The sequence below is a fragment of the Acidiferrimicrobium sp. IK genome (assembly GCF_025499425.1).
GTDB lineage: Bacteria > Actinomycetota > Acidimicrobiia > Acidimicrobiales > Palsa-688 > Acidiferrimicrobium.
The window spans coordinates 112,226-169,896 of sequence record NZ_JAIMCB010000006.1; the positions used below are offsets into that span (position 1 = coordinate 112,226).

The following is a 57,671-nucleotide window of genomic DNA, read 5'->3' on the forward strand; positions in this document are numbered from 1 at the left end:
CAGGTCCGCATCGGGATCGACGCCCCCAGAGAGATCCAGGTCCACCGGATGGAGGTGTTCCAGGCCCTGCAGGAAGCCAACCGGCAAGCCGCCGAGTCGGCCGGCGACCTCGACGCCCTGCAGCAACTGGCGGCCAAGGCCCCGGCCGACCGCCGGCCGCCCCCAGCCTGAGGATCGGTCAGGGTCGGGTAGCGTCGGGACGTGCAACAACCGCGTCCCGATCGTGGCGTCCTCGGCGTGCTGGCGTCGGGGACCGGCTCGATCCTCGAGGCCATCCTCGGTGCCGACCTGCCCGTCGCGGTGGTCGTGGTCGACCGGCCGTGCCGGGCGATGGACGTCGCCCGCGACGCCGGGGTTCCGGCGCAGCTCGTAGCCCGCACCGACTTCGGCGCGGCGTTCGACCGGGCCGCCTACACCGCCCGGGTCGTCGAGGCCCTCGAGCGTCACGGCGTGCAGGCGGTGGCGATGGCCGGCTTTGGCACCGTGCTGTCCGCTGCGGTCTTCGAGCGCTTCCCGGGCCGGGTCCTCAACACCCATCCGGCGCTTCTCCCCGCCTTCAAGGGGTGGCACGCGGTGCGAGCCGCCCTCGAAGCCGGGGTCGCGGAGACCGGCTGCACCGTGCACATCGCGACCGAGGCGGTCGACGAGGGGCCGATCCTGGCCCAAGAGTCCGTGCCGGTGTTGCCAGGCGACAGCGAGGACAGCCTGCACGAGCGGATCAAGGCGGTCGAGCGCCGCCTCTACCCGGCCACCATCGCCTCTTTCCTCACCTCTATCAACGACAAATTGGAGACCCGCACGTGAGAGTGCTGCTGTCGGTGTACGACAAGACCGGGCTCGAGGACTTCGCCCGCGGGCTGACCGCGCTCGGCCACGACCTCGTCGCCAGCGGGGGTACGGCCCGGGCGCTGGCCGACGCCGGGATCGCCCACCGCGACGTCGAGTCGGTCACCGAAGCCCCCGAGATGCTCGGCGGCCGGGTCAAGACCCTCCATCCCCGGCTGCACGGCGGGATCCTCGCCGACCGCTCCAAGCCCGAGCACCTCGCCGACCTCGAAGGCCAAGGCATCGAGCTGATCGGGATGGTCGTGTGCAACCTGTACCCGTTCAGCTCCAACCCGTCCATCGAGCTGATCGACGTCGGCGGGCCGAGCATGGTGCGCGCCGCGGCTAAGAACTGGGCTCACGTGGCGAGCGTCGTCGACCCCGGCGACTACGCCGCGGTGCTCGAGGAGCTGCGCGCCGGCGCCCTGAGCGACGGGCTGCGCAAGCGGCTGGCGGCCAAGGCCTTCGCCCACACCGCCGCATACGACGCGACCATCGCCAACTGGTTCGCCTCCGAGGAGCAGGGCGGAGAGAGGTTGCCCGAGACCGTCCACATCTCGCTGGAGAAGGCCGCGCCTCTCCGCTACGGCGAGAACCCCCACCAGCAGGGGGCCCGCTACCGCGAGTCGGGGCGTCGCAGCTGGTGGGACGACGTGGTGCAACACGGCGGGATGGCCCTGTCCTACCTCAACCTCTACGACGCTGACGCGGCGTGGCGGCTGGTGCACCAGCTGGCCGACCTCGGCCCGGCCGCCGCGGTCGTGGTCAAGCACGCCAACCCGTGCGGGGCCGCAGTAGCCGCCGACGTCCAGACCGCCTACGACCGGGCCTTCGAGTGCGACCCGATGTCGGCGTTCGGCGGGATCGTCGCCCTCTCGGCGCCGGTGACCGCCTCGGTCGCCGCGGAGATGGTCGCCAACGCCAAAGCCGACGTGGTCATCGCCCCGAGCTACGACGCCGATGCCCTCGAGCTGTTCGCGGCCAAACGCAAGAACATGCGGGTCCTTGCCGCTCCCGCGCCCACCGCCGACCCGCTCCACTTCCGTCAGATCTCCGGCGGGTGGCTGGTGCAAGAACCGTACCGGTTCGCCGCCGGGCGGGATCAGTGGAGGGTGGTGACCAAGGCGCAGCCCACCGCCGAGCAGTGGACCGACATGGAGCTGGCGTGGCGGGTGTGCGCGTGGGTGAAGTCCAACGCCATCGTCCTAGCCGCCAACGGGATGGCCGTCGGGATCGGCGGCGGCCAGCAGAACCGGGTGACGCCGGGCGAGATCGCCGCGGCGCGCGCCGCGGGCCGGGCGAAGGGCGGCGCCGCCGCCAGCGACGCGTTCTTCCCGTTCCGCGACGGCCTGGACGCCTGCGCGGCAGCGGGAGTCGCGTCGGTGGTGCAGCCCGGCGGGTCGGTCAGCGACGAAAAGGTGATCGCCGCCGCGGACGAGCACGGCCTGGTGATGGTGTTCACCGGCGAACGGCAGTTCCAGCACTGATGGCCGCGATCATGATCCCCGGCGGCCCCGTCGCCGAAGCCGTCCTCGATGACGTGGCCAAGCGGGTCGCGTCGCTGCGCGACGCCGGTGTCACCGTTGGCTTGGCCACCGTCCTCGTCGGCGACGACCCGGCTTCGGCCGGTTACGTCCGCAAAAAGCACGAGACCTGCGAAGCCGTCGGCATGGCCAGCTTCGACGTGCGCATCCCAGCCAGCGCCACCCAGGCCGACCTCCTAGCGGAGATCGCCCGCCTCAACGCCGACCCCGCGGTGCACGGCTTCATCGTCCAAAACCCGGTCCCGGCAGGCTTCGACTTCAACGCCGCGATGGCCGCCGTCGACCCGGCCAAAGACGCCGACGGGCTCCACCCGACCAACCTCGGGTTCCTGGCGCTCGGCGTGCGCGACACGCCCCGGCCCTGCACGCCGCTCGGGATCGTGGCCATGCTGGCCCACTATGAGGTCCCGGTGGCAGGGAGGCACGCGGTGATCGTCGGGCGAGGCCCGACCCTCGGCCGGCCGCTGTCGATGATGCTGGCACTCAAGGAGCCAGGAGCCAACGCCGCGGTCACGGTGGTGCACACCGGCGTGCCCGACTGGCGGGACCTCACCAAGCAGGCCGACATCGTGGTCGGCGCAACCGGCGTCCCCAACATGATCACCCCCGACGTCATCAAGCCCGGCGCCGCGGTTATCGGCGGCGGGATGACGTGGGAAGGCCGCAAGGTCCTCTCCGACATCGACGAGTCCTGCGCGGAGGTCGCCGGCTGGATCACCCCCCGCCTGGGCGGCGTCGGCGTCACGACCGTCGCCATGCTGCTGCGCAACACCGTCCTCGCCGCGGAGCGAGCAGCCGGAGCCTGACCGCCGGGCCGGCGGGACCGGTGTCAACCGCCGGAGGGCACGGCGCGTTGAGACCACATCCCCGCCGCCGGAAAGGAGGCCGATGTCCTACGACCAGATGACCCTCCGGGCCCCGGCGCGCCTCGCCTCCACCAGCCCCTCGCTGGGTACGGTTTACCAGTGCCCTCCGTCGCCAGCTGGTCGGCTCGCCGGTCCCGTCGCCGATGAGCCAGTCGTAATGGACGACCGGGCAGGGACGGACTCCTCGGCCGGGGACTTCGTGGAGTACTTCAACCACATGCTCCCTACCGCGGTCGGGGTGGCCCGGCGGATCCTCGGCGACCAGGCGTCGGCCGAAGACGCCGCGGCCGAGGCCATGGCCCGCGCCTACCTGCGGTGGGGGGAGCTGCGCGCCGCGGAGTTCCGCGAGGCGTGGGTGGTGCGGGTCACCACCAACGAGGCCCTCGGCATGCTCCGCAAGCGGACCCGCCGCGAGCGGATCCTGCGCAGCCAGGTCCGCCCCGGGGCCGAAGCGCCCGCGGACGCGCAGCTGCGCGACGGGGCGCTGGCCGACAACGTCAAGGCGCTGCCCCGACGGCAGCGGGAGGTCGTGGCGCTGCGGTACTTCGCCGAGCTGAGCACCGACGAGGTGGCCGCCGCCCTGGACATCTCCCCAGGATCGGTCAAGACCCACCTGCACCGGGCGATGGCGGCGCTGCGCGAACGCAGCCTCGGCGACCTCGGGGAGGCCTTCGATGGCTGAGCCCACGCCGACCGACGTCCTCCTGCAGCGCACCCTCCGCCGGGCGGCGCAGCTCCGCCGCCGGCGCCGCGCCGTGATCGGCGCGCTGGTCGCGGCCGCGGCAGCCCTCGCCGTTGCCGTGCCCGTCGCGACCCTCGACGCTTCCCACGGCCGCTCCCGGGTCCAGGTCGGGGCGGCCCCCCCGACCCGGCCCCGCTCTGTCTACGGCCCGCTGGCCGCGCCGTCTCCGGCGTGCAAGATCACGCAGCTCTCCGGTTCCTTCGACCACTCCCGCGACGGCGCTCTCATCGGCACCGACAGCGGCCGCGTGGAGGCCGGCACGACCCTGGTCCTGGTCAACCGCGGCGCCTCGCCCTGCGCCCTGTCAGAAGGGCCGTTGGTCGCGTCCGACGGTTCGCCGGGCCCGGCGTTCATCCGGTCGACCGACCCGGCGGCGACGGGCCGGGCGGCGGCTGGAACCGCCTCGCCTGGCACGGCTGCCACCGCACCGCCAGGTAAGGCTGCCACCGCGCCTGCGCCGGTCCTGGCCCCCGGCGAGGCGGCCAGCGCCACGCTGCGGTGGGCGGTCGACGCGGGCAGCGCATGCAGCGTCCCCTCGGTTCTGCGCGTCGGCTTGGCGCCGGGCGGCCCGAGCTTCTCGGTCGCATGGCCAGAAGAACGGGTGTGCGAAGGCACGATCAGCCCGCCGGTGCTGTCGGCGCCGGCGGTGAGATCCGTCGCGGTCCCGCTCCCCAACGGGTTGTGCTCCACCGGCCAGCTGCAGTGGGTGTACCTGCCCGGTGGCTCCGACGCGTCGGCCGACCCGGGCTACTACTCGTTCGAGGTGGTCAACATCAGCGCCCGGTCGTGTCGCACCGGGGACTATCCGGGATCGTCGGCCTCCGACGCGTCCGGGGCGCCGATCGTGGTCAGCAACGGCCGCTCCGACATCGGCGGGGCGCCGGTGGGCCTGTCGATGGCTCCGGGGTCGGTCGCTTCCTTCGTGGTCACGCTGCCTCGCGTGTCAGGCCAGCCGTGCAACACCGTCGGCAGCTTCCACTTCATCGCCCCGGACGACCATGTGGCCTCGATGCCGGTCCCAGTCACCGGCGCCGGCGGCCCGGTCCCGGAGATGTGCGGCACCGGGGTCTCCTCCGTCGGGCCGTTGCACCTCGGGCTGGCCTACCCGCTCAGCGTCGCCGGCCGGTAGGGGAGGGCGGGTCGCCCCACGGGTGAGCTCCACGGACGCGCCCCGAGCCATGGCCGCCCACTACCGTGGACGGCCATGGCCAAGATCGCCGATCTCCTGCGGGCCGGCCGCACCTTCTCCTTCGAGTTCTTCCCCCCGAAGGACGACGCCGAGCACCACCGGCTGGTTCAGACGCTGGCGGAGCTGCAGCCGCTCAACCCCTCCTTCGTGTCGGTCACCTACCGCGGCGGGCGGTCGTCGCGCCAGCGCACCCATGACCTGGTGGCGGGCATGCTGCGCACCACCACCCTGACCCCGATGGCCCACCTCATCTGCGTGGCCCATACCCGCCTGGAGCTGGCCGAGATCCTCGTCGAGTTCCGCAAGGCGGGCGTCGAGAACCTGATGGCGCTCGGCGGCGATCCCCCGACCGACCCTGACGCCGCGGAGGGGGAGCTGGCCCACGCAGATGAGCTGGTGGAGCTGGCCCGCGCCATCGGCGGGTTCTCGATCGGGGTCGCCGCCCATCCCGCCGGTCATCCCCGGTCTCCGTCGATCGACCAGGACCGGGCCTACCTGGCCGCCAAGCTGGCCCGCGCCGACTTCGCCGTCACCCAGTTCTTCTTCGAACGCAGCGACTACCTCCGCCTGGTCGACGACATGCGATCGCGCGGGGTCGACCGCCCGATCGTCCCGGGGATCATGCCGGTGACCTCGATCAGCTCCATCAACCGAATGGCGGCGATGGGGGCCGCGGTGCCCGAGGCCATGGCCGAGCGCCTCCGCTCCGCCGGGTCAGCCAGCGCCGTCAGGGAGGCGGGCGTCGAGGCCGCCACCGAGCTGTGCCAAGCCGTCCTCGACGCCGGCGCACCGGGCCTGCACTTCTACACCCTCAACCGGTCCCTGGCGACCAGAGAGATCTACGCCAACCTCGGCCTGGAGGTCACCGCGTCATGAACACCGCCGTGTGCCGTCTCCTCGGCATCGAGTTTCCCTTGCTGGCGTTCAGTCACTGCCGGGACGTCGTCGCCGCGGTTACCAACGCCGGTGGCTTCGGCGTGCTCGGCGCCGCGGCGTTCTCCCCCGAGCAGCTCGACCGGGAGCTGACCTGGATCGACGAGCACACCGATGGTCGCCCGTACGGCGCCGACGTGCTCGTGCCGCTCAAGGTGTCGGGCGAAGGCATGAGCCGCGCGGATATCGCCGCCATGGTGCCCGACGAGCAGCGCCGCTTCGTGGCGTCGGTGCTAGCCGACCACGACGTCCAAGCGCCCGAAGCAGGGGTCGGCGCGGCGGCCGCCGGCCTAGGGTCGGCCAGCGGCAACGAGGACCTGCTCGACGTCGCGTTCACCCACCCGATCCGCCTGATCGCCAACGCCCTCGGGCCGCCGCCCCCCTCGATGCTCGAGCGGGCCCGGGCCGCCGGCGTGCCGGTCGCGGCGCTGGTCGGCGCCCGCCAGCACGCAGAGCGGCAACTGGCCGCCGGCGTGGACATCCTCGTCGCCCAGGGCAGCGAGGCCGGCGGTCACTGCGGCGAGGTGTCGACGATGGTCCTCGTCCCCGAGGTGGTGGACGCCGCGGCGGCCATGGCCGACGGCAAGGACCCGGTGCCGGTCCTGGCCGCGGGCGGCATCGTCGACGGCCGCCAGATGGCCGCCGCGCTGGCGCTGGGCGCGTCCGGCGTGTGGACCGGGTCGGTGTGGTTGACCACCGAGGAAGCGGAGACGGCGCCCGCGACGAAGGCCAAGATGATCGCGGCCAGCTCCCGCGACACCGTCCGTTCCACCAGCCGGACCGGCAAACCGTCACGCCAGCTCCGCTCCGCTTGGACCGACGCCTGGTCGGCCCCCGGCGCGCCGGCCACCCTGCCGATGCCGTTGCAGTCGGTGCTGTCCGAGCCTGCGCTGCGCAAAGTCGACCAGCTGGCCGCGTCGGGTCACGCCGGCGCCACCGAGCTGGCCACCTACTGGATCGGCCAGGGCGTCGGCCTGCTCGACGCGGTGAAACCGGCGCGGCGGGTCGTCGCCGAGTTCATGGAGGCGATGGCCTCCAGCCTCGAGCGGATCGACGCCATCACCCGGTCCTAAACCGCCCGGTCCTGAACTGACGGCGGCGCCCCCGCCCCGGTCTTCGCGCCGGGGCGCCCATCTCCGCGCTAGTTGCGTTAAGCGTAGGCCTCTTCCTGCCGATGTGGGATGTGCCGCTCTCGAAGACCCGGGCTGACGCCCGGCCGGCGAGACGGCCTCGGCCCCTGCGGCCGGGCACGGATCCACCGATGCTCCATGGATGGGGCGGCCCCAACCAACCGCTGCCTCGCCAGCGCCGCGATGGAGACCCCAATGTCCTCAGCCCGCCTGCCGGCGAGTACCCATGAGTGAATTCGACTGGCTGGTGGTAGGCGCCGGGCTGACCGGTGCCACCCTCGCCGAACGAATAGCGTCGCAGCTCGGACAGTCGGTGCTGGTCGTCGACCGGCGCCCCCATATCGCAGGCAACGTCTACGACGAGCTGGACGGCGACGGCATCCGGGTCCACCGGTACGGGGCCCACATCTTCCACACCTCATCCGAGCGGGTCTGGTCCTACCTGTCCCGGTTCACCACCTGGGTTGGCTACGAGCATCGGGTCCTGGCCTCTGTCGGCGGCCGGCTGGTGCCTCTGCCGTTCAACCTAAACACCCTGGACATGCTCTTCCCCGCCCCAGACGCGGCGCACCTGACCGGCCTTTTGGTCAACACGTTCGGCGAGTCGAGCAGGGTGCCGGTACTCAAGCTCATCGACCATCCCACCCCTGAACTGTCCGAGCTGGGCCGGTTCGTCTACGACCAGGTCTTCCTCAACTACACCGCCAAGCAATGGGGACGCCGGCCGGAAGAGCTCGACCCGTCCGTTACCGGCCGAGTGCCTGTGCTGGTGTCGCGCGACGACCGTTACTTCCGCGACAAGCACCAGGCGCTGCCTGCCGAGGGCTACACGACCATGGTGGCCAGAATGCTCGACCACCCCCTGATCACCGTGGCGACATCCACTGACTACGCGGCAGCCGCCTCGTCGGTGAAGCACCGGAGGGTCGTCTACACCGGTCCGATCGACGAGTACTTCTCTGGGGTCTACGGGCCGCTCCCGTACCGCAGCCTCCGCTTCGAGCACGAACGTCTGCCGACGGGGCCCCACCAGCCGGTGTCGGTGGTCAACTACCCCAACGAGCATGATTACACCCGGATCCTCGAACACCGCCACTTCGCGGGCGGCTCCTCCTGGGCGGGTGCGAGCACGATCACCCGCGAGTACCCCGACGAGTACCGCCCCGGCGACAACGAACCGTTCTATCCGCTGCCGGCGGAGGCGTCTCACCAGGCATACCGCCGCTACGCCGACCTTCGCGACGAGACCGAGCCCGACACCGTATTCGCTGGACGTCTCGCCAAGTACCGGTACCTGGACATGGACCAAGCCGTCAACCTCGCCCTGCAGGCGTTCGATCGTCGCATCTGCTGCGCCGTCCCTGCGTGATCTCGAAAGGCCATCAATGCTGAGCATCCTGCTCCCCGCCGCTCGGCGGTCGTTACCGGAGGACGCCCAGACCGTGTGGGGTGACCTCCGGGTGGCGCTGGCATCGATACAGGCGTACGCGCCGGGCGTCGACGTGGTCGTCGGGTGGAACGGGCTGGAAGAACCCAAGGCGTTACCCGACAACCCTCACGTTCGTCTGCTGCGCCAGGCGCCGGGCATCACGACGGGCAGCGAGGCGTGGAACTGGTGCGCCACCCAGACCGACGCCGAAGAGTTGCTCATCCTCGGTGACGACTGCGTCCTGCACCCAGACACCCTCCGTCTGCTGCTCGAGGACGTAGCGGCCGTCTCGCAGTCACACGAGCCCATCGGCTTCGTCGGGTGCCGCTCCAACTACGTCAAGGGCGTCCAGAACATCCGCTCGCCCAACGCCCCCGAGCCTCTCCAGGCCATCTCATTCCAGTCCGAGAAGACGATCTTCCAAACCGACATGGTCGTCCCCGTCGCGGCGTGGATCCGCCACGCCACCTTCGACTCAGTCGGTGGATTCCCGCCCACCAACTGGTTCGCCGACGACGTCTGCTGCTGGGACCTGGCCGTCAGTGGTCACCATCACTTCGTCAGTCGGGCGTATGTGCACCACGTCGGAGAGCGAGCCACCGGACAAGGCAAGAGCTCCGAGACGCTGCTGCAGGAAGGCCTGGCCTGGCTACGGGACAACCGCCCGGACTTCTTGGTGGGGAAGCTGGGCATCGACCCGGCCCAACTGGCCGTCGCGAGGTGACGGCGTTCACGATGAATCCCATTCGACTCGGAGAACCATGAGTACCGCTTCCGCGCCTGACATTCTCACACTGTTGGCCTCCGTGCCCGGCACCGTCCAAATGGACGAGGACCAGCGGGCCGCCATGACGCTGCTGTGCCGCGACACGGACTACATCCCGAAGGTGGCCAACGCCGGCGAGGTGGTACCTATAAGCGATCAACGCTTCGGGCAGATAATGCACAACGGCCTGGTCGTCGAAGCAGACGGCTACTGCGGCCGCTGGATGACCAACATCATCAAAGGACTGCGGGGCCACCACGAGCCACAAGAGGAGAAGGCCTTCCACGAGGTCCTACGGCGGATTGGCCCCGGCGCCAAGATGATGGAGTTCGGCTCCTGGTGGTCGTACTACTCCCTCTGGTTCCAGCGGGCCGTCGCCTCCGCGGCGAACATCTGCATCGAGCCCGACGCCACCCATTTGGAGCTCGGCCGGCGGAACGCGGCCCTCAACGGCGCCACGATCGACTTCCGTCTCGGTGCCGGCGGCGAGCGCCACGAGGAGCCGGTGGTCTTGACGAGGGAGTCCGACGGGTGCGCGGTGGTGGTGCCGGTTCTGACCGTCGACGGGCTGATGCGATCGAGCGGCTGGGACCGTCTGGACCTGCTCCACCTCGACATACAAGGAGCGGAGACCGCGGCGCTCCGAGGGGCGTTCCAGACGCTGAACGCTCGAGCCGTCCGGTTCGTGTTCGTCTCCACCCACCACTGGGCGATCTCCGGCAGCCCCGACACGCACGGTGAATGCCTGAGGTTCCTGCGGAGCTTGGGCGCCCACATCTGCTGCTCTCACACGGTGGCTGAGTCCTTCAGCGGCGACGGCCTGATCGTGGCGTCCTTCGATGACGCGGACGCTGACTTCAGAGTCGAGACCGCCATCAACCACACCGATCGATCGCTGTTCCGGCCGTATGAGCAGGACCTGGCCATCCTCGTCGGTGCCTTGCGCAACGCCAGCCCCCGCTAGGCGTCGGCTCCCCTCCCATACACCTTCTCATCTCTTAGCAAGGATCCCGTCGTGGTCAAGTACTACTACGCACAGAATCGCGAAGATCTGCTGATCAAGGGGTTCTTCCCCGACGTCGCAGCCGGCACCTACGTCGATGTCGGAGCGAACGACCCGGTGATCGATTCCGTCACCAAGCTGTTCTACGACGCGGGGTGGGCGGGCATCAACATCGAGCCTCAAGCAGCGCTGTTCGAGGCGCTCGTGACGCAACGGCCTCGCGACGTGAACCTCAACATCGGAGTCGGGGCGCAGGCCGGCGCTCTCGTCTTCACGGAGTTCCCCGAGGGCAACGGCCTATCGACTTTCGATCGGACGGTCGTGCACCGCCTGCAGAACGTGGAGCACAACCACGCGGCGAGGGTCTCTCTCGAGCGAGAGGTCGAAGTGAGGACCCTCGGCGCGGTCATCCGCGACACCGGACTGCGCCATCTCCACGTGATGAAGATAGACGTCGAGGGCTTCGAGTACGAGGTCCTGCTCGGCATGGACTGGAACGGCGTCCGACCAGAACTTATCTGCATCGAGGCTAACAAGATCTCCCCGGAACGGGACTGGAGGCGCCTGCTTTCTGGCCTGCAGTACAGCAGCGTGTTCTTCGACGGAATCAACGACTACTGGCTGGCGCCTGAAGCCGCGTACCGCCAAGGGTTCTTCAACTACCCGGTCGCTGTTCTTTCTGACTCGCCGATCTACTATCCCGCCGCGGTCGCGCTGGAGAGGGAGATGCGCGCATCCGTCGCCGCGGAGTCGCGCCCCGCGCCACCCGCGGAGACCAGGCCCCTGCACCTGGTCCTCGACGTCCAGGTGCTGCAGTCAGAGGCCCGTCACAGGGGGATGGGCAGATACGTGCTCTCGCTGATCGAGGCCCTTGACACCGACGCCATCCACTGCAGCTTCCTCGTCAACACCCAGCTTCCGCCGCTCGACGCTCGCAGCAGGGCGGTGCTCGACGCCAAGGGGGTCATCGTCGACCTTCCCCTGCTTCATCCCAGAAGCGGCGTCGGCTTCGTGCAGGCCAGAGAGGAGAACCGGCGCGCCGTCACCGGAGCCGTGGCCGACCTGGCCCGCAGCCGGCCCGCTGGCAGGGTCGTCTTCGTGATCACCGCCCTGTTCGGGCGCGACGCCTACCCGGTCTTCCCGGGCGAGGGAACGACCAACCTGCTCGTCTTCTACGACTTGATCCCGTACCTCTTCCCTGGCTCGTACCTCATCGGCGACGACGCCATCGACTACAGCTCGCGGTTCAGCGAGGTCTACCGGGCAGACCACTTCGCATGCGACTCGCAGTCAGCGGCGCAAGACCTGACGGTCCATCTCGGGGTAGATCCGAACCGGATCACGCCGGTCCTCGGGGCCTCGGCGTTCCTTCCCGACATCGTTCCCGCGAGACCGCCGTTCGCGCACGACTTAGGCCGCTTCGCTCTGGTCGCTTGCGGCAACGACCAGCGGAAGAACAACGAGGCGACGGCCCGTGCGTTCGCCGCAGTCGGCGGTGAGGTCACGCCGGTGTTCACCTCGTCGTACCCGGCCGCCCTGGAGCAGCACCTACGGGCTATCTGCCCGCAAGCCATCTTCGCCGGACAGCTCCCAGACGCCGAGATGCTGTGGCTGACCGACAACGCCGAGTTCGTCTTCTTCCCGAGCATCTACGAAGGTCTCGGGCTCCCGATCCTCGAGGCGGTGGATCGAGGCACCCCCGTCGTCTGCTCTCAGATCCCCTCTTTCACCGAGATCAGCGAGACCGCGTTCAGTTTCTTCGATCCCGATTCGCTGCCGTCGATGATCGAAGCGCTGTCAGCCGCCGTCGCGACCCGCCGCGACCGCAGCGTGGTGCCCTCGGGCTACGAGCAGATGCGGGCGCGTTTCAACTGGCCGGCGTGCGCGACCCGCTTCGCCGACGCGGTCGACAAGGCGCAGCCCGCGGCCCGCGTTGGGCGCCTGGCGATGATCGCGCCTTCCCCGGCCACGTCCTCGGCGGTCGGCAAGTACGCCCTTAGGATGTACGCCGAGCTGTCGCGCGAATTCGAGGTCGACTACTTCGGCGAGACCGGGTCCCGGGGTGTCGCTGCCGTCGGCTTCAACCTCATGGAGCACAGCGGGCTCTACTTCCCGGCGGGCGCATTCGCGGACCGCGCCCAGCGCTACGACCACGTCGTCTACCACCTGGCCAACGACGAGCTGCACACGACGGCGGCGACTAGCGCGTTCCTCCGGCCGGGTGCGGTCATCATCCACGACACCCGCCTCGACGAGCTGCTCGGCGCAGCGGTCGAGACCGGTGCAGTCCCCGCTGAGCTCCGTGTCGAGGTGGCTGCAGTGGATGCCGCGCTCGCCATGAGACGCTCCAGCTGCCTGGCGTGGCTGGCAGTCCGCCAGGAACTGCTGGCTGCGACCTCCACCGACAGCGAGGAGGCGGTAGCAGAGATCGCGCTCGTGCTCGACGCCGACCGCGGGTCGAAAGTGCGGACCGCCGCCCTGGCCTTCCTCGACGAGAACCACACCTACGCGGCCCGTGCCAAGCGCCTCGCGTCGGGCATCCGGGAAGGCAGGGCCGCGGACCTGTCGCCGGCGCCGGCGCAAGACGAGCCTTCCGATCAGCGAAGCACCTCCACGCCGTTAACTGGCGAGCTCGACGCAGCTATCAAAGCCTTCGACGATTCCCTCGAAAGCGGCGCCGCCCCGGCGCCCGAAGCCGTGGCAGACGCCTGGCGTGCCTTCAGGGCGGCCCTCGAGAGCAGCGACATCGCCCAGATCCGAATCGCGTCCGGCGACCACCTCCGGTCCGGCGAGCCGGCGCTATCAGAGGAGGTGGTCCAGCGAGGCATCCACCTGTGGGGCCGCCACCCGGACCTGCTGGTCGAGGCGGCCGTCGTTTGCGCTCAAACCGGCCAGCTGGACAGAGCCTCATCGCTCTGCGACGAGGCGCTGCGCGCCTGGCCGGCGCACGCCGAGGCCGCCGCCACCCGCATCGCCCTCGATGTCGCGCTGGGCCGGCGCGCAGCGATCACCGATATCGCGGTGGGATCCGACCTGACTCCAGCAGCAGGGGAGCTGCACGTGGTCGAACCCGGCGTGGCCCACGGCGACATCCAGGCCCCGCTCACCGAGGTCCCCTTCGCCGCAGGTTCTTTGCGGAGCGTTCGCGTGTCCGGGCGCCTCCTCGGCTCCCTCGAAGCGAACGAGCGTGACCTGGCCGTCGCCCATCTCTCCTCCCTCCTGGCGCCCGGGCAGGAGATCACGGTGACCGACGACGAGACCAGAGGCCACGCGGGCGGCCGTGGCGGTCTCGGTTACGGCGTCTACGTGGAAGACGAGGACCGCTACCGAAGCTGCGCCAAGGTGTCGCTGCGAGCGCATCTATCGCCGGACTCCACACTGGTCGAGTCCCGAGACGGCAGCTCGATCAGCGCCTCCTACAACGACATCCTCGACAGCTTCTCCGGCGACGACCGGCCGCGAGCGGTCGTCCTCATGCACGAGGACGTGTCCATCATCGAGCCGGACTTCGAGGAGAAGATCCAAGCTGCGTTCTTGGACGACGACGTGGCGATCGTCGGCGTCGTCGGGGGAGCAGAAGTGAGCGGGATGGAGTGGTGGTCGGGGAAACGGTACGGACGGTGCTCGGACAACGGCACCGGGCTGATCGACTTCGGCGGCGGCGATCACGACGTCGAGATCGTCGACGGCCTCCTCATGGCGCTGTCTCCGTGGGCCGTGCGAAACCTCCGCTTCGACGCATCGAACTTTCCCGGCGCTCGCGGCTACGACGCCGACATCTGCTTCCAAGCCCAGGCCGCTGGCAAGAAGGTCCGGGTCATCGACCTGCCGGTGTTCCACCATGACAAGCCCGGACCCATCGACCAGCTCGCCTTCGGCCAGGCACAGGCCGCCTTCGCATCAAAGTGGGCATCAGCACTCGCCGCCGGGCGGTCGCGCTGGGTCGCCGCCGACGCCCCGGCCGCTCCCGCCGGCCGGGTTCTAACCCCGCTGCCCGGGCGCGACGCGGTGCGAATACTGTTCGTCGACGACAGGATCCCAAATCCTGAGCTGGGCTGCGGCTACGGGCGCTCCTACGACACCCTCTGCGCTCTGGCGGAGCGTGAAGGCACCTCGGTGGTGTTCCACCCTGGGACCCCCGGCGGGCGCGGACCGGCCGTCGAAGGCGTCGAGGTGGTGGAAGACCTCGCCGGCTACCTGGCGAGACCAGGTGTCGACTTCGATGTGGTGATCGTCTCCCGTCCCCACAACGTGCTGGGATACGGCGGCTACCTCACCGCCAAGCTCCCCTCGGCGGTGAAGATCTACGACGCCGAAGCGTTGTTCTTCCGGCGCTTGGAGATGCAGGCCGAACTGGCCGCAGGAGCGGCGCAAACCCGGTTCTCCGAGATGGCGGCAGCCGCCAAGGCCGAGGAGACGTCGGCGCTCGAGTGGGGTGACTTCGTCGTCTGCATCTCCCGGGACGAGGCGGCGATCGCGTCAGCTCTCTCCGGCAAGCCGGTCCGCACGGTCAACCCGAGGCTCAGGAGCCCCTCGGTCACCTCGGCATCCTTCGCGGGGCGGGCCGGTATAGGGCTCGTAGCGGGCTGGGCCGCCGGCGCGGGCTCCCCGAACGTCGACGGTCTGCGATGGTTCGTGACCGAGGTGCTCCCACTCGTGCGCCAACGCGTTCCGCACGCAACGCTGCGCGTGACCGGAGGTCAACCACCAGCGGAGGTGGTCGCGCTGCAAGACATCGGAGTGGTGGAACTCGTTGGGCTCGTTCCCGACATCGAACACTTCTACAACTCCGTCCGAGTCGCCATCTCCCCGACGCGGTTCGGCGCCGGCGTCAAGATAAAGACCGTCGAGGCGATCCAACACGGCGTCCCGGTCGTCGCGACCGAGGAGGCCGCGGGAGGGCTCAGCCCGGCGCTTCGGTCCGCGGTGGCGGTGGCGTCCGACGCCCATCGCTTCGCCGAGGAAGTGATCGCCCTCCTCGAGGACGAGGCGGCCTGGACCCGACAGCGTGAAATGTCACTGCGGGCACTCGAGCGGGACCTCGCCGAGCCGGACCCGCTCCGCGTGACGTGGGGCGAGATGATCGACATCGCTCTGGACAAGAAGCGCACAACGACGGGTTCGGCGGTCGTCGCGGAGCGGGTCGGCAGCGGTGTCCCATGCTGACAGGCGCCGGCGCGTCGCGCGAAGCTCAGAAAGGTCGCAGCCCGGTCGAAGAGCAGCGTGTGACCCCGCTCGTGTCGATAGTCATCCCGGCCTACAACGACGAGCGGTACATCGAGACCACGATCGAGTCGGCCCTGAATCAGACCTACCCGAACGTGGAGGTCGTCGTCGTCGATGACCGATCCAGCGACTGTACCTACGAGATCGCCACCTCTCTTCAGCGCCCGGGTCGACCGTTACGGGTCGTCCGCAACGAGAGGAACCTGGGGCTGACCGGAAACTTCGCGGAGAGCCTCCGTCACGCCACCGGCGAGTACGTCAAGATCCTGATCCACGACGATGTCCTGCTACCCCAAGCGATCGAGGCCTCGGTCCCGGCGCTGGACGACCCGTCCGTCGCCGTAGCCGTGACACGCCGGGTCCGCATCGACGCCGCGGGCGGGCTCATCCCCGACGACGCCTACAACCAGCCCTTGGTCACCCAGGCGTCGGCGATACCGGGCTTGGTGCTCGGAGACTTCCTGCTCGAGCGGCAGATGAACATGATCGGTGAGCCGACCGAGTACCTGTTCCGCAGAGCAGACATCGACCCGGACACCTTCGCCTCGATCAACGGCTACACCTTCATGTACACCGTCGACCTGGTCTTGCTTTTCGCCCTGCTGGCCAAAGGCAAGTGCTGGTACGACCCTCGGCAGCTGTGCTGCAACCGTCGCCACCCCGACCAGGTCAGCTCCAACCCGCTCATGCCGCCCATCGACCGAGCGGAGTGGGGGCGGATGCTGCTGGACTTCGCCGATGTCGGGTTCCTGGCCGACCCGGCGCAGAGAGCCCGGGCCTACAGCACCTTTGTGGCGTCCGCGCTAACACCGCAGATGGCCGATCCGGCCAACGGGATCAGCGACTACCTCGGCGTCCTGGGGCGGGTGGTGGAACGACTCGCGCAGATCCACGACGAGCACGGCCCGGCCCGCGCGCAGGCTATCCAAGCTGCGCACGATCGGATGGCCTGGGGCGCGCCGAGCGATCCCTCGCCCTCCGTCGACGCCGACACGCCGCTGACAGGCCGCCAGTACCGGGTGTGCGTGGTCACCCCTGCCGCGGCCGACGCAGCTGCGAAGGCCGCCATCGACGCGTCGGTGTCCGAACTCAGAAACGCCGGGCACTCGGTCACCGTGGCGCAAGTCGGCGGCGGCCCCGGCGGCGAAGGCGACAAGTTGGCGTGGGACACGATCGACGGTGTCGAAACCGTCACCATCCGACGCAACGAGGCCGTCACCCACCCCGACTTCGGGGACCCGGCCACCGAGCGGATGTTGCGGCGGGTGCTTTGGGAACGCGGCATCGAGGTGACCCACGTGCACGGTGAGGTGGGGCAGATGCCGACCTCTCTACTCGAAGCGGCATGGATGGCCGGCACCCGAGTCGTCGTGACCGCGCACGCCGCCCACCAGGCGCCGCCCGCGGCCGACCCGGAGCTGCTCGAAGCACGCGCTGCCTACCTGACCAGAGTCGGTCGGCTCTGCGACGCTGTGACCACGACGTCACCCGACGTCGTGACCGCCCTGTCCGGCGCTCCCTGGCTGCCCGGCGCGGTCCATCTGGCCGGCCCCGGATCTTGGGCTCAGCTGTACCGGAATCTGGAGCCGCAGTGGCGACCGGACACATCCGCGCTGCGGGCCACCGTGGTGGTCGCGACCTACAACCGTGCGGCCGATCTCGAACGCTGCCTGGAAGGCTTCGCCCGGCAAACCTGCGACCGGGCCCGCTTCGAGGTGATCGTCGTCGACGACAGCTCTAGAGAGACGATGGAGCCGGTTGTCGCGGCCTTCCGGGACCGTCTCGAGGTGGCCTTCGTACGCCACGACGAGAACCGCGGGCTGGGCGAAGCCCGCCGCAGCGGGGTGGTCCGGGCGACCGGTGACATCGTCATCCTCTTCGACGACGACGACATCCCCGCCGACGGGCTGGTGGCCGAACACCTCCGCCAGCACTCCGTCCACCCGGGCGAGACCCACGCCGTGCTCGGCTTCACCGGCATCCACCCCGACCTGGAGATGACCGCCGCGCTCTACCACTCTCTGATGGTAGGCCAGCAGTACTTCGCCTACCCCAGTCTCAACGAGTCCCAGCCCGTGCCCTGGTACTGCGGCTGGGGAGGCCGGATCTCCTACAAGCGAACCCTGCTCGAGAAGGTCCCGCCCCGAGGCAGGTGGCTGGAGGACTCCGATCTCAACCTTCGGATCAACGGGCAGTACGGGCTGGTGGTCCACTACGCCCGCGGGGCCGTGCAATACCTGACCGACCCCCTGGATCTAGAACGATTGCTTACCCGGTCACGTCGTTTGGGTTCCGCCGCAGTCAACCTGGTGGCGAGCTACCCCTCTCCCGAACTGACCGCGTTCTTGCGGGTGCACGATGCGCCTCAAGGCCTTGCCAACCTCTCGGCGGCCGTGGCCGAGGCGGAGAACATCGCCCAGCAGCTCGGAGCCCATGACCTGGCCACGCTCCGACGCTCCACGGTCGTCATGGGAGGCAAGCCGCAGCTCGCCGAGAGCATCTACCACCAGGCCTTGACGCTCCTGCTGGCGGAGGCCAACCTGGCCGGGCAAGCCGTCGAACTGCTGATCGGGCGCCACGCCCCCACCCGGTTCGCGTACTTGGCCAGCCCAGATCGCCCAGACGAGCTGGCCGACGTGCTGGGCCGGTACTTCGAGGCGTTCGGGCCAGACGAGGCGGTCGAACTGCTCGTGTGCCTGCCCGAGGCTCGGGTCACATCCGCCGAGGCCGAGCTGAGCGTCCGGGAGCTCTCCGTCCGGCTCGGCTACGACCCGTCCTCCGGCCCGAGCGTCAAGACGTTGCTCCATGCCGGCACCGACCCGATGCTCGGCGGTGTTGTCTGGCTGCGGCCGGGATGGGGCGGCCGTTCGCTGCCCGGTCCGTCTCTGCGGCTGGCTGAGGGGGGCGCCGACCTGCTCCGACGGGCAGCGGGCCTGCAAGCCCGCACCGAGGCGCTGCGCTGACTTCCTGCGCCGCGGCGGCCGAGCGGTCGGACCCGACGCCTAGCGGTCGAGCCCGCCGCGGTTGACTAGCTGGGAGGCGATGACGTTTCGCTGGATCTCGTTGGTGCCCTCGCCGACGATCATGAGCGGGGCGTCTCGGAAGTACCGCTCCACGTCGTACTCGGTGGAGTACCCGTAGCCGCCGTGGATGCGCACCGCGTCGAGGGCGATCTCCATGGCCGCCTCCGACGCGAACAGCTTGGCCATGCCCGCCTCCATGTCGCAGCGCTCACCCGAGTCGAGGCGGTCCGCGGCGTAGAGGACCAGCTGGCGGGCCGCGGTGAGCTTGGTGGCCATGTCGGCCAGCCTGTGGCCGATGGCCTGGTGCCTCCAGATCGGCTGGCCGAAGCTCTCCCGCTGCTGGGCGTAGGCCAGCGCGTCGTCGAACGCGGCCTGCCCGACACCGAGGGCCCGGGAGGCGACTTGGATGCGGCCGGTCTCGAGGCCTTTCATCATCTGAGCGAACCCTGCCCCCTCCTCACCGCCGAGCAGGGCGTCGGCGGGGACCCTGAAGTCGGAGAAGGACAGCTCGCAGCTCTCCACCCCCTTGTAGCCAAGCTTGGGCAGGTCCCGCGAGACGCTGAACCCGGGGCCGTGCTCGACGAGCAGGATGCTGATGCCGCGGTGGCGAGGGGACGCGTGCGGGTCGGTCTTGCAGAGCAGAGCGACCAGCTGCGAGCGGCGGGCGTTGGTGATCCACATCTTCGAGCCGTTCACCACGTACCCGTCGCCGTCGGACCTGGCGGTGGTCGACATGGCCTGCAGGTCCGAGCCACCGTCGGGCTCGGTCAGCGCCATCGTCGCTCGGACCTCACCGGTGGCCATCCTCGGCAGCCACCGCCGTTTCTGCTCCTCGGTCCCAAACAGCACGAGCAGCTTGGACACCACGGTGTGGCCGCCCATCGCGCCCGCCAGGCTCATCCAGCCTCGCGCCAGCTCCTCGGTGACCCCGACGTAGCAGCGGGTGGAGACCAGCACCTCCCCGTAAGGCTCCGGGATGGCCAACCCGAAGATCCCGAGCTGCTTCATCTGCTCGATCAGCTTCTCGGGGTATTCGTTGTCGTGCTCCAGCTGCCGGGTGACGGGCCGCACCTCCCGGTCCACGAAGTCCCGGACGGTCCCCACGATGGCCTGCTCTTCGTCGGACAAGGTGGTCACAGCCGCCAGATTACGGTGCGCCGGTCGCCGGCCGGGTGCTGCACGCCCCGCTGCGAGCAGACTGGCGTCATGGACCAGACCCACACCGACGAGGTGCTCTACGACGTCACTGGCGGAGTAGCGACGATCACCCTCAACCGGCCCGAGGCGCTCAACGCCTTCACCACCCCGATGCGGCTGAGGTTCTCCGAGCTGGTGGCCGCGGCCGACGCCGACAGCGACGTCGCGGTGATCGTCATCACCGGCGCGGGGCGGGGCTTCTGCGCAGGCGCCGACACCAACGACCTCCAGTCCATCGACGGCGGCGTCATCCGGGACAACGACGCGATCACCGCCGCCACCAGCCTCGGCCACCTCCGCAACGTGACCAAACCGCTGTTCGCCGCGGTCAACGGGGCGTGCGCCGGGATGGGGTTCTGCCTGGCCCTGATGGCCGACGTTCGCTTCGTGGCTGCCGAAGCCAAGATCACGACGTCGTTCTCCCGCCTCGGCCTCCCGGCCGAGACCGGGTCGTCGTGGCTCCTGCCCCGACTGGTCGGCACCGCCCGAGCCCTGGACCTCCTGTACTCGGCGCGGGTGTTGAGCGGGCAGGAGGCCTACGACATCGGATGGGCGCAGTGGGTGTACCCGGCCGACGCCCTGGCCGGCGAGGTCGCGGCCTACGCAGCGGCGGTGGCGTCGCGCTCCCCGCACTCCCTGGCAGTCATGAGAGACCAGGTCCTGACCGACGGGGCCAGCACCTTCGAGCGGTCCTTCGACACCTCGGTAGAGCTCACCGCCCTCGCAGTGGACCGCCCGGAGTTCCAGGCCCTCCTGGCCGGCCGCCCGCGAGGGGGCTGACCGGGCAGGATGAGGGCGTGACCACCACCAACGCCGCCCAGGCCTTCCGCGCCGCGGTCGAGGGCCTCCGCATGGACCAGGCCATCGAGCAGCTTCACCCCGACGCGGTCTTCCACAGCCCGATCGTCCACAAGCCCTACGTCGGGCGCGACGCCATCGCTCCGATCCTCCTCGCCGTGGGCCAGGTGTTCACCGACTTCCGCTACAGCGCGGAGTTCGGGTCCGACACCGGCCACGTCCTGCTCTTCGAAGCCAACGTCGGCGACCGGCAGGTGCAAGGCGTGGACATCCTCCAGTACGCGCCCGACGGGCGGATCGGCGAGTTCACCGTCATGGTCCGCCCGTATTCGGCGGCGACCGAGCTGCGGACGCGAATGGCCGCCATGCTGGACGGCTGATCGCCGAGCTCTCACCCGGGGTCTCATGCGTGGCAGCATGTCGATCCGGCGTCGCTGGTGACGCCGGAGGGGAGGACGACCGTGGACATGGAGCTACCCGGCGAGCTGCAGGCTTACCTGCACGAGCTCGACGAGTTCATCGAGCGGGAGATCCGCCCCCTCGAGCAGGCCGACGACAACATCCGGTTCTTCGACCACCGCCGCGAGGACGCCCGCACGGACTGGGACCGAGGCGGCCTTCCGAGCCGCGACTGGGAGGCGCTGCTCGGCGAGGCCCGCCGCCGGGCCGACGCCGCCGGCCACTACCGCTACCCGCTGGCCGAGGAGTACGGCGGCAAGAACGGCACCAACCTGGGGATGGCCGTCATCCGCGAGCACCTGGCCGCCAAGGGGCTCGGGTTGCACAACGACTTGCAAAACGAGCACTCCATCGTCGGCAACAACGTCGGGGTGCTGCTGATGCTGGCCTACGGCTCGGACGCCCAGAAGAAGGAATGGCTCGAGGGCATGCTCGCCGGGGAGCGGGCCTTCGCGTTCGGGATCACCGAACCGGCGCACGGCTCCGACGCCACCCACATGGAGACCACCGCGGTGCGCGACGGCGACGAGTGGGTCATCAACGGAGAGAAGACGTGGAACACCGGCGTGCACGTCGCCGAGGCCGACTTGATCTTCGCCCGGACGTCGGGCGACGCGGGAGACGGCGACGGCATCACCTGCTTCCTCGTGCCGATGGGCACCGACGGGTTCACCGTCGACGAGTACCTGTGGACCTTCAACATGCCCACCGACCACGCGCATGTCACCCTGCGCGACGTCCGGGTACCCGACTCGGCGGTGTTCGGAGGGGTCGGCAAGGGGCTGCAGGTGGTGCAGCACTTCTTCAACGAGAACCGCATCCGTCAGGCGGCGTCCTCGCTCGGTGCCGCCCGCTACTGCATCGCCCGGTCGGTCGAGTACGCCAAGGCCCGGGCCCCGTTCGGCAAGCCGCTGGCCAGCAACCAGGCGATCCAGTTCCCCCTCGTCGAGCTGCACACCCAGTGCGAGATGCTCCAGGCGCTGATCCGGCGGACCGCGTGGGGGATGGACACCTACGGCACGTTCTCGCAGTCCGAGTACGTATCGATGTGCAACCTGTGGGCCAACCGGCTGTGCTGCGAGGCCGCCGACCGCGCGATGCAGGTCCACGGCGGGATGGGCTACTCCCGCCACACTCCCTTCGAGCACATCTACCGCCACCACCGCCGCTACCGGATCACCGAGGGCGCGGAGGAGATCCAGATGCGCCGGGTGGCCGGCTACCTCTTCGGGTACATGAGCCGCGGCACCGCGAAGGGCGTCGCCGCGCAGTGAGCACCCCGCTCGACGACGCCGCGCTGCAGGAGATGCTCGCCAGGGCGTTCCCGGGACGGCGCGCCACCCTCGACCGCCACGTCCGGCTGTCGGCGGGGGCTTCGCGCCTCACGGTGGCGCTGGACGCCACCGTCGAGGGCCGCCCGGAGCGGCTGATCCTGCAGATCGACGCCGACACCCCCGCCAGCCCCGACGGGGAGGCCACAGCGACGCCCAGGTTCCTCGGCGTCGCCGGCCAAGCCGCGGTACTGCAGCGAGCCGCGGCAGCCGGAGCGCCGGTGCCGCCCGTCGTGTGGGCCGATCCAAGCGGGGACGTGCTCGCAGCCCCCGCCCTCCTGTCCGCCCGGATCGACGGCGAGACCCTGCCGCGGCGCATCCTGCGCGACCCGGCGCTGGCCGGCGCCAGAGCCCGCTTCGCGGCCGACTGCGGCCGGATCCTGGCCGCGGTGCACCGCGCCGAGGTCGACGGCCTCGACCTCCCCGCCCCCGACCCGCTCGACGCCCTGCGCCGCTCCCTCGACGAGACCGGCGAACCCCGCCCGGCGTTCGAGCTGGCGTACGCCTGGCTGGTCGAGCACCGACCGGCGCCCGGCGCGGTCGCCCTGGTGCACGGCGACTTCCGCCTCGGCAACTTGATCGTCGGTCCCGACGGTGTGCGCGCCGTGCTCGACTGGGAACTGGCCCACCTCGGGGACCCGCTCGAGGACCTGGGCTGGCTGTGCAGCATCGCGTGGCGCTTCGGCGAGGCGCTACCCGTCGGCGGGATGGGGCAGCGCGACGAGCTCTACGCCGCCTACCAGGCCGCCGGCGGCGACCCGGTCGACCCGGCCGCCGCACGATGGTGGGAGACCTTCGCTGCCCTGTCGTGGGGCGTCATCTGCATGCGCCAGGCCCGCCGCCACCTCTCAGGCGCGTCGCGTTCGATGGAGCTGGCCGCCATCGGCCGTCGGGTCTGCGAGAGCGAGTGGGACCTCCTCGGGCTGCTGCCGTCCCCTGCATCCACGCCCGACCCCGGCCGCCGGCCCCGGCCGGCCCCCACCGCCCAGCCCGACCCCGCCGCCCAGCCCGACCCCACCGGCGGCCTGCACGGCCGGCCCACCGCCGGCGAGCTGCTCGACGCGGTCGCCGAGTGGCTGGAGGGCGACATCGGCCCGAGGGTAGGGGAGGAGCACCGCTTCCACGTCCGGGTGGCCACCAACGTCTTGCGCACCGTCGTACGGGAACTGGCCCTCGGCCCGTCCCAGTCCGCGGCGAACGACGCGCGGCTCGCCGCGCTCGGCTACCCCGACGACGCCGCGCTGGCCTCCGCGATCCGCTCCGGGGCGCTCGAACCCGGCAAGGACGCCCAAGTGCGCGCCGCCATCGAGACGGAGGTGACCGACCGACTGGCGGTCGCCAACCCCCGCTACCTCGAGCAGCGCGCCCCGAGCGCCTGAGCGGCCCGCTTGGCCGACCGCGGAGGCAGCGGCCTACGCTCGGGCCCGGACCGCTCGTCCCCCGGCCCGCGGGCGTGCCCGTCGCCGGCCCGGGGTATGCAGCGGCTGCGGCCGGCGCCCGCCGCCGGCCGTGCAGAACCCAGCTCCCCTTAGCTCCCGAGGAGGCATTCGATGCCCGCATCCCCCGTCCGTGTCGCTGTGACCGGAGCCGCTGGCCAGATCGGCTACAGCCTGCTGTTCCGCATCGCCAGCGGGCAGCTGCTCGGACCGGACCAGCCGGTCATCCTGCAGCTGCTCGAGATCACACCGGCGCTGGGCGCCCTCGAGGGGGTGGTAATGGAGCTGAACGACTGCGCGTTCCCGCTCGTGTCGGGCATCACGACCAGCGACGACCCCAACGTCGCGTTCGGCGACGCCAACATCGCGCTGCTCGTCGGGTCCCGGCCCCGCACCAAGGGCATGGAGCGCGCCGACCTGCTGCAGGCCAACGGCGCCATCTTCACCGTGCAGGGCAAGGCCCTCTCCGACAACGCGGCCTCCGACATCAAGGTCCTCGTCGTCGGCAACCCGGCCAACACCAACGCCCTCATCGCCCAGCAGTCGGCGCCGAACATCCCCGCCGAGCGGTTCACGGCCATGACCCGCCTCGACCACAACCGGGCCCTCGCCCAGCTTTCCGCCAAGTCCGGCGTCCCGGTCTCCGACATCTCCCACATGACCATCTGGGGCAACCACTCGGCGACCCAGTACCCCGACGTCTACCGGGCCCGCATCGGCGGCAAGCCGGCCGCCGAGGTCATCAACGACGAGGCGTGGATCGAGAAGGACTTCATCCCGACCGTCCAAAAGCGCGGCGCGGCGATCATCGAAGCCCGCGGCGCGTCGAGCGCGGCGTCCGCGGCCAGCGCCGCCATCGACCACGTCCGCGACTGGGTCGCTGGCACACCCGCCGACGACTGGGTGTCGATGGCCATCCCCTCCGACGGCAGCTACGGCATCCCCGAGGGCCTCATCTCCTCCTTCCCCGTCACCACCAAGGACGGCGCCTACTCGATCGTCGGCGGCCTGGACCTCGACGAGTTCTCCCGGGGCCGGATCGACGCCTCGGCCGCCGAGCTCGGCGAGGAGCGTGACGCGGTTCGCCAGCTCGGCCTCATCAAGTAACCGGTCGGAGAAAACACGGCGGGCGTGGCCACCGACTCGGTGGCCACGCCCGCCTCATTTCTCAACCTCGAACGCCTAGACGGCGATACCGGGCGGGAGCACCACACCGAGGCGGTGCAGGTAGTTCAGCTTGCGCTCGACCGCCTCTCGCCAGACCTTGAGGTCGGCCTCGAAAACAGCTCGGTCACCGTCCTCGCAGGCGTGCTCGAGCTCGTCGAACGCCGCATCCTCGGCGTCCAGCAAGCTCCTGTACTTCGCCAGGAAACCGTCGTCGATCACCTCTGCCAGCTGCACCTGTGGTACCTCCCTCGAAGCGTTTGCCGAGCGTATCTCCCCGGCTCGGGCGTTGTCTGCCTGGCGGCGGCGATGGGCGACGGCGTCCGGTTCTAGGGTGATTGCGTGCGCCGCTCGATCGACGATCACCTCGACGACCACCCCGCCGACGACGACGAGCGGCCGCCGGCGAGCTGGGCGGTGGGGCTCTCCGACGACTGCGACGCCTGCAACGACCTGCGGGTGGTGCTGACCGTCGAGGAGGCCGGGCGGGCCGGGTACGGCACCGTCGCCCACCTGGCGCCGGTCACCGCCCGCCGGCTGCGGGTGGCGCTGGCCGACGCCCTGCGGGAGCTCGGGGAGGAGCCAGGCCCGTGAGCGACCGGCCCCCGCCTCCCGCGGGAGCCCCCAGCGGCCCGGTCCACCCGGGCCGGGTGCTGGCCGCAATCGCATCCGAAACCCGCCTCCGGGTCCTCGCCGCGGTGGTCCTCGACGGGCCGCTCGGCGCGGAGACGGTAGCGGCGCGCGCCGCGGTGTCGCCGGCGGAGACCCGCCGGGCGCTGGCCCGGCTGGCGGAGGCCGGCGTCGTGACCCTCGACGGCGAGCTCGGGTGGCGGGTCGCGTTGGACTCGCTCGGCGCGTCCGCCCGGCTCGGTTCCGCTCTGCAGGTCGTCCCCGACCCGGGCCAGGAGGCCACCAGCCCGCAGCAGGCTGCGGTGCTGCGCGCCTACCTGCACAACGGGCGGCTGCGTTCGGTCCCCGCTCAGCGCCAGAAGCGCCTGGCGGTGCTCGACTGGCTGAGCCAGAAGTTCGAGCCGGGCAAGGTGTACAGCGAAGCGGAGGTCACCCGGACCCTCGAGCGTTACCATCCAGACCACGCCGCGCTGCGCCGGTTCCTCGTCGACGAGGGGTTCATGGCCCGCCGGGAAGGCTTCTACTGGCGGGCCGGGGGCACCTCCGAGACGGAGTAGCCCCGCTCAGGGGATCGGCACGTACGCCGCGCCCTTGCCCGAAGGCGCCAGGCTGCAGGCGCTGAGCGCGTTCGTCCCGGCGAAGATGTCCGCTTGGACGACGTCGGCTCGGACCCGGATGGCGGCCTGTTCGGCGGCGGTGGGGCCCGCGACGGTGGAAACCTGCCGTCCGGTGGCGCCCGGCGCGGCGGGCTTGGCGCCCGTGGTCCCTCCCGCGGCGAGGGCGGCGGCCAGCTGGGACTCGTCGGTGGCGTAACGGCCGAGCGTGTCCAACCAGTCACCGACCGCCGGCGCCGCGGCCGGAGCGACCGGCACCGACCGCAGCTGCTGCTGCACCAAGGCGACCGCGGCCGATGAGCGCTGCGCTTCGCCCGCCACGGCGCTGGTGTCGCCGGGGGTGGTCATGGCCGTCGTCGCCGGCGTCCGCAGCGGGCCGAGACCGGCCTGGCAGATCGACGTGGCCCGGGCCACGAAGCCGGCGTCGCGCCCCGCCGCGCTGCTGACGATCCCGGTGCTGCGGTTGACCCCGACGACCGTCGCCGCCATCATCAAAACCGCGCCCACCACCAGCGCGCAGAACACGATCAGCGGCCGGCGGCCGGGCACCCACGGCGCCGTCTCGAACGCCGAGCCGGTCCCGTAGCCGCCCGGTCTCACCGTCCCGCCGGCGCCGGCCGCGGGGCGGATCAGCCGCTGGTGCCGCCCGCTCCTGCGCCGCTCGGCGAGCGACCCGCGCGTCCCGGCCGGTAGGGGCATCGGGCGCACCGGGCCTTCCAGCACGGGCCCGCCCGGAGCGGTTTGCAGGTTGCCCCAGGACGGCTCCGGCACCACCTCGGTGTCCGACAGCGCCCAAGCGGGCAGCGACCGGTGACGCCCCGACCAACCACGTCCGTGCCAGTGCCGCATCCGGGTCGGGTCATCAGGGTCCCGGTACCACCCGGGCGGGCGCCGCGCGGTCACCGGTCATGGCCTCCCGGACGTGGTGCCCGGCTCAAGCACCCTGTGATCCCCCGCCGTTCCCATCGCTCCCATCGTCCCATGTCGTGGCCGCTCGCACCACCTCCGGAACCGGATCCATCCCGGCGAGGAGCGGCTGGTTGGCCGCCATCCGGGCGGTGTCGCCCCCGACCCGGATCTTCCCGGCGCTCAGGGCCGCCTGCACCGACAGCCGGCCGCTGGCCACGGCCGAAGCGGTCGCGTAGTCGCTGGTGAAGGTCATGTCCGGCGGAGCCACCGAACCGCGCTCGATGCGCGCCCCACCGTCGCTGACGAGCACCTGGTAGCGGACCTCCCCGTCAGGGGTGCCGGTGACCACCTGCTGCAGGGTGATGGTAGGAGGGCCCACCGACTCCGGCTGCGCGCGGCGGAGGTCGTCGAACCATTGGGCGGAGAGGAACCGGCTCATGTTGCTCTAGGAATAGCAGCGATCCGGGGGTTATGGCATCCCGGAGACGGCGGCGGGGGAGGTCAGGGCGTGACCGACTGGTACAGCGCGGTGGCGCCGCCGTCAGCCGGGGCGCTCCCGACCGCCGGCGCGACCGTCGCCGCGCCCGGCTGCGCGGAGTTGGTCGAGGGGTGGTGCGGGCCGGCGGGGTGAAGGGTGACGACCAGGCCGAGGGCCAGGCCGGCACCGGCCAGGGTGGCGCCGACGAGCGTCCGCCCGGAGCGGCGCCCGCTGTGAGCCTCTTCGCCTCCCATCGGCACGCCGCCGGTAGCGGCGTCGCCCGCGGCGTCGCAGGTGTCTCGGTATGCGTCGGTGTAGGTGTCTGTGAGCGCGACTACAAGCGTGTCTGTAAGCGAGGCGGCGGCCCCGTCGGCGGCGGTGGCCGCCACGGGTGCGGGCTCGGGCATCGCGTCGCCGGCGGGACCGGCCGGGGCGCCGCTGCGGGTCAGGACGCCCGCAAGGCGGCGAGGGCCGGTACGCAGCCGGCGGGCGGCCCGCTGCAGGTTCTCCTCGGCCCGTTCCGCTCGGCCCGGCCCCCGATCGAGGTCCGCGCTCAGCTGCTCGAGCCCGTCGATCTCGCCGCTGGCCACCCAACGCTCCCAGGCGTCGTCCTCGCAGACACCGCCGCCCTGGCGGTCGGCCAGCACCGCCAACGACGACGGGAACGGCGTCGGCGACCGGCGGGACGCCGCGCTGATCGGCCGGCGCCGGCGGGCCGGGTTGGCCCCTGCGTCTGGCTTGGCGGCCTTGGCCGCTGTGGGCTTGGCTGGCTTGGGGTTGGCTGCTGTGGGCTTGGCTGCTGTGGGCTTGGCTGGCTCGGCGGCTGCCGGCTCGGCGGCTGCCAGCTCGGGGGCGCCGGCTCGGGGTTCGGCGGCTGGTTTGGCCGCGGCTGCTGGCTTGGCTGCGGCTGCTGGCTTGGCTGCGGCTGCTGGCTTGGCGGCTAGGCGCCGGGTCGCAGCAGCGGGCTTGACGGCCACAGCCTCCTTGGCGGCAGCTGCGGGCTTGGCGGCGCCGCCTCGCTTGGCGGCTGCCGGGGGAGCGGGGGCCGCCGGCCGGGTGGGGGAGCCGCCCCCCGGAGCCTCAGCGGAAGAGTCGACTCTTTGGGACGCCCGCGCCGGTGAGACCAGGGGGCGGGTCCTGCGTGACCTGCGGGCGGGCTGAGTAGCCTCAGGGCGCCCGGCCGCCTGGGACGGCGCGCCGGCGGCGCTAGGACCGGCGGTGGGGGCCACCGGCCCGGGGGTGGGAGCCGCCTGACCGGAAGCGGTCGCGGCCGGCGCGGCTGTGTCCGGCTTGGCGGCGCGCCGCCAGCCCCCGACGTGCGCATCGAGAGCGACCATGGCCCGGGCCGCGGCCCGGAACGGACCACGCCCAGAGGTAGCGAGGGCTTCTAGGCGTTCCCCCGGGTCGGGTTCGAAGCCGTAAGACCCGACCCACGCCGCAACGTCGGACGGCCCATCGTGGAGGGGCACATCAGTCATCGCATAAGCCTTTCGGCGTGCGGTCGGCGGTCTCCTGCCTCGCTCGGCAAGCTGGCCGGTAACCGCGGCGTTACACGCCGCCAGGAACGGCGCAAACTGGACAGTGCATCTGTAGCCCGAACGGCCGACGGGGGCCGGCGCCGGTGATCGGCGTGCTTCGGGGCCACGCCGCCCCCGACCCCCGCTTCGAGCGCCACTTCTCCACGGCGCTTCGTGGTCAACTGGCTCTCGAAGCGGTCGGCCGAGCCTCCGGCGCTCACGATCCCGCCGCCACCCCGCCCACCCCGCCCCCGCCGCCACCCCGCCCCCGCCGTCACCCCGCCCCCGCCGACGTCCGGACGCGGCGGAGGGCGCCCCGAGGGCGCCCTCCGCAACAACCCAAACCGCCGGCTACTGGCCTGGCCGCCGCCGGCGGCGCCGGGTGGCCCGCAGCAGGTCGCGGTTCATCCGGGCGATCGACTCCATCGGGATCTCCTTCGGGCACGACGCAGAGCACTCGCCGATGTTGGTGCAGGTGCCGAAGCCGAGCTCGTCTTGCTTGGCCACCATCGACATCACCCGGGCGTCGCGCTCGGCCTGGCCCTGGGGGAGCGACCCCAGGTGGGTGATCTTGGCCGAGGTGAACAGCATCGCCGAGGCGTTCGGGCAGGCGGCCACGCACGCCCCGCAGCCGATGCAGTTGGCGGCCTCGAACGCCTGGTCGGCGTCGGGCTTGGGGACCGGCAGGTTGTTGGCCTCCGGCGCGGTGCCGGTCGGGGCGGTGATGTAGCCGCCGGCCTGGATGATCTTGTCGAACGCGCTGCGGTCGACGATCAGGTCCCGGATCACCGGGAACGGCTCTGCCCGCCACGGTTCGACGAACACCGTCTCGCCGTCTTTGAAGTGGCGCATGTGCAGCTGGCAGGTGGTGGTGGCCTGTTCCGGGCCGTGGGCCCGGCCGTTGATCATCATCCCGCACGACCCGCAGATGCCCTCGCGGCAGTCGTGGTCGAAGGCGATCGGGTCGCCGCCGGTCTTGATCAGCCGCTCGTTGACCACATCGAGCATCTCGAGGAACGACATGTCCGTGGCGATGTCGGGGGCGTCGATGGTCTCGATCCTGCCGGCGTCTCTGCCCGAGCCTTGGCGCCACACCTTGAGGGTGATGTGGATCGTCCCCTCGCTCTGGGGCTCGGATCCCGGTTTGGCGAGCGGGTTCTCGATGACAGTCACTTGTAGCTCCGCTGGGTCAGGTGGACGTACTCGAACTCGAGCGGCTCCTTGTGGAGCACCGGCTCGGGGATCGGGCCGGTGCGCACCGGCTCCAGGGTGTCGTTGGGGCCGCCCCACTCCCACGCCGCGGAGTAGGCGAAGCGGTCGTCGTCGCGCAGAGCCTCGCCTTCGGGGGTCTGGCTCTCCTCCCGGAAGTGACCGCCGCAGCTCTCCTCTCGGTGCAGTGCGTCGGTGGCGAGCAGCTCGGCCATCTCGAGGAAGTCCGACACCCGGCCGGCCTTCTCCAGCGACTGGTTGAGGCTGGCGCCGTCACCGGGGACGTTGACGTTCTCCCAGAAGTCGGCCCGGATGGCCGGCAGGCCGTCCAGCAGCTTGTGCAGGCCATTGTCGTTGCGGGCCATCCCGCAGTACTCCCACACCATGAGACCCATCTGGCGGTGGAACTCGTCGACGGTCTTGGTGCCCTTCTTGGCCAGCAGCTCCTCGGTCCTTGTGGCCACGTCCGACTCGCACACCTTGAACTGCGGGTGTTCGGTGGTCACCGGCTCCAGCTTCTCGGTGGCCAGGTAGTTCGGCAGCGTGTAAGGGAGGATGAAGTAGCCGTCGGCGAGGCCCTGCATCAGCGCGGACGCGCCCAACCGGTTGGCGCCTTGATCGGAGAAGTTGGCTTCGCCGATGACGAACAGGCCGGGGATGTTGCTCATCAGGTTGTAGTCGACCCACAAGCCGCCCATCGTGTAGTGGATGGCCGGGTAGACCCGCATCGGAACCTTGTAGGGGTTCTCGTCGGTGATGCGCTGGTACATGTCGAAGAGGTTGCCGTAGCGCTCCTTGATAACCGGGAGCCCCAGGCGCTTGATGGCGTCGGCGAAGTCCAGGTACACCGCCCGCCCGGTCTTGCCCACGCCGCGGCCCTCGTCGCAGACCTCCTTGGCGTTGCGGGACGCGACGTCGCGGGGGACCAGGTTGCCGAAGCTCGGATACTTGCGCTCGAGGAAGTAGTCCCGCTCGTCCTCGGGGATGGTGTCGGGGCTGCGCGGGTCGCCGGACTGCTTGGGGACCCACACCCGCCCGTCGTTTCGCAGCGACTCGCTCATGAGGGTGAGCTTGGACTGGTGGTCGCCCGATACCGGGATGCAGGTCGGGTGGATCTGGGTGAAGCAAGGGTTGGCGAACCAGGCGCCGCGGCGATGCGCCCGCCACGTGGCGGTGGTGTTGCACCCCTTGGCGTTGGTCGACAGGTAGAACACGTTGCCGTAGCCGCCGCTGGCGAGGACCACCGCGTCGGCCACGTGCGAGCGGACCTCGCCGGTCACCAGGTTGCGTACCACGACCCCGCGGGCGTGACCGTCGATGACGACCAGGTCGAGCATCTCGTGGCGGGGGTACATGTCGACGTTGCCGAGCCCGATCTGGCGCGACAGGGCCTGGTAGGCGCCGAGCAGCAGCTGCTGGCCGGTCTGGCCCCGGGCGTAGAAGGTCCGAGACACCTGCGCCCCGCCGAAGGACCGGTTGTCGAGCAGGCCGCCGTACTCCCGGGCGAAGGGCACGCCCTGGGCGACGCACTGGTCGATGATGTTCACCGACACCTGCGCCAGGCGGTACACGTTGGACTCGCGGGAGCGGTAGTCGCCGCCCTTGACGGTGTCGTAGAACAGCCGGTAGACGCTGTCGCCGTCGTTCTTGTAGTTCTTGGCGGCGTTGATGCCGCCTTGCGCCGCGATGGAGTGAGCCCGCCGCGGCGAGTCCTGGTAGCAAAACGAGCTCACGTGGTAGCCCGCCTCGGCCAGGGTGGCGGCCGCCGACGCGCCGGCCAGGCCGGTGCCGACCACGATGATCTTGTACCGGCGCCGGTTGGCCGGGTTGACCAGCTTCATCTCGAACTTGTGCTGATCCCACCGGTCGGCGATCGGGCCGTCGGGGACGGGGATGCTGATCGGGTCGCCCTCCTTCCACCGGGTGGAGGGGTTGAGAGGTGCCTCGGGCGCCATGGTCATCGGCGGATACCTCCGGAGGTGAGGGAAGCGGTCGGGAAAGGAGCCGGGTGGACGCCGGCCGGTGTCGAATGCGACGGACGCGCCACTAAGAGATTGCCCCCGCTGCGACGCCTATCGGAATGGAAATGAAGCCGAGGAAGATGAACACCGAGGCGCCGGTCGCCCACACCCGGATGACCCGGTCCCAGCGCCGGTTGTTGAGCCCGAGGGTCTGGAACACGCTCCAGAAGCCGTGGTACACGTGCATGGCCAGGGCGAAGAGGGCCACCGCGTAGATGACCACCATCCACCACTCGCCGAACGCGCCGACCACGTTGTGGTACGGATCGGCCTTGTCGAAGCTGTAGCCGGGGTGGATCCACCCCCAGGTGAACATCATCAGGTGGAAGATGATGAACGCGGCCAGGGTCAGGCCGCCCCAGCGCATCGTCAACGCGGCCGGGTCGGCCTGGACGTGGTCGGTGTACTCGTAGCGCGACACCCGCGCCGCCCGGCTGCGCAGGCCGAGGGTGATGGCGAAGTAGACGTGCACCGCGAACGCGGCGATGAGCAGGATCCGGATGATCCACAGCACCCAGGTGTTCGGGAACGGCGGCGACAGCATCCGGCGCAGGAAATGGGCGTAGCTGTCGAACTCCGGCCGGTTGAGCCACACCTTCAAGTTGCCGAGCATGTGGGCGGTGACCCACAGCAGGATGAAGGCGCCACTTCCGGCCATCAAGACCTTGCGGCCGATCGTCGTCGTGTACAGCGACGGGCGCGCTGTCATCGTTGTGGTCATCGCATCTCCTTCACCGCGCCGAGCGGGGCGCGGGGCCATGGGCACTGGTCTCCCGGCACATTAAGTGCGGGGGGCGCGATCATCCCAACTCGCCCGGTCACCGAGGGGCGATGACGGCGGTGTAACGGTTGTCCGCCGACCCGCCGTCCCACTCCAGGCGCAGGTCGAGGCTGACCGGGCCGGGGGTCTTCGGCAGCTGCGCTTCGAGGCGCCCGACGCGCACGCAGCTGTCGGGGCCGACCTCCCCACCGAAGCGCCATGTCCGGCCGCCGCCGGGCCACTCCAGGCGGGCGGTGACGGACGCGCCTGGGAGGGCGCTGCGCCGGTCGCTGACCACGTGGACGGCCAGCCGGAGCTTCTCGCCGGGCTGGTAGGCGTCGCGGGGCCTGTCGGCGACGACGATCACCGGGGCGCACGCCGCGGCCAGGGCCGCGAACCCGGCCTTCGGGCTGCGGCGATGGTCGAGCACTGACCACGACACGCCGGGCTGGGCATCCGCGAGGAGGAACTGGCAGAACCCGCCGGCGGGCCGGTACTTAAGCCGGCGCAGGTGCTCGACGTGGAAGCGGATCACCTCCGCCTGGTAGGCCTGGGTCGCGGCCCGCCAGCCGTCGAAGTCGGGGTAGGCCGCCGGGGGCACCCGCCGGTCGAAGATGGCCTTCTGCAGGCCGTGGTGGCGGACGAGGTGGTCCCAGTCCAAGTCGGGCCAGGACGTGGTGTCCAGCCACTCGTCGCTGTCGGGCACCGCCTGCGCGCCGAACTCCCCGACGAAGCGGGCCAGGACCGGGAGGCGGGCCAAAACGGCGGGGAGGTTGCGGACGTCGCCTTGGTACCAGCCGTGGTACAGGTGGGTGTCGGTGCCCCCTGCCGGGTGGGGGAGGACACCGGAGTGGGCGATCACCGGCCGGGACGCGTCGGCCTTCTCCAGCGCCCGGCGCACCGAGCGGTCCAACGCGGTCTTGTTCCAGCTGGGCAGGGCCTGCCCGACGGCGAAGCGGGCCATCTGACGGCCGCTGAGCGCCCCGTCGGGGGCCAGGTCCAGCGCCAGCGGTTCGTTGTGCCCGCACCACACCATGATCGAAGGGTGGTGGCCGAGCAGGGAGACCGCCTCCCTGGCCTGGCGGACCGCCTGCCGGCGGACGTTGGCGTACCCCCACTGCAACGGCAGGTCCTGCCACAGCAACAAGCCGGCGCGGTCGGCGGCGTCGTAGAGCTCGGGGCGCCCGATGTGGCCGTGGACCCGCAGGAGGTCCAGCCCGGCTTCCACCGCCAAGCCGATGTCCCCGGCGATCCGGTTGGCCGGGGCCTCGGCCAGCTCCCGGCGGGTCGGTCCGTAGTTGGCGCCCTTGAGGAACAGCCGCTCGCCGTTGACGGTGGCCACGAAGTTGCGCATCCGGACCTGCCGCAGGCCGGTGCGGACGCTCACGCTGTGGCTGGGCTCCCCGCCTTCGGCCGCGCTCTCCGCCCCGCCGTCGAGGCTCACCGCCACCTCGACGTCGTAGAGGGGCTGCCCTCCCATGGCGTGAGGCCACCACAACTTGGGCCGCTCGAGCGCCACCCGCCAGCGGGCCCGGTTGGGGCCGGCAGCCACCGCCTCGTCGGCGACGCGGCGGGCCGCCTCTTCGCCGCGGTCGTCGCGCACGACGGTGGTGAGGGTCACCGACGCGGCCTCGGCCGCGTCGAGCTCGACCTCGATGTCGAGCGCGGCGCGCTCCTCGCTGGCTTCCCGGCACAGGACCCTGAGCCCGGCGATGCGCACCGGGCCGGTCTCCTCGACGTGGACCGCGGCCCAGATGCCGCCCGGGTTCCACGACGGGTCGATGCAGTCCCAGTGCTGGAACACCCCGGTGAGGTTGCGCTTGGCGGTGCGGTCGTCTTGGGGTGAGCAGGCCACCTCCACCGCCAGGGTGTGCTCCGCCCGGTCCCGCAACGCCTCGGTCACCTCGAAGGTGTGAGCGAAGAAGTACCCCTCCGTGTCGCCCAGGTAGCTCCCGTCGAGCCAGACGTCGCCTTGGTAGAAGACGCCGTCGAAGCGCAGCCACGCCCGGCGCCCTTGCGGGGGTGCCGGCGCCTCGAACCGACGTCGGTAGAACAGCGGCCCGTCGCTGCCGCAAAACGCCGGCACCGAACGCCAGTGCCCGGGCACGGGCAGCTCCGCCCAGCCGCTGTCGTCGAGATCAGTGTCGGGGAAGGTGCGCCGGCCGAGATCGTCTGCGGGCGCGGCCCGCCAGCTTCCTCCGAGGTCCATCTCGGCTGAAGGCTACAGCGCCGCCGCCCCGAGCCCTCGTGGGCTCAGGCCGCTACAGGCCGCCGAGCAGGCCGTTCAGGGTGTTGTTGAGCGTCGAGGTGAGCGACGGGGCCGTCGTCGGGGTGGTCGTCGAGGACGGCGTCGCGGTGGTCGACGACGGCAAGACGGTGCCGGGCGCGGTCCCGGCGGGACAGCTGACAGGCACCGCGATGCCGAGGAGGTTGATCTCGGTGCAGGTCCCGACGCTGACCGAGGCCACCGGGGTGGTGGTACCGGGAAGCTGGATCAAGTTGACCGACGTGGTCGACCCACCCGAAGGCGCCGTGGTCTGGGTGACCGACCCGACCGGGCCCAGGCTCAGGACGGTGGTCGGCGTCGTCGACGGTGCCGGGGGGACGGTGGTGGTCGGCGCGGACGGCGCGGTGGTGGTCGGCGTGGTGGGCGCCGCCGGGGTGGACGGGGAGGAGGGTGTCGTCGGGCCGGAGACGCCACCGCCACCGCTGGTCGGGACCGTCGGGGCGGTAGGAGTGGACCCGCCGGCGCCGTAGGCCACGGTGCTGGCGCTCGGGGTGGTGCCGTCGAGCCCGTAGGCCGCCGACGCCAGGAAGTTGCTGATCGGGCTGTCGATCAGGCCGCCGTACCCGCCGCTTGGGGTGTACCCGCTCGCCGACCCGCCGCTGGTGGTCGTAACACCGGGGTTGCTGCCCGGCACGGTACCCGTCGCGTGCAGGGCGCTGCTGGTGAGGATGCCGGTGTGCTGGCCGAGCACGCCGAGGCCGATCAGCCCGATGGCCAGCACCCCGGCGGTGGCGATGCTGAGCGGCCGGGCCGCCCGCTCGCTCATCCACGCCCCGGCCGGAAGCCACCGTCCGGCCGGGTCGGTGGCGACGCCTTTGTGCCAGCGCGCCGCAGCCGTTTCCTCCAGCGAGGCCGGCATGGCGGCCGCGAGGGGACGGAGCACCGCGTCGAGGTGGGCGGGGGGCTCCATCGCGGTCTGCTCGAAACGCCCGAGCAGGCCGCGCCGGCCCCGGGCGGTCAGCTGGGACGCGACCGCCGCGGAAACCCCGAGGACCGGCGCCACCGCCTCGGGCTCGAGGCCTTCGACCTCCCGCAGCCACACCGCGGCCCGCCACCGCTCCGGGAGGCTGCGGAACGCGGCCGTGGCTAGCGCGGCCTCGGCCGTCTCCTCCCCGCGGCGCAAGTGCTCGGCGGTTGCCTGCAGGTCGCGCTGGGCCTGCTCCGGGCGCCGGGCCAGGTCGAGCGCAGAGCGGTACGTGGCGGCGAGCAGGAGGGGGCGCAGCGCGTCGGACGCGCTGGTCTGGCGGCGGCGCACCGAGCGCAGCACCCGCACGAAGCCCTCTCCGACCGCGGACGCCGCGGCGTCGCGGTCAGGTGTCACCGCCTGAGCGAGGCGCCACATGCTCTGCCCGTGGCGGTGGAACAGCTCCGCGAAGGCGTGTGCATCGTTGCGTGCCGCGGCGCGCGCCAGGTCGGCCTCGGTCCCCAGAGGGGAGCTGAGCGAGCCTGCAGGAACAGCGACCGACTGCATCACGACCTCGTATCGGCAGAGGGGTACGGATGGGCGATTGGCTAGTACGACCCATTGTGTCGCTTCTCCTGCCTGGCGGGAGAAGGTGCCCCACAGATTTTTTTCAGGTACCTGGGCAAACCGGACATTCGCGCTCCAACCCGACCCGGGGCGGGGTGTCCCACTACGGCTCCCGACGCCCTACCGTGAACCCATGAGCTCCCGTCCCGCCACCCTCGGCCAGCTGCGTGAATCCGGCTGGACCTCGGTCCCGGTCAAGGAGGAGGTTCGGCGCAACGCCGCCGCGCGCATCGCCGCCGGTGAGCCGGTGGTCGCCGGCGTCCTCGGCTACGAGGACACGGTCCTTCCCCAAGTCGAGCACGCGCTGCTCGCCGGCCACGACATCATCTTCCTCGGGGAGCGGGGTCAGGCCAAGACCCGGATGATCCGCAGCCTGACCGGCCTGCTCGACGAGTGGCTGCCGATCGTGGCCGGCTCGGAGATCCTCGACGACCCCTACCATCCGGTGTCGCGCCACGCCCGCGACCTGATCGCCGACAAGGGCGAGGACACCCCGATCGACTGGGTGCATCGCGACGACCGCTTCGGCGAGAAGCTGGCCACGCCCGACACGTCCATCGCCGACTTGATCGGCGAGGTCGACCCGATCAAGGTCGCCGAGGGTCGTTACCTCTCCGACGAGCTGACCATGCACTACGGCCTGGTGCCGCGCACCAACCGGGGCATCTTCGCCATCAACGAGCTGCCCGACCTGGCCGAGCGGATCCAAGTCGGCCTGCTCAACGTGCTTGAGGAGCGCGACGTCCAGGTCCGCGGCTACAAGCTGCGCCTGCCCCTCGACGTGATGCTGGTGGCGTCGGCCAACCCCGAGGACTACACCAACCGGGGGCGGATCATCACGCCGCTCAAGGACCGCTTCGGGGCGCAGATCCGCACCCACTACCCGCTCGACGTCGAGACCGAGATCGCGGTCATCAATCAGGAGGCCACCCCTCTCGACAACCTGGGCGTGCGCATCGACATGCCGCCGTACATGGCCGAGATCGTGGCCACGCTGTCGCACCTGGCCCGCCAGAGCTCCCAGATCAACCAGCGCTCCGGCGTGTCGGTCCGCCTCAGCGTCGCCAACTACGAGACGCTGATGGCGTCCGCGGCCCGCAGGGCGCTGCGTCTCGGCGAGTCGGAGGCGGTGCCGCGCATCTCCGACCTGGACTCCCTGGCTGCGTCCACCGCCGGCAAGGTGGAGATCGAGACCATCGACGAGGGCCGCGACGGCCAGGTCGTGGAACGGTTGATCAAAGGCGCGGTGCTGTCGGTGTTCAAAGAGCGCGTCCCGATGGAGCGCCTCCGCGACGCGGTCGGTGCGTTCGACGAGGGCGTGGTCATCCACGCCGGCGACGACGTCGCGTCGGCCCGCTTCGTGGAGGCCCTGGTCGGGGTGCCCAGCCTCCGCCAGGCGGTGGCCGACCTGGCCGGCAGCGAGTCGCCGGCCGCGGTCGCAGCCGCCGCCGAGTTCATCCTCGAGGGCCTGCACCTCTCCAAGCGGCTCAACAAGGACTCGGCGGGGTCCCGGGCGACGTACCGGTCCCGCTAGCCGGCCTCAGCCCTCCGCCCAGGGCGGCTGGCAGCGCTCGCACGCGTAGGCCCACCGCCCCGACAGATCCCAGCGGCGGATCCCGGTCCCGCACCGGGCGCAGCTGTCCTGCTTGTAGACGTAGCGGGTCCGTCCGTCGCGCACCGACGCGTCGTCGGGGTCGACGGTGACGATCCTGCGCTCCTCGACCCCGGCGCGCAGCCACCGCACCAGCGTCGCCCAAAGCGGGTCCCACTCCGCGGCGCCCAAGGTGTTGGCCGGGCGGGACGGGTGGATCCCGTGCACGAACAGCGACTCGGCGCGATAGACGTTGCCGACCCCGGCGACCACCGACTGGTCCATCACCGCGACGCCGATCGGCCCCCGCCGGCGGGCCAGCTTCGCCACGACCCGGCCGCCGTCCGCGTCGGTGCGGATCGGGTCCGGGCCGAGGCGGGCGACGATCGCTTCGCGCTCTGGCGGCTCGAGCAGCTCGCACGCGGTCGGGCCGGTCAGGTCGAAGCCGGCGTCGGGGCCGGTGAGGCGGACCCGGACCTGGTGGTGGGTTTCGGGGGCGGGCGGCGCGAACGGCCAGAACTTGCCGTACAGGCCGAGATGGACGTGGAGGATCCGCTCGCCGGCGAAATGGTAGAAGAGGTGCTTGCCCCACGCCTCGATCGCCTCGAGGACGGTCCCGTCGAGGAGGGCCGCGCCTTTCGCGAAACGCCCCTGCGGCGAGGTGACCCCGAGGGCGTGACCCTGGAAGGCCTGAGTGTGGTCCCGGGCTATGCGGTGGATGGTGTGGCCTTCGGGCACGACGGTGATGCTGGCCCACCACGCCCCGTTGCGCCACCCGGGCGACCTTTCCCCACCTCTTTGGCGCCGCTCGTCGCTGAAAGCGCCGCGGCGGGGCGTAGCGTGAGACCATGCCTCGCTTCTCGTACTCGCGCTGGGACGGCACCCAGGTCGGCTTCGACTTCGGTGCCGACGACGTCTTCGAGGAGCTGACCGACGAGCTGCTGCAGCACGGCGACGTCAACCAGGCGTTGCGCCGGCTGCTGCAGCGGGGGTTCACCGACCGCAACAACGAGCGCATCGCCGGCATGCGCGAGCTGCTGGAGCGGCTACGCGAGCGGCGCCAGGAGCTGCTCGACACCCACGACCTGGGCGGCGCCTACGAGGACATCGCCCGGCGGTTGCGGGAGGTCGTCGACGAGGAGCGGGCCGGCATCGACCAGCTCGAGCAGGCGGCGCGCGACTCGGGCGACCAGCGCCGCCAGGAGGTGGCGTCGCAGGCCGCGATGGAGCGGCGCATGCACCTCGACCTGCTGCCCCCCGACCTGGCCGGGCAGGTCCGGTCGCTTCAGGAGTACGACTGGACCAACTCGCAGGCCCAGCAGCACTTCGAGGAGCTCATGGACGAGCTGCGCAAGGAGATGCTCCAGAGCCAGTTCAACCAGATGTCGGAGGCCATGTCCGACGTGTCGCCCGAGGCGATGCAGCGCACCAAGGACATGTTCAACGACCTAAACGCCATGCTCGAGGCCAGGGAGGCCGGGCGCGACACCGACCGGATGTTCGCGGAGTTCATGGACAGCTACGGCGACATGTTCCCCGGCGAGCCGCAGACCCTCGACGAGCTGCTGGAGCAGATGGCCCAGCAGATGGCGGCCATGTCGCAGATGCTGGCGTCGATGTCGCCCGAGCAGCGGGCCCAGCTGCAGGCTCTGTCCGACGCGTTGATGGAGGATATGGACCTGCGCTGGCAGGTCGACCGCCTGGGCGCCAACCTGCGCAACGCCTTCCCGCAGATGGGCTGGGACCGAGGCCGCGGCTTCCAAGGGCAGGACCCTCTCGGCTTCTCGCAGGCCGCGTCGATGATGAACGAGCTGGGCGACCTCGACGCGCTGGAGAACCTCCTGTCGCAGGCCGCCAACCCGGGCGCGCTGGCCGACGTCGACATCGACCGGGCCCGCCAGCTCCTCGGGCCCGACGCGGCCCGCTCGCTGGAGCAGCTGGCCCGGATGACCAAGCAGCTGACCGAGGCCGGCCTGATCGACCAGCGGGAAGGCCGCTTGGAGCTCACCCCCCGCGGTCTGCGCCAGATCGGGCGCAACGCGCTGGCGGACCTGTTCTCCCGGCTGGTCAAGGACCGCATGGGCCGCCACAGCGTCGAGCGGATCGGCATCGGTCACGAGCGGACCTACGAGACCAAGCCCTACGAGTGGGGCGACCCGTTCAACCTGTCGATCGAGCGGACCGTCCGCAACGCGGTCGGCCGCTCGGGCAGCGGGACCCCGGTCCGGCTGCAACCAGACGACTTCGAGGTGGAGCGCACCGAGACCCTGACGCGGACCTCGACTGTGCTGCTGGTCGACCTGTCGCTGTCGATGCCCATGCGAGACAACTTCCTGGCCGCCAAGAAGACCGCCATGGCGCTCCACTCGCTGATCACCACCCAGTACCCCCGGGACTACCTGGGCCTGATCGGCTTCGGGGAGCTGGCCCGGGAGCTGCGGCCCCAGGACCTGCCGGAGGTGTCGTGGGACTACACCTACGGGACCAACATGCAGCACGCGCTGGTGCTGGCCCGCCGGCTGCTGGCTCGCCAGACCGGCACCAAGCAGGTGATCATGATCACCGACGGGGAGCCGACCGCGCACCTGCTGGAGGACGGCTCGCCGTTCTTCTCGTACCCGCCGGCGCCCGAGACGGTGCAGCTGACCCTCGAAGAGGTGGTCCGCTGCACCAAGGAGCGGATCACCATCAACACGTTCATGCTCGACGCCACCGGCTACCTGCGGGCGTTCGTGGAGAAGATGACCCAGCTCAACCGGGGCCGGGCGTTCTTCACCACCCCCGAGACACTCGGCGACTACGTGCTGGTCGACTTCCTCGACCAGAAGCGCACGCAGCGAGGCGGCGGGGCACGGCGCCGCAGCGCTTGAGCGCCGGGGCCACCGGGCCGAGCGCGGAAATGCTGTAAAGATGCCCGCATGCACGTGATCGTTGTCGGATGTGGGCGCGTCGGCTCGGAGCTCGCCGACCGTCTCGTGCGCGACGGGCATTCGACGGTGATCATCGACAAGCGCACCGAGTCGTTCCGCCGGCTGCCCGAGGAGTGGGGCGGGCGGGCGATCGCCGGCACCGGGATAGACCGCGACGTCCTGATCGAAGCGGGAGTGAAGCACGCCGGTGCCCTCGCCGCGGTCACCAGCGGCGACAACACCAACATCTTGGTGGCCCGCATCGCCCGCGAGAACTTCGAGGTGGCCAGGGTGGTGGCCCGCATCTACGACCCCCGCCGGGCGGTGATCTACCAGCGCCTCGGGATCCCTACCGTGGCCACCGTGAGCTGGACCGTCGATCAAGTCGCCCGCCGGCTGCTGCCGGAGGAGACGGCCAGCGCCTGGACCGACCCGAGCGGCGAGGTCAGCCTGGTCGAGCGGATGCTGCCCGACGAGTTCGCCGGCCGTCCCCTCGAGGAGCTGGCCGAGGACGACGACTTCCGCCCGGTGCTCGTCACCCGGGCCGGCGAGGCCCGCCTGGCCACCGCCTCGACGCTCGGGCAGGAGGGCGACGTGGTGCTGTTCGCGGTGCGGTCGAAGGCGTTCACCCGCTTCGAGGGCCGCCTCGTCGGCTCCGAATCCGGCGCCGGCGCGTCCAGCCACGCGGTGGGCGGCGCCCCGGCCACCGATTTCGGTGCCGCCCCACCCGAGGGACGCCAGGGTGTCGGCAGCGGCCGCGGAGGCGAGTCGTGAAGGTCGCCATCGCCGGCGCCGGCAACGTCGGCACCTCCATCGCCAACGACCTGTGCGCCAGCGGCCACGACGTCATGATCATCGAGTCCGACCAGGCCCTCCTCGACCGGCTCGGGCACACCCTCAGCTGCCGGTTGCTCCTCGGCGACGCCTGCGAGGTCTCCACCCTCAAGCGGGCCGGGCTGGCGGAGGTCGACGTGGTGGTGGCCGCCACCGGCGACGACGAGGACAACCTGGTCGTGTCGCTTTTGGCCAAGCAGGAGTTCGCGGTGCCCCGGGTCATCGCCCGGGTCAACCACCCGAAGAACCGGTGGCTGTTCAACGAGACCTGGGGGGTGGACGTGTCGGTCTCGACGCCGCACCTCATGACCGCCCTGGTCGAAGAGGCGGTGTCGGTGGGCACACTGGTGCGGCTCATGCAGTTCGCGGAGGGCACCGCCCGCCTGGTCGAGGTCACCCTCGCCGAGGGGTCGCCAGCCGCCGGCCAGACCATCGCGGAGCTGGGCGTCCCCCGCGACGCGTCGATCGTGGCCATCGTCCGGGACCGCCGCGTCGTCGTCCCTCGCGGTGACACCACCATCGAGCCCGGCGACGAAGTCATCGCCCTGGTAAACGAGGAATCCGAGGACGCGGTGCGGGCGATCCTGGTCGGACGGCCAGCAGGCGACAGCTAAACGCCGGCGGGGCTGAGCCGACCGGCCCCCTGGCGCCGGGCGCTGGGCCCGACCGGCCGGTAGCAGGCGTTTGGGCGGGTTGTGGTGGCCGGTTCGCCGTTTGGGGCACGAAATTGACGCCCCCAGCGGCGTGAAGAGCTGTTCGCTGGTTCGCGTCCCACCGCGGCTGGAAGGCGGGGGAGTCAGCGCCCGGCGGCGCCAGGTGCCAGAGCTGACGCGGCGGCCGCGCTCGCTTGTTTCGGGCGCAGCCATGGATGGCCCACGACGCACCGTTAGCAGGTCCAGCAGGAAAAATCGCGGATTCGCCTTGCGCTGGAGGGGGGCGCGGGTACAAGATCACATCGGTGTAGTTACATCGGTGCGTACGAAACTCGGACGACTCAAGAGTGAGGGGAGTCACCGGTGAGCCAACTGATCGACTTGTTGTTACAGCCCAATGAGCTGGCCTGGCAGCGGCAGGCCAACTGCATGGGCGTGGACCCCGACCTGTTCTTCCCGGAGCGGGGAGCATCGACCCGGGAGGCCAAAGAGGTCTGCCGGGGGTGCGTGGTCCAGGAGGACTGCTTGGAGTACGCCCTGGCCAACAGTGAGAAGTTCGGCATTTGGGGCGGCCTGAGTGAGCGGGAGCGCCGCCGGATCCGCCGTCGGCGGGCCCTGGAGCGTCGCTCCGCGGGCGACGCCGCGTCGTAGACGGCCCAGCTGCCGGCGTTTCCTGTCGCCGGCGTTGTCGTCCAGATCACCCGATCTGAGGTGTGCGGGCCACCGCATCCGTGGCCGCGGCGCCCTCCAGGTCATCCACCGCTTCCCCCATCGAGGCCCGCCTGTTCCAGGCGGGCCTCGATTGTTCTGCCCGGGTCGAGGTCCAGCTCGGCCCACCGGTGGGCCGGTTCGGCGGCGAGGACTGCAGCGGGGAGCAGCCCGACCAGCTCGGCGCGGGCCACACCCGCCCGGCTGGCCACCGCGTCGAAGACCGCGCCGGGTCCCACCCTCCAAGGATCGATGAGGTTGCACGACACCTGCACCGCGTCGCCGACGCGCAGGCCGAGGCAGCGCAGCTGACCGCCGCGCAACGATCGGGCGATGGCCTGCGCGGTGGGCAGGTCCGGCTCGGCCAGCCACAGGTTGTAGGCGACCAGCGCGCCGCGTGCGCCGACGGCCATGGCGCCGGCGGTCGGGTGGGGGCGCGGCGGACCGACGTCGGGCATGGCTTCCCGCCAGGCGTGGCGGCGGACCTCGGGGAGGCTCCGACCGCCCGGCCCGTAGAGGAACGACGGGACGCCGAGGGAGTCCGCCGCCCACCGGGCGAAGCGGTCGCGCTCTGCGAGGGACACCGCGAGGGGGCCCTCGGCTAGAGGCCGGCCGACGAGTGTGACCCAGGGCACGACGTCGACCACGCCGATGCGGGGGTGGGCCCCTTGGTGGGCGGTGATGTCGAGGAGCGAGACCGCTCGAGCAGTCAGCCCCCGGGCGCCGGCTTCGGTCTGCGGGCCTCCGAGGGTGAACACGGAGCGGTGGTGATCGCCGTCGCTGTGCAAGTCGAGCAGCGCCGGGCCGGTGGCGGCGGCCAGGTCAGCCAGGATCCCCCGGTCCCGACCCTCGCTGACGTTGATCACCGCCATCAGCACCCGGTGGCCGTCGCCGCTCAGCGAGGCCGCCGATGTATCCGTGGCGCGCCCATGCGGCTGGGCCGTCGGGGGAGTACCGTGATCGGTATGGTCCTAGCGAATATCTTCGGCCCCGATCTGGGGATCGTGGCTGTCGTCATCATCGCCATTTTGCTCTTCGGGAGCCAGGCTCCCAAGATCGCTCGCAACATGGGCCTCGCCGGCCGGGAGTTCCGCAAGGCCCAGGAGGAGGCGGAGCGCGACGCCGCGTCCAAGGCCGCCGCCGCCCCGCCCGCGGTCCCGCAGGCCACCGCGGACGACAAGGTGACCCTCAGCCGCAGCGAGCTCGACGCCCTGCTCGCCGAGCGTGAGGCCCGAGCCAAGCGCGAGGCCAGCTCCTCCTGACGCCGGGCAGCCGCGGCAGCTAGCGGCGCGGCAGGCCACATACGCCAGCAGGCAGAGAAGCCGAGCTGGCAGCAGAGACACGAGCAAGGCCCCGCACCCCGAAGCGGGGCCTTGACGCGCGAGGTCGGGACCTTCACTCGGGAGGTCGGGGCCCCGATCGCCCCGCCGCCCGATGAGCGGACTCGCCCTCAGGTCAGCGGTGATCGGGGGGGCTCGAGGGGGAAGCTCAGTCGACCTCGGCGGTGATGCGCCCACCGCGGCGGCGACGGGCGATGCGGCGCCGCTCCCGCTCGGAGGCGCCGCCCCACACGCCGTGCTCGATGCGGTTGTAGAGGGCGTACTCGAGGCAGGGCTCCTTGACCGGGCAGTCAGCGCAGATCCGGCGCGCCAGCTCGACGCCGACCCCGTCGCTCGGGAAGAACGTCTCGGGCGGCAGCTCACGACACTTGCCGTCGGTCATCCAGTCGGTTTCCATCACAACCTCCATAGAACTCATCTAGTAATACGCCCCGACGTGGCCGAACGTTGACGTCTTCACCAGATTCTCAGCAGGACTTCAGGGGGGATGTCCTGCCACTGGTCGTCTGCGTCGTCCCCGCAATCTCGGACAACGCGCCACGCCCGTAGGGCGAAAAAAGTTAATGCCAGAGTAACCCACGGGGGTCGCCTTGACAACCCTCGGTCCCTGCTGGATGATATAAGGCCTATGGCTCGACTGATCGGCCTCCTTCTTCTCGTGTAGGCGAGCGCCCCACATCGGTGCTCGCCGAAACCTCCTGCGCCCCCGGGCCAGGAGGTTTTTTCGTTCCCGGATTGCTTCCCGTTTCAACCACCCCCGATACCCCCCGCCGTACGTTCCTGAAAGGTGCCCCGTGGCTGCATACCGCTACCCCACCCCCTGCGAGATGCCCTACCAGCGGTACCGGCCATACGTCCCCCTCGAGCTGCCCGATCGGACCTGGCCGGACCGGAAGCTGACCGCCGCGCCGCAGTGGTGCAGCGTCGACCTGCGCGACGGCAACCAGGCGCTGATCGACCCGATGGACCCGCCGCGGAAGCTGAAGATGTTCGAGGCTCTCGTCGGGATGGGCTTTAGCGAGATCGAGGTCGGCTTCCCCGCCGCGTCGCAGACCGACTTCGACTTCATCCGCCAGATCATCGAGGAGGACCGGATCCCCGAAGGGGTGGCCATCCAGGTGCTGGTCCAGTGCCGTCCCGAGCTGATCGAGCGGACCTACGAGGCTATCGCCGGCGCCCGGCACGCCATCGTGCACTTCTACAACTCGACGTCCACCCTGCAGCGGCGGGTGGTGTTCGGGATGGACAAAGGCGGCATCACCGACATCGCCACCAGCGCGGCGCGCCTGGTGAAGAAGATGGAGTCGTCGGTCCCGGGAACCCTCGTCACCTACGAGTACTCGCCGGAGAGCTTCACCGGGACCGAACCGGACTACGCGGTGGAGGTCTGCCAGGCGGTCATGGAGGTCATCGAGCCCAGCCCGGAGCGCAAGATGATCATCAACTTGCCCAACACCGTCGAGATGTACGGACCCAACCTGTACGCCGACGTGGTCGAGTGGTTCGGGCGCAGCATCCCCGCCAGGGACTCCATCGTGCTCAGCCTCCACCCCCACAACGACCGCGGCACCGCGGTGGCGGCCGCCGAGCTGGCCCAGCTGGCCGGGGCGGACCGGGTGGAGGGGACCCTGTTTGGCAACGGGGAGCGCACCGGCAACGTCGACGTGGTCACCCTCGCCCTCAACTTGATGACTCAAGGCGTCGACCCGAAGCTCGACCTGCACGACATCGACGCGCTGCGCCGGGTGGCCGAGTACTGCAACCGCCTGCCGGTGCACCCCCGCCACCCCTACGCCGGCGACCTGGTCTACACCGCGTTCTCCGGATCCCACCAAGACGCCATCAAGAAGGGCATGTCGGCGCTGCCCGACGACTACGAGCAGTGGGAAGTGCCGTACCTGCCGATCGACCCGAAGCACGTGGGCCGGACCTACGAGGCGATCATCCGGGTCAACAGCCAGAGCGGCAAGGGCGGCGTCGCCTACCTGATGGACACCGAGCACGGGTTGGATCTGCCCCGCAAGCTGCAGATCGAGTTCTCGAAGGCGGTCCAGGCCGTCACCGAGAAGTCCGGCACCGAGATCCATCCCGGCGAGCTGTGGGACGTGTTCGCCGGGACCTACCTGCCCGACGACGCCGGCATCCGGCTGGTGTCCTCCGAGGTCAGCAGCGGAGAAATGGGGACGAGGGTGGCCGCCCAGGTCCTCGTCGACGGCAAGCACGAGACGCTGGTGGGGGACGGCAACGGGCCGATCGACGCGCTGGTCAACGCCATCCGGGCCGGGCTCGGCATCGACGTCGAGCTGCGCGACTACTCCCAGCACGCCCTGACGGCGGGCAGCGAGGCATCGGCCGCGGCCTACGTCGAGGTCGGCGGAGCCGACGGTCACAGCGTGTGGGGGGTCGGGATGGACACCAGCACCCTCGACGCCTCCCTCGCCGCGGTGGTCGCCGCAGCCAGCCGGCTGCGGGACAAGTAGGCTGCCCGACCATGTCACAGCAGGTGAACCCGTCGTTCCAGGGGGCTTCGGAGCAGGCGCCGCCCCGGGGCCACATCCGGGTCGTCTACCTGGGCCCGGTCGCCCCTCACTGGAGGGTCGACTCCGATTTCGGTGACCGGGCCGTGATCGACGAGTTCCGCCAGCGGGCCCAGGCCCGCCTCCTGCTCCTTCCCCCGCATGACCCGCAGTTCCGGCGCAACCGGGAGCGGGTGGCGCGCGACGCAGAGCGGGAGAACCTGGTGCTGGAGTGGGACCTCGGCCTTCCCGACGAGGACGACCAGACCCCGAGAGCCTGAGCAGCGGCGGTGGCGGAGGCCCGTCCCCGCTGGTGGCAGCGGCTGTTCCGGCGTCCCGACGTCACCGCCTCGGCGCCGGCCGCCGCGAAGTCCCCGGCACCCGGCCCGGTCGCCGCTGACCGGCCGGCACCCGACCTGGTCGCCGCCGACTCGCCGGCACCCGACCGGTCAGCGTCCGCTTCGCCGGCCCCTGACCCGCCGGCTTCCCCGCCCGGTGCGTCGGGGGACGCTTCGGCGTCCCCGCTCGGCGGGCCAGCCGGAGACGGCCCGGTTTCGGTCCCCCCGCTGGCCGGCCCCCCGCCCGAGGACCGCCCGCCGTCCACCCCGCCCGTGAACGCCCGCGGGGCCGGCCCCGTTAGCCTCGAGGGGATGCACACTCCCACCCTCGGCGAGGACCCGTCGGCATCCGCGGCCCGCCTCGGGGTCGGGGTGGGAGTCGAGTTGGAGCCGGCCGCGGTGCTCGCCGACGACGAGCACCGCTACATCAACCGCGAACTCTCAACTCTCGACTTCAACTCGAGGGTTTTGGCGCTGGCTGAACGGCAGGGCGACCCGCTGCTCGAGCGGGCCAAGTTCGCGGCGATCTTCTCCTCCAACATGGACGAGTTCTTCCAGGTGCGGGTGGCCGGCCTCAAGGACCAGTTGGCGGCCGGCATCGGCGGGACCGCCCCCGACGGGCTGTCGGTGTCCGACCAGCTGAGGGCCATCAGAGGCGAGTCCATGGCGCTGTTCGAGCGGCGCCGGCGGGTCCTCCTCGAAGATCTGATGCCCGCGCTGAGCGAAGCGTCGATCGTGCTCACCGACTTCGACGCCCTTGACGGGCGCGACCGGGCCTGGGCCCGGCGGGTGTTCACCGAGCGGATCTTCCCGGTCCTCACCCCGCTAGCGGTGGACCCCGGTCACCCTTTCCCCTACATCTCCAACCTCTCGCTCAACCTCGCCGTGATCGTCAGGGACCCGGTGCGAGGCGACCGCCGCTTCGCCCGGCTCAAGGTCCCCGAGATGCTCCCCGGGCTGGTCGGCCTGCCGGACGGACAGCGGTTCGTGCCCCTCGAACAGGTCATCGCCGCCCATCTCGGTGCCCTTTTCCCGGGGATGGAGATCGAAAGCCACCACGTGTTCAGGGTCACCCGCAACGCGGACTTGACCCTCGAGGACGAGGAGGCCGACGACCTCCTCGAGGCGGTCGAGATGGAGCTGCGCCGGCGCCGCTTCGGGCGCGCCGTGCGCCTCGAGGTCGACGCTCACATCACCGACGAGGTGCGCGAGCTGCTGACCCGCGAGCTGGACCTCACCGCCGAAGACGTCTACGACATCCACGGACCGCTCAACGTCGCCGGCTTGTGGGTGCTCCACGGGCTCGACCGCCCGGAACTCAAAGACGAGCCGTTCGCCCCGATCACCCCTCCGGAGCTGGCCGGCGTCGACGACGAGCCGGCCGACGTCTTCGCGGTGATCCGCTCCGGGGACATCCTCGTCCAGCATCCCTACGACAGTTTCGCCAGCTCGGTCGAGACCTTCATCGCCGAGGCGGCGCACGACCCCGACGTGCTGGCCATCAAGCAGACGCTCTACCGCACGTCCGGGGACAGCCCGATCGTGCAGTCGCTCATCCGGGCCGCGGAGCGCGGCAAGCAGGTGGCGGCGCTAGTGGAGCTCAAAGCCCGCGGCGACGAGGCGGCCAACATCGGATGGGCCAAAGCACTGGAGCGGGCCGGCGTCCACGTCGTCTACGGCCTCGTCGGGCTGAAGACCCACTCGAAGACCGCGCTCGTGGTCCGCCGCGAGGGGGACGGGATCCGCCGCTACTGCCACATCGGCACCGGCAACTACAACTCGACGACCGCCCGCCTTTACGAGGACTTGGGCGTCCTCACCGCCAACCCGGACCTGGGCGCCGACCTCACCGACTTGTTCAACTTCTTGACCGGCTACAGCCGGCGGGTGGACTACCGGCGGCTGCTGGTCGCCCCGGCCAACCTGCGCACGAGCATCCTCGAGCTGATCGCCCGGGAACGTGAGCTGGGGCCGGCGGGGCGCATCGTCTGGAAGCTCAACAACCTGGTCGACACCCACATCATCGACGCGCTCTACGAGGCGTCCGCGGCGGGGGTCCAGATCGACCTGATCACCCGGGCGATCTGCTGTTTGCGGCCCGGTGTCGCCGGCCTGTCCGACAACATTCGGGTCCGCAGCCTGGTCGGGCGCTGGCTCGAGCACTCTCGGGTCTACTACTTCGGGGGTGGCGCCGTCGCCCCCGGCGCAGCCAACGGGCAGGCCGGAGCCAACGGCCACCGCCCCGGGGCGGACGGCCACCCGAACGGTGACTCCCCGGTGCGGACCGATCACGGGTGGCGCACCCCCCGGGTGCTGCCCGACGACGGCGAGTGGTACCTAGGGTCCGCGGACATGATGGAGCGCAACTTGGATCGCCGGGTGGAAGCAGTGGTCCAGATCGACCCGCCGGATCTGCAGTCCCGGTTGCGGGAGATCATCGAGGTGGAACTCCTCGACGACGTGCTGTCGTGGACCCTCGGCCCGGACGGGACGTGGAGCAAGGTGCCGGTGACCGTCGGCTTCAACGCCCAGGACCACTTCGCGCATCTCGCCACCGAGCGGGCCCGTCGCCGCCGCGACCCTGACAGCGTCCCGGTCCCCGACCGCCACTCGTGACCCCGCCCGAACCCCCTCCGCTCGGCGGTCCCGACGCCGGCTTGCTGCGAGCGTCGGGAGGAGTGGTGTGGCGGCGCAGCCCGGCAGGCGAGGTCGAGGTGGTGCTGGTGCACCGCCCCCGCTACGACGACTGGAGCCTCCCGAAAGGCAAGGTCGACGACGGCGAGTCCGACGAGGACGCCGCCGTCCGGGAGGTCGAGGAAGAGGCCAGCGTACGGTGCCGTCTCGGTGCCGAGCTGGTGTCGGTGTCCTACACCGACCGGACCCGGCGACCCAAGACGGTCCGGTACTGGGCGATGACCGTCGAGTCGGGCACGGTGGCCGGCGCCAACGAGATCGACGCCGCGGAGTGGGTTGCCCTCGACGTGGTCCGGGAGAAGATGAGCTATCCCCGCGACCACCCGGTGATCGACGCGTTCGAGCGGGTGATGGGCCCGACCCTCGCCCTCTCCGCCGCTCACCTCGACCACGTCGTGCTGCTCGTCGCGGACGTGGAGCGGTCACTGGCGTGGTACAGCGGGGTCCTCGGGCTGCGCGGCGTGCGGGTGGAGGAGTGGCGCCGGGGCGACGCGCCGTTCCCGTCGGTGCGCGTCTCGCCATCCACGATCATCGACCTCTTCGCCGGCGAGCCGACCGGCGCCAACCTGGACCACTTGTGCGTCACGGTGGACCCCGTCGACCTGGCCGCGGTGGCCGCCGGCGGCGCGTTCGAGGTGCTCGACGGGCCCGGACCCCGTTTCGGGGCCCGAGGGCAGGGCACCTCGCTGTACGTACGCGACCCCGACGGCAACACCGTCGAGCTACGCCACTACTGACCGCCGCGGGTTCCGCCCGGCGGCTAGATGCTCTGGGGGAGCAGGCGCACCACGTTCTCGAAGCAGAACCAAAGCGGGATGCAGCACACGCCGATCCCGCCGACGAGCGCCCCGGCCCTCCGCCAGCGCCGGGTCCGGTTGACCGCGATTCGGGTGGCGACCCAGAGCACCACTACCGCCGCGCCGTAGAGCAGCGCCGGAGGCCACGCGGAGTGGGTGCCGGCGGTGAGCGTCGTCGGGACGGCTGCGGTGGTGGTGGAGCGCGCCGCGGGGGTGCCCCCGGAGGCGGAGGTCGGGGTGGTGACCGCGGGGGCCGGGGCGGGGGTGGCGACGGGCAGGCCGACCAGCTTGGCCTTGACGATCAAGCGGCTGGTCGCCGAGAACCTCGGGTTGCAGGTCGTGAGGGTCAAGGTGGGGGTCGGGGTGGGGTCGAGCACCGCCACGTCGCTGGGCGCCACCACCATCGGCGCTTGGTCGACCTGGTAGCGGAAGGTGTGGCCGGTCGTGTCGGTTAGGTAGACGTCGTCGCCGATGGTCAGCTCGTCGAGGCGGTAGAACGGCGCTCCGTAGGTGGTGCGGTGCCCGGCGATACCCACGTTGCCCGGCTGACCCGGGTACGGGGTGCCTTGGTAATGCCCTGGGCCGCGGCTGAGGCTCGACTCGTCGGTCCCGTCGACGACGTACTTGTCCAACCCCAGCTTGGGGATCACCAGGTGGTCGATGGCCCCCCCGGAGGGCGTGGCGATCGTCGGGGGACCGCCGACGGTCGGGTTGTCAGAACCGGGGGCCTTCGTGGTCGCCCCACCGGCCGGGGCCGGCACCGGGGCGTGGGAGTGCAGCTCGGTGGTGAAGCTCTTCTTCAACGCCGCCTGGTTGTGGGCCTCGGTCAGGTTGGTGCCGAAGAGCTGGTAGGCGACGAACAGCAACACGATGACGCCGGCGGTGATGAGCCCGAGCCCGACCTCGCGCACCGTGCGCCGAAACGGGCCGAGCGGCTGGAGGCTCCGGTGCGCCGCCACTGCGGGGACGGGCGGGGCGTCGGTGGTCACAACCCCCAGCGTAGAGGGGTGCACGCAGCGGGGCGGCTCACCGCTTCGCCGTTGCGAGCCGAGCCGCGGCCGGAATGAATGGCCCCCCCCGAAAGCCTGCCAGACTGTAGGAGTGCCGGTGCTCCTCATCCGCCATGCTCACGCCGGTTCCCGCAAGGACTGGGACGGCGCCGACCGCGACCGGCCGCTGTCTCCCAAAGGACGCCAGCAGGCCGACGCCCTCGTCGGGCTTCTAGAGGTGTTCGCCCCCCAACGGGTACTGAGCAGCCCTTACGTGCGCTGCGTCGAGACCGTGACCCCTCTGGCCCGGAACCTGAACCTCCCCGTCGAGGCGGCTCCCGCTCTGGCGGAGGGTGGTGGGAGCGAAGCGCTCAGCCTGGTCCGCTCCCTGGCCGACGACAAGGTCGCCATGTGCACCCACGGGGACGTCATCCCCGAGGTGCTGGTCGCGCTGGCCGACGAGGACCGGTTGGACCTGGGGCTGCGGCCCCGGCAGGCGAAGGGGTCGGTGTGGGTCCTCGAAGCCCACGGCGGGAAGTTCGTGCGAGCCACCTACCTGGCGCCGAAGATCTGAGCGCCCAGGTTCCGTCTGAGTGGCCAGGGTCCGTCTGAGTGGCCAGGGTCCGTCTGGGCGGCGTCGGTCTAATGGCTGAGGGCGAGCCGCAGCCGGGCCGGCCCGGGTGCTAAGGATGACCTCGTGCAGATCTCGGCCAAGGCGGACTACGCGGCCCGGGCTCTAATCGAGCTGGCCGACGCGGGCGGCGGCCCGGTGAAAGGCGAGCGGCTGGCCAGCAGCCAGGGCATCCCCCCCAAGTTCCTCGAGAGCATCCTCGCCCAGTTGCGCCAGCAAGGGATCCTCGCCAGCCGCCGCGGGGCGGACGGCGGCTACTGGCTGGCTCGTCCCGCGGAGCGCATCACCCTGGCCGACGTGATGCGCGCCACCGACGGGCCGCTTGCCAGCGTTCACGGCTACCGGCCCGAAGACGTCAGCTACAAGGGCAGCGCGATCCGGCTTTCGGAGGTGTGGCTGGCGCTGCGGGCCAGCCTCCGCAGCGTCTTGGAGAACGTCACGATCGCCGACCTGGCCCGGGGGCCGCTCCCCGAGGCGGTCACCCAGATGCTGGCGCAGCCCGGCGCACGCGAGTCGCGCTGACCCGTCGAGCCGTCGCGCTGGGCGCGGCGGCCGCAGCTCCCGGACGGTGTGCTCGGTGGCAGCGTGCCCGCTGGCAGCGCGCGAGCATTGTCATCTGGTGTCCGCTTCGCTAACAGCGACCGAGAAGTTCTGCTCCTAACCAGTCCTGGTTCGCCGTCCGTACACCTCCCGTTTACCCCGGCTCACTACGTTGACCGCCGGTTGAGCCCGACGCATATCGATGCCCGATGCCCCCAAGAGGCGGTCGTTGTGCGGACCGGAGCCGGCCATCACCGCCACCGGGCCGAACGGTCCTGGGTGCTTTCCCTTTCTTGGAGGTCGTAGTGAAACGTCCGATTGCCCTGGCCTTTGTGTCCGTGTCGGCGCTGGCCATCGCCGCGTGCGGGAGCTCATCGTCCTCGAGCACCAGCCCCACGACCGCAGCCGCCCCCGGAGGGACCGCCGGTTCCTCCGCGACCACGGCCCAGTCCGGCGGGACGAACATGAACACCGGCAACCCCAGCTCCCCGGTGACGCTGACCGAGTCAGGATCCAGCCTGGAGTTCCCCTACCTCCAGGTCCTCGCAGACCCGCTGCACTCGGCTTACTCCAACATCACCTTGGCGCCCGCGGCGGGCGGCTCCGGCAAGGGTATCTCCGACGCCACCGCCGGGACCACCGACCTCGGCGGCTCCGACGCCTACCTGTCGTCGGGTCAGCTGGCCGCCAACACCGCGTTGATGAACATCCCGATCGTCGTCTCGTCCCAGGCCGTGGACTACAACATCCCCGGCGTCAAGACGTCGCTCAAGCTCACCGGGGATGTCCTGGCCCAGATCTACATGGGCAAGATCACCAAGTGGAACGATCCTGCGATCGCCTCGCTCAACACCGGCGTGACGCTGCCTTCGACCACGATCGTGCCGGTCCGGCGCGTCGACTCGTCTGGTGACACGTTCATCTTCACCAGCTTCTTGTCGAAGACCAACTCGGCGTGGAACTCCGGTCCTGCGTTCGGCACCACCGTCACCTGGCCGGCCGCCCCCGGCGAGCTGACCGCCAACGGCAACCCCGGCATGGTCCAGACCTGCTCGTCGACGCCGGGCTGCATTGCCTACGTCGGCATCAGCTCGCAGGCCCAGGCGACCTCCGCGGGCCTCGGCGAGGCGCTGTTGCAAAACCAGGCCGGCCAGTTCGTGAGCCCGACCCAGGCCAACGTCACCTCAGCGGTCAACAACTCGACGTCGAACGTCCCCGACAACCTGGCTGCGTCGCTCATCTACGCCGCCGGCGCCACCTCGTACCCGATCGTCAACTTCGAGTACCTAGTCGTGAAGTCGACGCAGTCGGACGCCAACAAGGCGAAAGCCATCCGTACCTTCCTGGCGTTCGCCATCGACCCGAGCCAAGGCTCGACGCCGGCCAACCTGGCCAAGGAGCAGTTCGTGGCCCTTCCGTCCTCGGTGATCCCGAAGGTCCAGGCGGCGATCGCCAAGATCGGGTCCTGATCAGCTAGAACACCACGTGGGTGCCCGGCGTCCCGTCGCCGGGCACCCACGTTCTCCAAGCGAGGTTGCCAGTGGCCGTCACATCCGTCCGTCCCGAGCGGATCCGTTCGAAGCGTTCGATGGCGCGGGCGCGCGCCCGCGCCGAGCTCACGCCCCGGGACCGGGTGATCAAGTTCGTTCTCGGGGCGGCGGCGGTCGTCCCGGTGGCCGCCCTCGGCTTCCTCGCCTACGAGATGTTCAAGGAGGCGTACCCCTCGATCGTCTTCAACGGCGGGAAGTTCTTCACCACCAAGACCTTCACCATCGGGAACCTCTACAGCACCGGGGTCGAGGTCCGACACGGCTACAAGGCCGCGAAGGGCGCGTCGTTCGGGATCTTGCCGCTGATCTTCGGCACCCTCGTGTCGTCGCTCATCGCCTTGGTTTTCGCGCTGCCCGTCTCGGTGCTCGGAGCGATCCTCCTCGTGGAGCGGGTCCCGCGCCGCTTCGAGGCGCCGCTCGGCGTGTTCCTCGAGCTGCTCGCCGGCGTGCCGAGCGTCGTGTTCGGGCTTTGGGGTGTCTACACGTTCGGGCCTTTCTTCGCCCGCGACGTCTACCGGTACGTGGCCGACCTGCACATCCCGTGGCTGACCGGCGCGGTCGGTTCGGGCCAGGGGCTGCTCACCTCGTCGCTGGTGCTGGCGATCATGATCATCCCGATCGTCGCCGCCACCACCCGGGAGCTGGTCCGGTCGGTGCCGGCCTTGAGCAAAGAGGGCGCCACCGCCCTCGGCCTGACCCGCTCGGAGTCGGTGCGGCTGGTGACCCTCCCGTTCATCAGGACCGGGATCATCGCGGCCGCACTGCTCGGGTGGGGTCGTGCGCTCGGCGAGACGATCGCCGTGCTGTTGATCAGCGGCAACTTCTTGAACGCCTACCCGAAGAGCATCTTCGCCCCGTTCTCCACGATGGCGTCGACGATCGCCGCGCTCCTCGACGGCGCGCTCACCGACTCGACGGGCATGGCGATCCACGCCCTGGCCGAGGTCGGCTTGGTCCTCCTCGGCATCACGCTCCTCACCAACTTCGCCGGGCGCCTCGTCGGCCGGCGCCTGAGCGGGCCGGGCCTCCCGGTCGGAAGGGGCGTGTGATGCGGGCCCGAGGGATCCGTGACCTGATCTTCTGGGGCTTGTGCGCCCTGGCGTTCGTGCTCATCGTCGCCCCCGCCATGAGCGTGATCATCAGCGTGTTCCACCAGGCCGCGCCGGCGTTCGGCTGGTCGCTTTTCACCAAACCGACCCACGGGGATCACGGCGGTCTGAGCAACGCGATAGTCGGGACGCTGCTGTTGCTGCTCGGCGTCTTGGTGGTCGCGGGGACCATCGGCGTGGCCGCGGGGATCTACCTGGCCGAGTTCGCCGGACCGCGCCTCGGCGGGATCCTCCGGTTCTTCTCCGAGGTCCTCGCCGGCATGCCCTCGATCGTCATCGGCTACGTCGGGTACATCGCGCTGGTCGTCGAGTTCCACTGGGGTTACTCACTGCTCGCCGGGCTGCTCGCCTTGTCGGTCCTGGTCCTCCCCTACGTCGTGAAGACGACAGAAGTGGCCCTCAGGCAGGTACCGACAACCCTGCGGGAGGCGTCGGCCGGCCTCGGCCTGCCCCGGGGGCGCACGGTGGCGCGGATCCTGCTTCCGCCGGCCATCCCCGGGATCGTCAGCGGCCTGATCGTGGCGCTGGCGATCTCCACCGGCGAGACCGCCCCGCTGCTGTTCACTGCCGGCTTCCTCGACGGCCACAACCCGGGTTTGAACCTGTTCCACCACCAGGTGCCGTACCTGACCTACGTGACCTTCACCGACACCTCCCTGCCCGGCCAGAGCGCCCACCAGCTCGCTGCCGCCGCCGGTGCGGTCACCTTGATCATCCTCATCGTGCTCATCGCGTTGGGTCGTGTCGTCGCCGGGCGGGCTCGCAAGCAGACGGAGCGGATGTCTCTTTAGCCGGCCTGGTGGTGGGCCTGCTGGGTCTCGTATCGCCGGTCTGGCGGCTAGCAAGACGGAGCGGATGGCGAGCTGGCCCGACACCCGCCGTGGCGACGCGACCGCCGGCGGGCCGTGTCGTCGACGGCGGGCTCGCACACGGTTTGTCAGGCACACGGTTTGTCAGGCACACGGTCTGTCAGGCACACGGCCTGTCAGGCACACGGTCTGTCAGGCTACGGGCTCCCAGCGAGCGCGAACGCCTAGGGCTCCCAGCCAGGAGAGCGTGAAGCGGTCGTCCACGCGGTCGAAGACCACATCTGCCAAAAAGACCGAGCTGTCCGCCGGGCCCGCAAAGCGTCGCTGGGGCCCCCGGCACGGGGATGGCGGCGTCTGCGAGACGCCGCCGCTCAGCCGAAGCGGCCGGTTACGTAGTCGAGGGTCCGCTGATCGGCGGGGGAGTCGAACATCTTGCGGGTCGGGGCGACCTCGACCAAGACGCCGCCTTCCTTGCCCTCGGTGGTGAAGAACGCGGTCGTGTCCGACACCCGGGCGGCCTGCTGCAGGTTGTGGGTGACGATGATGATGGTGAACTGCTCCTTCAAGTTGACCATCAGCTCCTCGATCCGCAGCGTGGCAATCGGATCGAGGGCGGAGCACGGTTCGTCCATGAGGATGACGTCAG

The 57,671-nt window shown here is 70.8% G+C and carries 50 protein-coding genes (2 of these 50 running past the window's edge); 35 read left to right on the forward strand and 15 right to left on the reverse strand.

Features of this window, described 5'->3' with window-relative positions; translation table 11 throughout:
• The 13 genes from csrA to K6U06_RS11830 all read left to right on the forward strand — a co-directional run.
• Positions 1-171: the 3' portion of a carbon storage regulator CsrA gene (csrA, locus tag K6U06_RS11770; protein WP_262322128.1), read on the forward strand. The gene continues 84 nt to the left of window position 1, outside the view; 171 of the gene's 255 nt are visible here — the last part of the coding sequence; the start codon falls outside the window, past its left edge; it ends in the stop codon at positions 169-171.
• A 30-nt stretch (positions 172-201) separates the two neighbouring features.
• A complete protein-coding gene (purN, locus tag K6U06_RS11775) occupies positions 202-804 on the forward strand; it encodes a phosphoribosylglycinamide formyltransferase (protein WP_262322129.1) in 603 nt (200 codons plus the stop codon).
• Positions 801-2,312, forward strand: a complete 1,512-nt coding sequence (gene purH / locus K6U06_RS11780) for a bifunctional phosphoribosylaminoimidazolecarboxamide formyltransferase/IMP cyclohydrolase (RefSeq protein ID WP_262322130.1) — start codon at positions 801-803, stop codon at positions 2,310-2,312. The genes purN and purH overlap by 4 nt, the downstream gene beginning before the upstream one ends.
• Entirely contained in the window at positions 2,312-3,175 is an 864-nt protein-coding gene (locus K6U06_RS11785; RefSeq protein ID WP_262322131.1) for a bifunctional 5,10-methylenetetrahydrofolate dehydrogenase/5,10-methenyltetrahydrofolate cyclohydrolase, read from the forward strand. The genes purH and K6U06_RS11785 overlap by 1 nt, the downstream gene beginning before the upstream one ends.
• A gap of 82 nt (positions 3,176-3,257) precedes the next feature.
• The gene (locus tag K6U06_RS11790) at positions 3,258-3,917 is read left to right on the forward strand and encodes a sigma-70 family RNA polymerase sigma factor (protein WP_262322132.1); all 660 of its coding nucleotides are present in this window, start codon (positions 3,258-3,260) and stop codon (positions 3,915-3,917) included.
• Positions 3,910-5,106 carry a DUF4232 domain-containing protein gene (locus K6U06_RS11795; protein WP_262322133.1) on the forward strand — a complete coding sequence of 399 codons (1,197 nt, stop codon included), beginning with the start codon at positions 3,910-3,912 and terminating at the stop codon, positions 5,104-5,106. Before K6U06_RS11790 ends, K6U06_RS11795 begins: the two co-directional genes overlap by 8 nt.
• 75 nt (positions 5,107-5,181) lie before the next feature.
• Positions 5,182-6,042, forward strand: a complete 861-nt coding sequence (locus K6U06_RS11800; protein WP_262322134.1) for a methylenetetrahydrofolate reductase — start codon at positions 5,182-5,184, stop codon at positions 6,040-6,042.
• Positions 6,039-7,172: a nitronate monooxygenase gene (locus K6U06_RS11805; RefSeq protein ID WP_262322135.1), complete on the forward strand. Its 1,134-nt coding sequence runs from the start codon at positions 6,039-6,041 to the stop codon at positions 7,170-7,172. Before K6U06_RS11800 ends, K6U06_RS11805 begins: the two co-directional genes overlap by 4 nt.
• A gap of 283 nt (positions 7,173-7,455) precedes the next feature.
• Positions 7,456-8,598, forward strand: coding sequence for a UDP-galactopyranose mutase (gene glf, locus K6U06_RS11810; RefSeq protein ID WP_262322136.1), 1,143 nt, complete (start codon positions 7,456-7,458; stop codon positions 8,596-8,598).
• Between the two features lie 16 nt (positions 8,599-8,614).
• Positions 8,615-9,382, forward strand: coding sequence for a glycosyltransferase family 2 protein (locus K6U06_RS11815; RefSeq protein ID WP_262322137.1), 768 nt, complete (start codon positions 8,615-8,617; stop codon positions 9,380-9,382).
• Between the two features lie 82 nt (positions 9,383-9,464).
• A complete protein-coding gene (locus K6U06_RS11820) occupies positions 9,465-10,388 on the forward strand; it encodes an FkbM family methyltransferase (protein ID WP_262322138.1) in 924 nt (307 codons plus the stop codon).
• A 51-nt stretch (positions 10,389-10,439) separates the two neighbouring features.
• Positions 10,440-15,593, forward strand: coding sequence for an FkbM family methyltransferase (locus K6U06_RS11825; protein WP_262322139.1), 5,154 nt, complete (start codon positions 10,440-10,442; stop codon positions 15,591-15,593).
• Positions 15,594-15,652: 59 nt separating this feature from the next.
• Complete coding sequence (locus K6U06_RS11830; RefSeq protein ID WP_262322140.1) at positions 15,653-18,616, forward strand: glycosyltransferase family 2 protein; 2,964 nt, start codon at positions 15,653-15,655, stop codon at positions 18,614-18,616.
• Positions 18,617-18,655: 39 nt separating this feature from the next.
• On the opposite strand, the gene K6U06_RS11835 is transcribed toward K6U06_RS11830, so the two are convergent.
• Complete coding sequence (locus K6U06_RS11835) at positions 18,656-19,813, reverse strand: acyl-CoA dehydrogenase family protein (RefSeq protein WP_262322141.1); 1,158 nt, start codon at positions 19,811-19,813, stop codon at positions 18,656-18,658.
• 69 nt (positions 19,814-19,882) lie between these two features.
• Here K6U06_RS11835 and K6U06_RS11840 point away from each other — a divergent pair, with 69 nt between their 5' ends.
• The 5 genes from K6U06_RS11840 (at position 19,883) to K6U06_RS11860 (ending at position 25,004) form a co-directional block, all read left to right on the forward strand.
• Complete coding sequence (locus tag K6U06_RS11840) at positions 19,883-20,653, forward strand: enoyl-CoA hydratase-related protein (RefSeq protein ID WP_262322142.1); 771 nt, start codon at positions 19,883-19,885, stop codon at positions 20,651-20,653.
• A 17-nt stretch (positions 20,654-20,670) separates the two neighbouring features.
• Complete coding sequence (locus tag K6U06_RS11845; protein ID WP_262322143.1) at positions 20,671-21,051, forward strand: nuclear transport factor 2 family protein; 381 nt, start codon at positions 20,671-20,673, stop codon at positions 21,049-21,051.
• Positions 21,052-21,132: 81 nt separating this feature from the next.
• A complete protein-coding gene (locus K6U06_RS11850; RefSeq protein WP_410051030.1) occupies positions 21,133-22,404 on the forward strand; it encodes an acyl-CoA dehydrogenase family protein in 1,272 nt (423 codons plus the stop codon).
• Entirely contained in the window at positions 22,401-23,840 is a 1,440-nt protein-coding gene (locus K6U06_RS11855) for a phosphotransferase family protein (RefSeq protein ID WP_262322145.1), read from the forward strand. Before K6U06_RS11850 ends, K6U06_RS11855 begins: the two co-directional genes overlap by 4 nt.
• A gap of 171 nt (positions 23,841-24,011) precedes the next feature.
• The gene (locus K6U06_RS11860) at positions 24,012-25,004 is read left to right on the forward strand and encodes a malate dehydrogenase (RefSeq protein ID WP_262322146.1); all 993 of its coding nucleotides are present in this window, start codon (positions 24,012-24,014) and stop codon (positions 25,002-25,004) included.
• Positions 25,005-25,079: 75 nt separating this feature from the next.
• On the opposite strand, the gene K6U06_RS11865 is transcribed toward K6U06_RS11860, so the two are convergent.
• On the reverse strand, positions 25,080-25,298 hold the full coding sequence (locus K6U06_RS11865; RefSeq protein ID WP_262322147.1) for a hypothetical protein: 219 nt from the start codon (positions 25,296-25,298) through the stop codon (positions 25,080-25,082).
• Positions 25,299-25,403: 105 nt separating this feature from the next.
• Here K6U06_RS11865 and K6U06_RS11870 point away from each other — a divergent pair, with 105 nt between their 5' ends.
• Both K6U06_RS11870 and K6U06_RS11875 read left to right on the forward strand, forming a co-directional pair.
• Positions 25,404-25,655, forward strand: coding sequence for a hypothetical protein (locus K6U06_RS11870; protein ID WP_262322148.1), 252 nt, complete (start codon positions 25,404-25,406; stop codon positions 25,653-25,655).
• Positions 25,652-26,248, forward strand: coding sequence for a DUF2087 domain-containing protein (locus tag K6U06_RS11875; RefSeq protein ID WP_262322149.1), 597 nt, complete (start codon positions 25,652-25,654; stop codon positions 26,246-26,248). Before K6U06_RS11870 ends, K6U06_RS11875 begins: the two co-directional genes overlap by 4 nt.
• A 6-nt stretch (positions 26,249-26,254) precedes the next feature.
• On the opposite strand, the gene K6U06_RS11880 is transcribed toward K6U06_RS11875, so the two are convergent.
• The 8 genes from K6U06_RS11880 to K6U06_RS11915 all read right to left on the reverse strand — a co-directional run bounded on the left by K6U06_RS11880 (position 26,255) and on the right by K6U06_RS11915 (position 36,957).
• Positions 26,255-27,208 (reverse strand): hypothetical protein, encoded by a 954-nt coding sequence (locus K6U06_RS11880; RefSeq protein WP_262322150.1) that lies wholly within the window; start codon positions 27,206-27,208, stop codon positions 26,255-26,257.
• Between the two features lie 31 nt (positions 27,209-27,239).
• On the reverse strand, positions 27,240-27,653 hold the full coding sequence (locus K6U06_RS11885) for an SCP2 sterol-binding domain-containing protein (RefSeq protein ID WP_262322151.1): 414 nt from the start codon (positions 27,651-27,653) through the stop codon (positions 27,240-27,242).
• Positions 27,654-27,715: 62 nt separating this feature from the next.
• Complete coding sequence (locus tag K6U06_RS11890; RefSeq protein WP_262322152.1) at positions 27,716-29,170, reverse strand: hypothetical protein; 1,455 nt, start codon at positions 29,168-29,170, stop codon at positions 27,716-27,718.
• Positions 29,171-29,560: 390 nt separating this feature from the next.
• A complete protein-coding gene (locus K6U06_RS11895) occupies positions 29,561-30,322 on the reverse strand; it encodes a succinate dehydrogenase/fumarate reductase iron-sulfur subunit (RefSeq protein WP_410051036.1) in 762 nt (253 codons plus the stop codon).
• A gap of 56 nt (positions 30,323-30,378) precedes the next feature.
• Positions 30,379-32,379: a fumarate reductase/succinate dehydrogenase flavoprotein subunit gene (locus K6U06_RS11900; protein WP_262322154.1), complete on the reverse strand. Its 2,001-nt coding sequence runs from the start codon at positions 32,377-32,379 to the stop codon at positions 30,379-30,381.
• 85 nt (positions 32,380-32,464) lie between these two features.
• A complete protein-coding gene (locus tag K6U06_RS11905; protein WP_262322155.1) occupies positions 32,465-33,160 on the reverse strand; it encodes a succinate dehydrogenase cytochrome b subunit in 696 nt (231 codons plus the stop codon).
• A gap of 97 nt (positions 33,161-33,257) precedes the next feature.
• Complete coding sequence (locus K6U06_RS11910; protein WP_262322156.1) at positions 33,258-35,408, reverse strand: glycoside hydrolase family 2 protein; 2,151 nt, start codon at positions 35,406-35,408, stop codon at positions 33,258-33,260.
• Positions 35,409-35,460: 52 nt separating this feature from the next.
• The gene (locus tag K6U06_RS11915) at positions 35,461-36,957 is read right to left on the reverse strand and encodes a sigma-70 family RNA polymerase sigma factor (protein ID WP_262322157.1); all 1,497 of its coding nucleotides are present in this window, start codon (positions 36,955-36,957) and stop codon (positions 35,461-35,463) included.
• Between the two features lie 193 nt (positions 36,958-37,150).
• Between K6U06_RS11915 and K6U06_RS11920 the strand changes: the two genes are divergently transcribed.
• Positions 37,151-38,551 (forward strand): sigma 54-interacting transcriptional regulator, encoded by a 1,401-nt coding sequence (locus K6U06_RS11920; protein WP_262322158.1) that lies wholly within the window; start codon positions 37,151-37,153, stop codon positions 38,549-38,551.
• A gap of 6 nt (positions 38,552-38,557) precedes the next feature.
• Here K6U06_RS11920 and K6U06_RS11925 read toward each other — a convergent pair whose 3' ends face one another.
• On the reverse strand, positions 38,558-39,346 hold the full coding sequence (locus tag K6U06_RS11925) for an Fpg/Nei family DNA glycosylase (RefSeq protein ID WP_262322159.1): 789 nt from the start codon (positions 39,344-39,346) through the stop codon (positions 38,558-38,560).
• 110 nt (positions 39,347-39,456) lie between these two features.
• Here K6U06_RS11925 and K6U06_RS11930 point away from each other — a divergent pair, with 110 nt between their 5' ends.
• The 4 genes from K6U06_RS11930 to K6U06_RS11945 all read left to right on the forward strand — a co-directional run bounded on the left by K6U06_RS11930 (position 39,457) and on the right by K6U06_RS11945 (position 43,655).
• A complete protein-coding gene (locus K6U06_RS11930; RefSeq protein ID WP_262322160.1) occupies positions 39,457-41,478 on the forward strand; it encodes a VWA domain-containing protein in 2,022 nt (673 codons plus the stop codon).
• Positions 41,479-41,526: 48 nt separating this feature from the next.
• Positions 41,527-42,291 (forward strand): potassium channel family protein, encoded by a 765-nt coding sequence (locus K6U06_RS11935; protein WP_262322161.1) that lies wholly within the window; start codon positions 41,527-41,529, stop codon positions 42,289-42,291.
• Positions 42,288-42,965: a potassium channel family protein gene (locus tag K6U06_RS11940; protein WP_262322162.1), complete on the forward strand. Its 678-nt coding sequence runs from the start codon at positions 42,288-42,290 to the stop codon at positions 42,963-42,965. Before K6U06_RS11935 ends, K6U06_RS11940 begins: the two co-directional genes overlap by 4 nt.
• A 402-nt stretch (positions 42,966-43,367) precedes the next feature.
• Positions 43,368-43,655: a WhiB family transcriptional regulator gene (locus tag K6U06_RS11945; RefSeq protein WP_262322163.1), complete on the forward strand. Its 288-nt coding sequence runs from the start codon at positions 43,368-43,370 to the stop codon at positions 43,653-43,655.
• 101 nt (positions 43,656-43,756) lie between these two features.
• Here K6U06_RS11945 and K6U06_RS11950 read toward each other — a convergent pair whose 3' ends face one another.
• Entirely contained in the window at positions 43,757-44,584 is an 828-nt protein-coding gene (locus K6U06_RS11950; RefSeq protein WP_262322164.1) for a hypothetical protein, read from the reverse strand.
• Positions 44,585-44,677: 93 nt separating this feature from the next.
• On the opposite strand from K6U06_RS11950, the gene K6U06_RS11955 reads away from it, so the two are divergent.
• Positions 44,678-44,974 carry a twin-arginine translocase TatA/TatE family subunit gene (locus tag K6U06_RS11955; RefSeq protein ID WP_262322165.1) on the forward strand — a complete coding sequence of 99 codons (297 nt, stop codon included), beginning with the start codon at positions 44,678-44,680 and terminating at the stop codon, positions 44,972-44,974.
• A gap of 226 nt (positions 44,975-45,200) precedes the next feature.
• Here the strand turns inward: K6U06_RS11955 and K6U06_RS11960 are convergent, their stop codons facing one another.
• Positions 45,201-45,461 carry a WhiB family transcriptional regulator gene (locus K6U06_RS11960; RefSeq protein WP_262322166.1) on the reverse strand — a complete coding sequence of 87 codons (261 nt, stop codon included), beginning with the start codon at positions 45,459-45,461 and terminating at the stop codon, positions 45,201-45,203.
• A gap of 418 nt (positions 45,462-45,879) precedes the next feature.
• On the opposite strand from K6U06_RS11960, the gene leuA reads away from it, so the two are divergent.
• From leuA to K6U06_RS11980, 4 genes are all read left to right on the forward strand, one after another.
• Entirely contained in the window at positions 45,880-47,532 is a 1,653-nt protein-coding gene (gene leuA / locus K6U06_RS11965; RefSeq protein ID WP_410051037.1) for a 2-isopropylmalate synthase, read from the forward strand.
• Between the two features lie 11 nt (positions 47,533-47,543).
• Positions 47,544-47,849 carry a hypothetical protein gene (locus K6U06_RS11970; RefSeq protein ID WP_262322168.1) on the forward strand — a complete coding sequence of 102 codons (306 nt, stop codon included), beginning with the start codon at positions 47,544-47,546 and terminating at the stop codon, positions 47,847-47,849.
• Between the two features lie 369 nt (positions 47,850-48,218).
• Positions 48,219-50,522 carry a polyphosphate kinase 1 gene (gene ppk1 / locus K6U06_RS11975; RefSeq protein ID WP_262322169.1) on the forward strand — a complete coding sequence of 768 codons (2,304 nt, stop codon included), beginning with the start codon at positions 48,219-48,221 and terminating at the stop codon, positions 50,520-50,522.
• A 65-nt stretch (positions 50,523-50,587) separates the two neighbouring features.
• Positions 50,588-51,337, forward strand: coding sequence for an NUDIX domain-containing protein (locus tag K6U06_RS11980; RefSeq protein WP_262322289.1), 750 nt, complete (start codon positions 50,588-50,590; stop codon positions 51,335-51,337).
• 23 nt (positions 51,338-51,360) lie between these two features.
• Here K6U06_RS11980 and K6U06_RS11985 read toward each other — a convergent pair whose 3' ends face one another.
• Entirely contained in the window at positions 51,361-52,386 is a 1,026-nt protein-coding gene (locus K6U06_RS11985; RefSeq protein ID WP_262322170.1) for a class E sortase, read from the reverse strand.
• A gap of 112 nt (positions 52,387-52,498) precedes the next feature.
• On the opposite strand from K6U06_RS11985, the gene K6U06_RS11990 reads away from it, so the two are divergent.
• The 5 genes from K6U06_RS11990 (at position 52,499) to pstA (ending at position 57,007) form a co-directional block, all read left to right on the forward strand.
• Positions 52,499-52,960, forward strand: coding sequence for a SixA phosphatase family protein (locus K6U06_RS11990; protein ID WP_262322171.1), 462 nt, complete (start codon positions 52,499-52,501; stop codon positions 52,958-52,960).
• A 123-nt stretch (positions 52,961-53,083) separates the two neighbouring features.
• A complete protein-coding gene (locus tag K6U06_RS11995) occupies positions 53,084-53,539 on the forward strand; it encodes an RrF2 family transcriptional regulator (protein WP_262322172.1) in 456 nt (151 codons plus the stop codon).
• Positions 53,540-53,862: 323 nt separating this feature from the next.
• Positions 53,863-55,026, forward strand: coding sequence for a phosphate ABC transporter substrate-binding protein PstS (gene pstS / locus K6U06_RS12000; RefSeq protein WP_262322173.1), 1,164 nt, complete (start codon positions 53,863-53,865; stop codon positions 55,024-55,026).
• Between the two features lie 119 nt (positions 55,027-55,145).
• Positions 55,146-56,156 (forward strand): phosphate ABC transporter permease subunit PstC, encoded by a 1,011-nt coding sequence (gene pstC / locus K6U06_RS12005; protein ID WP_262322174.1) that lies wholly within the window; start codon positions 55,146-55,148, stop codon positions 56,154-56,156.
• A complete protein-coding gene (gene pstA, locus K6U06_RS12010) occupies positions 56,156-57,007 on the forward strand; it encodes a phosphate ABC transporter permease PstA (protein WP_262322175.1) in 852 nt (283 codons plus the stop codon). Before pstC ends, pstA begins: the two co-directional genes overlap by 1 nt.
• Before the next feature lie 389 nt (positions 57,008-57,396).
• On the opposite strand, the gene pstB is transcribed toward pstA, so the two are convergent.
• Positions 57,397-57,671, reverse strand: partial view of a phosphate ABC transporter ATP-binding protein PstB gene (gene pstB, locus K6U06_RS12015; protein WP_316044715.1) — the final stretch only. 580 nt of this gene lie beyond the right edge of the window; only the last 275 of its 855 coding nucleotides appear in the window; its start codon lies off the right edge, out of view; it ends in the stop codon at positions 57,397-57,399.

Bases quoted from the DNA above. Each gene is read 5' to 3' on its own strand.
- K6U06_RS11785 (WP_262322131.1), top strand. From the start codon at position 2,312: ATGGCCGCGATCATGATCCCCGGCGGCCCCGTCGCCGAAGCCGTCCTC.
- K6U06_RS11905 (WP_262322155.1), bottom strand. From the start codon at position 33,160: ATGACCACAACGATGACAGCGCGCCCGTCGCTGTACACGACGACGATC.
- K6U06_RS11860 (WP_262322146.1), top strand. From the start codon at position 24,012: ATGCCCGCATCCCCCGTCCGTGTCGCTGTGACCGGAGCCGCTGGCCAG.
- pstC (WP_262322174.1), top strand. From the start codon at position 55,146: ATGGCGCGGGCGCGCGCCCGCGCCGAGCTCACGCCCCGGGACCGGGTG.
- K6U06_RS11800 (WP_262322134.1), top strand. From the start codon at position 5,182: ATGGCCAAGATCGCCGATCTCCTGCGGGCCGGCCGCACCTTCTCCTTC.
- K6U06_RS11930 (WP_262322160.1), top strand. From the start codon at position 39,457: ATGCCTCGCTTCTCGTACTCGCGCTGGGACGGCACCCAGGTCGGCTTC.
- K6U06_RS11950 (WP_262322164.1), bottom strand. From the start codon at position 44,584: ATGGCGGTGATCAACGTCAGCGAGGGTCGGGACCGGGGGATCCTGGCT.
- ppk1 (WP_262322169.1), top strand. From the start codon at position 48,219: ATGCACACTCCCACCCTCGGCGAGGACCCGTCGGCATCCGCGGCCCGC.
- glf (WP_262322136.1), top strand. From the start codon at position 7,456: ATGAGTGAATTCGACTGGCTGGTGGTAGGCGCCGGGCTGACCGGTGCC.
- K6U06_RS11960 (WP_262322166.1), bottom strand. From the start codon at position 45,461: ATGGAGGTTGTGATGGAAACCGACTGGATGACCGACGGCAAGTGTCGT.
- K6U06_RS11915 (WP_262322157.1), bottom strand. From the start codon at position 36,957: ATGCAGTCGGTCGCTGTTCCTGCAGGCTCGCTCAGCTCCCCTCTGGGG.
- K6U06_RS11910 (WP_262322156.1), bottom strand. From the start codon at position 35,408: ATGGACCTCGGAGGAAGCTGGCGGGCCGCGCCCGCAGACGATCTCGGC.
- K6U06_RS11970 (WP_262322168.1), top strand. From the start codon at position 47,544: ATGTCACAGCAGGTGAACCCGTCGTTCCAGGGGGCTTCGGAGCAGGCG.
- K6U06_RS11890 (WP_262322152.1), bottom strand. From the start codon at position 29,170: ATGACTGATGTGCCCCTCCACGATGGGCCGTCCGACGTTGCGGCGTGG.
- K6U06_RS11900 (WP_262322154.1), bottom strand. From the start codon at position 32,379: ATGACCATGGCGCCCGAGGCACCTCTCAACCCCTCCACCCGGTGGAAG.
- K6U06_RS11955 (WP_262322165.1), top strand. From the start codon at position 44,678: ATGGTCCTAGCGAATATCTTCGGCCCCGATCTGGGGATCGTGGCTGTC.
- K6U06_RS11920 (WP_262322158.1), top strand. From the start codon at position 37,151: ATGAGCTCCCGTCCCGCCACCCTCGGCCAGCTGCGTGAATCCGGCTGG.
- K6U06_RS11805 (WP_262322135.1), top strand. From the start codon at position 6,039: ATGAACACCGCCGTGTGCCGTCTCCTCGGCATCGAGTTTCCCTTGCTG.
- K6U06_RS11795 (WP_262322133.1), top strand. From the start codon at position 3,910: ATGGCTGAGCCCACGCCGACCGACGTCCTCCTGCAGCGCACCCTCCGC.
- pstA (WP_262322175.1), top strand. From the start codon at position 56,156: ATGCGGGCCCGAGGGATCCGTGACCTGATCTTCTGGGGCTTGTGCGCC.
- K6U06_RS11885 (WP_262322151.1), bottom strand. From the start codon at position 27,653: ATGAGCCGGTTCCTCTCCGCCCAATGGTTCGACGACCTCCGCCGCGCG.
- K6U06_RS11935 (WP_262322161.1), top strand. From the start codon at position 41,527: ATGCACGTGATCGTTGTCGGATGTGGGCGCGTCGGCTCGGAGCTCGCC.
- leuA (WP_410051037.1), top strand. From the start codon at position 45,880: ATGCCCTACCAGCGGTACCGGCCATACGTCCCCCTCGAGCTGCCCGAT.
- K6U06_RS11790 (WP_262322132.1), top strand. From the start codon at position 3,258: ATGTCCTACGACCAGATGACCCTCCGGGCCCCGGCGCGCCTCGCCTCC.
- K6U06_RS11815 (WP_262322137.1), top strand. From the start codon at position 8,615: ATGCTGAGCATCCTGCTCCCCGCCGCTCGGCGGTCGTTACCGGAGGAC.
- K6U06_RS11840 (WP_262322142.1), top strand. From the start codon at position 19,883: ATGGACCAGACCCACACCGACGAGGTGCTCTACGACGTCACTGGCGGA.